The 55,074-nt window shown below is 64.3% G+C and carries 65 protein-coding genes (1 of these 65 only partly in view); 48 read left to right on the top strand and 17 right to left on the bottom strand.

The window, feature by feature from the left end; translation table 11 throughout:
• The 4 genes from RHODMAR_RS20435 to RHODMAR_RS20420 form a co-directional block, all read right to left on the bottom strand.
• A protein-coding gene (locus RHODMAR_RS20435) for a daunorubicin resistance protein DrrA family ABC transporter ATP-binding protein (RefSeq protein ID WP_008718329.1) crosses the window boundary here: on the bottom strand, positions 1–779 show its 5' portion. It extends 193 nt beyond the left edge of the window; 779 of the gene's 972 nt are visible here — the first part of the coding sequence; its start codon is at positions 777–779; the stop codon falls past the left edge of the window.
• A gap of 120 nt (positions 780–899) precedes the next feature.
• Positions 900–1,853, bottom strand: a complete 954-nt coding sequence (locus tag RHODMAR_RS20430; protein ID WP_008718327.1) for an AurF N-oxygenase family protein — start codon at positions 1,851–1,853, stop codon at positions 900–902.
• An 80-nt stretch (positions 1,854–1,933) separates the two neighbouring features.
• Positions 1,934–2,830, bottom strand: a complete 897-nt coding sequence (locus RHODMAR_RS20425; RefSeq protein ID WP_008718324.1) for a prephenate dehydrogenase dimerization domain-containing protein — start codon at positions 2,828–2,830, stop codon at positions 1,934–1,936.
• Between the two features lie 24 nt (positions 2,831–2,854).
• Complete coding sequence (locus RHODMAR_RS20420) at positions 2,855–3,349, bottom strand: hotdog fold domain-containing protein (RefSeq protein ID WP_008718322.1); 495 nt, start codon at positions 3,347–3,349, stop codon at positions 2,855–2,857.
• A 492-nt stretch (positions 3,350–3,841) separates the two neighbouring features.
• On the opposite strand from RHODMAR_RS20420, the gene rpsJ reads away from it, so the two are divergent.
• The 12 genes from rpsJ (at position 3,842) to RHODMAR_RS20355 (ending at position 10,129) form a co-directional block, all read left to right on the top strand.
• Positions 3,842–4,147 (top strand): 30S ribosomal protein S10, encoded by a 306-nt coding sequence (rpsJ, locus tag RHODMAR_RS20410; protein ID WP_003938093.1) that lies wholly within the window; start codon positions 3,842–3,844, stop codon positions 4,145–4,147.
• 14 nt (positions 4,148–4,161) lie between these two features.
• Complete coding sequence (gene rplC, locus RHODMAR_RS20405) at positions 4,162–4,827, top strand: 50S ribosomal protein L3 (protein WP_008718319.1); 666 nt, start codon at positions 4,162–4,164, stop codon at positions 4,825–4,827.
• A complete protein-coding gene (rplD, locus tag RHODMAR_RS20400; protein ID WP_008718317.1) occupies positions 4,824–5,501 on the top strand; it encodes a 50S ribosomal protein L4 in 678 nt (225 codons plus the stop codon). Before rplC ends, rplD begins: the two co-directional genes overlap by 4 nt.
• Positions 5,498–5,803, top strand: coding sequence for a 50S ribosomal protein L23 (gene rplW / locus RHODMAR_RS20395; protein ID WP_008718314.1), 306 nt, complete (start codon positions 5,498–5,500; stop codon positions 5,801–5,803). The genes rplD and rplW overlap by 4 nt, the downstream gene beginning before the upstream one ends.
• A 39-nt stretch (positions 5,804–5,842) precedes the next feature.
• Positions 5,843–6,679, top strand: a complete 837-nt coding sequence (gene rplB / locus RHODMAR_RS20390; RefSeq protein ID WP_008718311.1) for a 50S ribosomal protein L2 — start codon at positions 5,843–5,845, stop codon at positions 6,677–6,679.
• Between the two features lie 13 nt (positions 6,680–6,692).
• Positions 6,693–6,974: a 30S ribosomal protein S19 gene (rpsS, locus tag RHODMAR_RS20385; protein WP_008718309.1), complete on the top strand. Its 282-nt coding sequence runs from the start codon at positions 6,693–6,695 to the stop codon at positions 6,972–6,974.
• Complete coding sequence (gene rplV / locus RHODMAR_RS20380; RefSeq protein WP_008718306.1) at positions 6,971–7,393, top strand: 50S ribosomal protein L22; 423 nt, start codon at positions 6,971–6,973, stop codon at positions 7,391–7,393. Before rpsS ends, rplV begins: the two co-directional genes overlap by 4 nt.
• Positions 7,393–8,202 carry a 30S ribosomal protein S3 gene (rpsC, locus tag RHODMAR_RS20375; protein ID WP_008718304.1) on the top strand — a complete coding sequence of 270 codons (810 nt, stop codon included), beginning with the start codon at positions 7,393–7,395 and terminating at the stop codon, positions 8,200–8,202. Before rplV ends, rpsC begins: the two co-directional genes overlap by 1 nt.
• Positions 8,203–8,205: 3 nt before the next feature.
• Entirely contained in the window at positions 8,206–8,622 is a 417-nt protein-coding gene (gene rplP, locus RHODMAR_RS20370) for a 50S ribosomal protein L16 (protein WP_008718303.1), read from the top strand.
• Positions 8,622–8,867, top strand: a complete 246-nt coding sequence (gene rpmC / locus RHODMAR_RS20365) for a 50S ribosomal protein L29 (RefSeq protein WP_008718301.1) — start codon at positions 8,622–8,624, stop codon at positions 8,865–8,867. Before rplP ends, rpmC begins: the two co-directional genes overlap by 1 nt.
• Complete coding sequence (rpsQ, locus tag RHODMAR_RS20360; protein WP_008718299.1) at positions 8,864–9,142, top strand: 30S ribosomal protein S17; 279 nt, start codon at positions 8,864–8,866, stop codon at positions 9,140–9,142. The genes rpmC and rpsQ overlap by 4 nt, the downstream gene beginning before the upstream one ends.
• An 81-nt stretch (positions 9,143–9,223) precedes the next feature.
• A complete protein-coding gene (locus RHODMAR_RS20355; RefSeq protein WP_051048206.1) occupies positions 9,224–10,129 on the top strand; it encodes a glycosyltransferase in 906 nt (301 codons plus the stop codon).
• A gap of 7 nt (positions 10,130–10,136) precedes the next feature.
• Here RHODMAR_RS20355 and RHODMAR_RS20350 read toward each other — a convergent pair whose 3' ends face one another.
• Positions 10,137–11,462 (bottom strand): AIM24 family protein, encoded by a 1,326-nt coding sequence (locus RHODMAR_RS20350; protein WP_008718295.1) that lies wholly within the window; start codon positions 11,460–11,462, stop codon positions 10,137–10,139.
• Between the two features lie 170 nt (positions 11,463–11,632).
• Here RHODMAR_RS20350 and RHODMAR_RS28340 point away from each other — a divergent pair, with 170 nt between their 5' ends.
• Genes RHODMAR_RS28340 through RHODMAR_RS20340 form a run of 3 tightly spaced genes read left to right on the top strand, consistent with a single transcriptional unit; the run spans position 11,633 to position 12,848 of the window.
• Positions 11,633–11,788, top strand: a complete 156-nt coding sequence (locus RHODMAR_RS28340) for a hypothetical protein (protein ID WP_157226153.1) — start codon at positions 11,633–11,635, stop codon at positions 11,786–11,788.
• Positions 11,785–12,405 carry a PRC-barrel domain-containing protein gene (locus tag RHODMAR_RS20345; RefSeq protein ID WP_008718293.1) on the top strand — a complete coding sequence of 207 codons (621 nt, stop codon included), beginning with the start codon at positions 11,785–11,787 and terminating at the stop codon, positions 12,403–12,405. The genes RHODMAR_RS28340 and RHODMAR_RS20345 overlap by 4 nt, the downstream gene beginning before the upstream one ends.
• Positions 12,405–12,848, top strand: coding sequence for a PRC-barrel domain-containing protein (locus RHODMAR_RS20340; protein WP_008718290.1), 444 nt, complete (start codon positions 12,405–12,407; stop codon positions 12,846–12,848). The genes RHODMAR_RS20345 and RHODMAR_RS20340 overlap by 1 nt, the downstream gene beginning before the upstream one ends.
• Here RHODMAR_RS20340 and RHODMAR_RS20335 read toward each other — a convergent pair.
• The 4 genes from RHODMAR_RS20335 to RHODMAR_RS20320 form a co-directional block, all read right to left on the bottom strand.
• A complete protein-coding gene (locus RHODMAR_RS20335; RefSeq protein ID WP_051048207.1) occupies positions 12,813–13,838 on the bottom strand; it encodes a mechanosensitive ion channel family protein in 1,026 nt (341 codons plus the stop codon). The genes RHODMAR_RS20340 and RHODMAR_RS20335 overlap by 36 nt on opposite strands.
• A gap of 112 nt (positions 13,839–13,950) precedes the next feature.
• Positions 13,951–17,073, bottom strand: coding sequence for a helicase HerA domain-containing protein (locus RHODMAR_RS20330; protein WP_008718286.1), 3,123 nt, complete (start codon positions 17,071–17,073; stop codon positions 13,951–13,953).
• A gap of 17 nt (positions 17,074–17,090) precedes the next feature.
• The gene (locus tag RHODMAR_RS20325; RefSeq protein WP_008718284.1) at positions 17,091–17,735 is read right to left on the bottom strand and encodes a hypothetical protein; all 645 of its coding nucleotides are present in this window, start codon (positions 17,733–17,735) and stop codon (positions 17,091–17,093) included.
• Entirely contained in the window at positions 17,732–18,775 is a 1,044-nt protein-coding gene (locus RHODMAR_RS20320; protein WP_008718282.1) for an endonuclease domain-containing protein, read from the bottom strand. Before RHODMAR_RS20320 ends, RHODMAR_RS20325 begins: the two co-directional genes overlap by 4 nt.
• Positions 18,776–19,013: 238 nt before the next feature.
• Between RHODMAR_RS20320 and rplN the strand changes: the two genes are divergently transcribed.
• The 4 genes from rplN to RHODMAR_RS20300 are packed head-to-tail and all read left to right on the top strand — an operon-like array spanning position 19,014 to position 20,464.
• Positions 19,014–19,382, top strand: coding sequence for a 50S ribosomal protein L14 (gene rplN / locus RHODMAR_RS20315; protein ID WP_008718280.1), 369 nt, complete (start codon positions 19,014–19,016; stop codon positions 19,380–19,382).
• A complete protein-coding gene (rplX, locus tag RHODMAR_RS20310; RefSeq protein WP_008718278.1) occupies positions 19,383–19,700 on the top strand; it encodes a 50S ribosomal protein L24 in 318 nt (105 codons plus the stop codon).
• Position 19,701: 1 nt separating this feature from the next.
• Positions 19,702–20,274 carry a 50S ribosomal protein L5 gene (gene rplE / locus RHODMAR_RS20305; protein ID WP_008718275.1) on the top strand — a complete coding sequence of 191 codons (573 nt, stop codon included), beginning with the start codon at positions 19,702–19,704 and terminating at the stop codon, positions 20,272–20,274.
• Between the two features lie 4 nt (positions 20,275–20,278).
• Complete coding sequence (locus RHODMAR_RS20300; protein WP_008718273.1) at positions 20,279–20,464, top strand: type Z 30S ribosomal protein S14; 186 nt, start codon at positions 20,279–20,281, stop codon at positions 20,462–20,464.
• A 90-nt stretch (positions 20,465–20,554) separates the two neighbouring features.
• Here RHODMAR_RS20300 and RHODMAR_RS20295 read toward each other — a convergent pair whose 3' ends face one another.
• Together RHODMAR_RS20295 and RHODMAR_RS20290 are read right to left on the bottom strand one after the other, a co-directional pair.
• Complete coding sequence (locus tag RHODMAR_RS20295; RefSeq protein ID WP_008718271.1) at positions 20,555–21,253, bottom strand: DUF6885 family protein; 699 nt, start codon at positions 21,251–21,253, stop codon at positions 20,555–20,557.
• Between the two features lies 1 nt (position 21,254).
• Positions 21,255–22,622, bottom strand: a complete 1,368-nt coding sequence (locus RHODMAR_RS20290) for a glutamine synthetase family protein (protein ID WP_008718268.1) — start codon at positions 22,620–22,622, stop codon at positions 21,255–21,257.
• Positions 22,623–23,019: 397 nt separating this feature from the next.
• On the opposite strand from RHODMAR_RS20290, the gene rpsH reads away from it, so the two are divergent.
• The 9 genes from rpsH (at position 23,020) to map (ending at position 28,698) form a co-directional block, all read left to right on the top strand.
• On the top strand, positions 23,020–23,418 hold the full coding sequence (gene rpsH / locus RHODMAR_RS20285; protein ID WP_008718266.1) for a 30S ribosomal protein S8: 399 nt from the start codon (positions 23,020–23,022) through the stop codon (positions 23,416–23,418).
• A gap of 14 nt (positions 23,419–23,432) precedes the next feature.
• Positions 23,433–23,972, top strand: a complete 540-nt coding sequence (gene rplF / locus RHODMAR_RS20280) for a 50S ribosomal protein L6 (RefSeq protein ID WP_008718264.1) — start codon at positions 23,433–23,435, stop codon at positions 23,970–23,972.
• 1 nt (position 23,973) lies between these two features.
• Positions 23,974–24,390, top strand: a complete 417-nt coding sequence (gene rplR / locus RHODMAR_RS20275; RefSeq protein WP_008718260.1) for a 50S ribosomal protein L18 — start codon at positions 23,974–23,976, stop codon at positions 24,388–24,390.
• Positions 24,391–24,424: 34 nt separating this feature from the next.
• Positions 24,425–25,099 carry a 30S ribosomal protein S5 gene (gene rpsE / locus RHODMAR_RS20270; RefSeq protein WP_008718259.1) on the top strand — a complete coding sequence of 225 codons (675 nt, stop codon included), beginning with the start codon at positions 24,425–24,427 and terminating at the stop codon, positions 25,097–25,099.
• The gene (gene rpmD, locus RHODMAR_RS20265) at positions 25,099–25,278 is read left to right on the top strand and encodes a 50S ribosomal protein L30 (protein WP_008718256.1); all 180 of its coding nucleotides are present in this window, start codon (positions 25,099–25,101) and stop codon (positions 25,276–25,278) included. The genes rpsE and rpmD overlap by 1 nt, the downstream gene beginning before the upstream one ends.
• A 2-nt stretch (positions 25,279–25,280) precedes the next feature.
• Positions 25,281–25,724, top strand: a complete 444-nt coding sequence (gene rplO, locus RHODMAR_RS20260) for a 50S ribosomal protein L15 (RefSeq protein ID WP_008718253.1) — start codon at positions 25,281–25,283, stop codon at positions 25,722–25,724.
• A 303-nt stretch (positions 25,725–26,027) separates the two neighbouring features.
• The gene (secY, locus tag RHODMAR_RS20255; RefSeq protein ID WP_008718251.1) at positions 26,028–27,350 is read left to right on the top strand and encodes a preprotein translocase subunit SecY; all 1,323 of its coding nucleotides are present in this window, start codon (positions 26,028–26,030) and stop codon (positions 27,348–27,350) included.
• A complete protein-coding gene (locus RHODMAR_RS20250; protein ID WP_008718249.1) occupies positions 27,347–27,901 on the top strand; it encodes an adenylate kinase in 555 nt (184 codons plus the stop codon). The genes secY and RHODMAR_RS20250 overlap by 4 nt, the downstream gene beginning before the upstream one ends.
• Positions 27,901–28,698, top strand: coding sequence for a type I methionyl aminopeptidase (gene map, locus RHODMAR_RS20245; RefSeq protein WP_008718247.1), 798 nt, complete (start codon positions 27,901–27,903; stop codon positions 28,696–28,698). The genes RHODMAR_RS20250 and map overlap by 1 nt, the downstream gene beginning before the upstream one ends.
• A gap of 2 nt (positions 28,699–28,700) precedes the next feature.
• Here the strand turns inward: map and RHODMAR_RS20240 are convergent, their stop codons facing one another.
• Complete coding sequence (locus RHODMAR_RS20240; RefSeq protein WP_008718244.1) at positions 28,701–29,555, bottom strand: glycosyltransferase; 855 nt, start codon at positions 29,553–29,555, stop codon at positions 28,701–28,703.
• 336 nt (positions 29,556–29,891) lie between these two features.
• On the opposite strand from RHODMAR_RS20240, the gene infA reads away from it, so the two are divergent.
• The 9 genes from infA to RHODMAR_RS20195 all read left to right on the top strand — a co-directional run bounded on the left by infA (position 29,892) and on the right by RHODMAR_RS20195 (position 35,228).
• Complete coding sequence (gene infA / locus RHODMAR_RS20235; RefSeq protein ID WP_005140011.1) at positions 29,892–30,113, top strand: translation initiation factor IF-1; 222 nt, start codon at positions 29,892–29,894, stop codon at positions 30,111–30,113.
• Positions 30,114–30,202: 89 nt separating this feature from the next.
• Positions 30,203–30,316 carry a 50S ribosomal protein L36 gene (gene rpmJ / locus RHODMAR_RS20230; RefSeq protein WP_003938068.1) on the top strand — a complete coding sequence of 38 codons (114 nt, stop codon included), beginning with the start codon at positions 30,203–30,205 and terminating at the stop codon, positions 30,314–30,316.
• 204 nt (positions 30,317–30,520) lie between these two features.
• Positions 30,521–30,895, top strand: a complete 375-nt coding sequence (gene rpsM / locus RHODMAR_RS20225) for a 30S ribosomal protein S13 (RefSeq protein ID WP_008718227.1) — start codon at positions 30,521–30,523, stop codon at positions 30,893–30,895.
• On the top strand, positions 30,895–31,308 hold the full coding sequence (rpsK, locus tag RHODMAR_RS20220) for a 30S ribosomal protein S11 (RefSeq protein WP_008718225.1): 414 nt from the start codon (positions 30,895–30,897) through the stop codon (positions 31,306–31,308). The genes rpsM and rpsK overlap by 1 nt, the downstream gene beginning before the upstream one ends.
• A gap of 21 nt (positions 31,309–31,329) precedes the next feature.
• On the top strand, positions 31,330–31,935 hold the full coding sequence (gene rpsD / locus RHODMAR_RS20215; protein ID WP_008718223.1) for a 30S ribosomal protein S4: 606 nt from the start codon (positions 31,330–31,332) through the stop codon (positions 31,933–31,935).
• A 114-nt stretch (positions 31,936–32,049) separates the two neighbouring features.
• The gene (locus RHODMAR_RS20210) at positions 32,050–33,114 is read left to right on the top strand and encodes a DNA-directed RNA polymerase subunit alpha (RefSeq protein WP_008718222.1); all 1,065 of its coding nucleotides are present in this window, start codon (positions 32,050–32,052) and stop codon (positions 33,112–33,114) included.
• A gap of 34 nt (positions 33,115–33,148) precedes the next feature.
• A complete protein-coding gene (gene rplQ, locus RHODMAR_RS20205; RefSeq protein ID WP_008718219.1) occupies positions 33,149–33,739 on the top strand; it encodes a 50S ribosomal protein L17 in 591 nt (196 codons plus the stop codon).
• A gap of 5 nt (positions 33,740–33,744) precedes the next feature.
• Entirely contained in the window at positions 33,745–34,641 is an 897-nt protein-coding gene (gene truA, locus RHODMAR_RS20200) for a tRNA pseudouridine(38-40) synthase TruA (RefSeq protein ID WP_008718217.1), read from the top strand.
• 29 nt (positions 34,642–34,670) lie between these two features.
• The gene (locus RHODMAR_RS20195; RefSeq protein WP_008718216.1) at positions 34,671–35,228 is read left to right on the top strand and encodes an NADPH-dependent FMN reductase; all 558 of its coding nucleotides are present in this window, start codon (positions 34,671–34,673) and stop codon (positions 35,226–35,228) included.
• Between the two features lie 7 nt (positions 35,229–35,235).
• Here the strand turns inward: RHODMAR_RS20195 and eccE are convergent, their stop codons facing one another.
• A complete protein-coding gene (eccE, locus tag RHODMAR_RS20190; RefSeq protein ID WP_008718215.1) occupies positions 35,236–36,930 on the bottom strand; it encodes a type VII secretion protein EccE in 1,695 nt (564 codons plus the stop codon).
• Positions 36,931–37,062: 132 nt separating this feature from the next.
• On the opposite strand from eccE, the gene eccB reads away from it, so the two are divergent.
• A complete protein-coding gene (gene eccB, locus RHODMAR_RS20185; RefSeq protein ID WP_008718212.1) occupies positions 37,063–38,517 on the top strand; it encodes a type VII secretion protein EccB in 1,455 nt (484 codons plus the stop codon).
• A 34-nt stretch (positions 38,518–38,551) separates the two neighbouring features.
• On the opposite strand, the gene mycP is transcribed toward eccB, so the two are convergent.
• From mycP to RHODMAR_RS20170, 3 genes are all read right to left on the bottom strand, one after another.
• Positions 38,552–39,943 carry a type VII secretion-associated serine protease mycosin gene (gene mycP, locus RHODMAR_RS29185; RefSeq protein WP_232433727.1) on the bottom strand — a complete coding sequence of 464 codons (1,392 nt, stop codon included), beginning with the start codon at positions 39,941–39,943 and terminating at the stop codon, positions 38,552–38,554.
• Positions 39,940–41,538 (bottom strand): type VII secretion integral membrane protein EccD, encoded by a 1,599-nt coding sequence (eccD, locus tag RHODMAR_RS29180; protein WP_157226152.1) that lies wholly within the window; start codon positions 41,536–41,538, stop codon positions 39,940–39,942. Before eccD ends, mycP begins: the two co-directional genes overlap by 4 nt.
• A 127-nt stretch (positions 41,539–41,665) precedes the next feature.
• Positions 41,666–42,655 carry an LLM class flavin-dependent oxidoreductase gene (locus tag RHODMAR_RS20170; RefSeq protein WP_042939970.1) on the bottom strand — a complete coding sequence of 330 codons (990 nt, stop codon included), beginning with the start codon at positions 42,653–42,655 and terminating at the stop codon, positions 41,666–41,668.
• A 219-nt stretch (positions 42,656–42,874) separates the two neighbouring features.
• On the opposite strand from RHODMAR_RS20170, the gene eccCa reads away from it, so the two are divergent.
• From eccCa to glmM, 8 genes are all read left to right on the top strand, one after another.
• Positions 42,875–46,873, top strand: a complete 3,999-nt coding sequence (gene eccCa, locus RHODMAR_RS20165; RefSeq protein WP_008718204.1) for a type VII secretion protein EccCa — start codon at positions 42,875–42,877, stop codon at positions 46,871–46,873.
• Complete coding sequence (locus RHODMAR_RS20160; RefSeq protein WP_008718202.1) at positions 46,870–48,357, top strand: type VII secretion-associated protein; 1,488 nt, start codon at positions 46,870–46,872, stop codon at positions 48,355–48,357. The genes eccCa and RHODMAR_RS20160 overlap by 4 nt, the downstream gene beginning before the upstream one ends.
• Before the next feature lie 158 nt (positions 48,358–48,515).
• Positions 48,516–48,881, top strand: coding sequence for a WXG100 family type VII secretion target (locus RHODMAR_RS20155; RefSeq protein WP_008718200.1), 366 nt, complete (start codon positions 48,516–48,518; stop codon positions 48,879–48,881).
• A 65-nt stretch (positions 48,882–48,946) separates the two neighbouring features.
• Positions 48,947–49,228, top strand: a complete 282-nt coding sequence (locus RHODMAR_RS28335) for a WXG100 family type VII secretion target (protein WP_008718198.1) — start codon at positions 48,947–48,949, stop codon at positions 49,226–49,228.
• Positions 49,229–49,334: 106 nt separating this feature from the next.
• Positions 49,335–49,676: a TraR/DksA family transcriptional regulator gene (locus tag RHODMAR_RS20145; protein WP_042939967.1), complete on the top strand. Its 342-nt coding sequence runs from the start codon at positions 49,335–49,337 to the stop codon at positions 49,674–49,676.
• Between the two features lie 166 nt (positions 49,677–49,842).
• On the top strand, positions 49,843–50,286 hold the full coding sequence (gene rplM / locus RHODMAR_RS20140; RefSeq protein ID WP_008718193.1) for a 50S ribosomal protein L13: 444 nt from the start codon (positions 49,843–49,845) through the stop codon (positions 50,284–50,286).
• Positions 50,283–50,810, top strand: coding sequence for a 30S ribosomal protein S9 (rpsI, locus tag RHODMAR_RS20135; protein ID WP_008718191.1), 528 nt, complete (start codon positions 50,283–50,285; stop codon positions 50,808–50,810). Before rplM ends, rpsI begins: the two co-directional genes overlap by 4 nt.
• Before the next feature lie 107 nt (positions 50,811–50,917).
• Positions 50,918–52,273 (top strand): phosphoglucosamine mutase, encoded by a 1,356-nt coding sequence (gene glmM / locus RHODMAR_RS20130; protein ID WP_008718189.1) that lies wholly within the window; start codon positions 50,918–50,920, stop codon positions 52,271–52,273.
• A 4-nt stretch (positions 52,274–52,277) separates the two neighbouring features.
• Here glmM and RHODMAR_RS20125 read toward each other — a convergent pair whose 3' ends face one another.
• Positions 52,278–53,318 carry an LLM class F420-dependent oxidoreductase gene (locus tag RHODMAR_RS20125; protein WP_008718188.1) on the bottom strand — a complete coding sequence of 347 codons (1,041 nt, stop codon included), beginning with the start codon at positions 53,316–53,318 and terminating at the stop codon, positions 52,278–52,280.
• Positions 53,319–53,470: 152 nt separating this feature from the next.
• On the opposite strand from RHODMAR_RS20125, the gene RHODMAR_RS20120 reads away from it, so the two are divergent.
• Both RHODMAR_RS20120 and RHODMAR_RS27960 read left to right on the top strand, forming a co-directional pair.
• On the top strand, positions 53,471–53,776 hold the full coding sequence (locus RHODMAR_RS20120; RefSeq protein ID WP_042939963.1) for a hypothetical protein: 306 nt from the start codon (positions 53,471–53,473) through the stop codon (positions 53,774–53,776).
• A partial coding sequence (locus RHODMAR_RS27960) for a hypothetical protein (RefSeq protein WP_042939962.1) occupies positions 53,773–55,074 on the top strand: 1,302 nt, incomplete at its 3' end. The genes RHODMAR_RS20120 and RHODMAR_RS27960, both read left to right, overlap by 4 nt.

The raw sequence follows: 55,074 nt of genomic DNA, 5'->3' as shown, positions 1-55,074 counted from the left end.
ACGGCAGCAGGGACCATATCTCCCAATGCTTCGGCTGCCGCTCGGAGCTGACCGGGGTCGAGAGGTACGACCTCGCAGTAGCTGCCACCCGTCTTCGCCTTGAGTTGGTCCGAGGTGCCCTCCGCGATGACGGTGCCCTTGTCGATGACGATGATGTTGTCGCTGAGGACGTCTGCTTCTTCGAGGTACTGCGTCGTCAACAGCACGGTGATGCCCTGGGCTTTCAGTGCCTCGACCAAAGACCACACACCCTGCCGGCTGCGCGGATCGAGCCCGGTGGTCGGCTCGTCCAAGAACACGACCTCGGGCCGGACGACCAACCCGCATGCGATGTCGATGCGGCGACGCATGCCGCCCGAGTACCCGCGCACGGGCCGCTTTCCGGTGTCGGACAGGTCGAACTCGTCGAGCAGGGCTTTCGCGCGGGTTTTGGCGGCTTTTTTGTCGAGGCCCATCAGACGGCCGAAGAGTTCGATGTTCTCCCGGCCCGACAGCGTGTCGTCGAGCGCCGCATACTGCCCGGTCATCATGATCGAACGACGTACCGCCGGAGCGTCGGAGACAACGTCGTGGCCCGCAACGAATGCTCGGCCGGTGTCGGGTGCGATCAGAGTGGAGAGCACTTTCACGGTCGTCGTCTTACCGGCACCGTTGGGTCCGAGAATCCCCAGAACGGTGCCCCGCTCCGCGGAGAAGCTGATGCCGCGCAGCGCATGCACATCGCCGAAGGACTTGTTCACGTCCTCCACGTGTACGGCTGCGTGTTGAGCTGACGACATCGAATCTCCGAGCTGTTGGGACGAATGGTCGGACCGGACCTCATGGATCGATGGCCACTACTTGATACCGGAATTCCGCGGAAATGTTACCTGCGGGTCGCGGCCGGGTGAGTTTCGCAGTCACCCCCAGTCGATATCGATGCTGTCCTCGACGTCCAGCTTTCGGCACAGGGATCGCAACCCGCTGTAATCCTGAACCAGTGCACGGCGGCTGCTGTCCTGCTCGACATCGGCGAGCATCTGTTCTGCGCCGCGCACGCCCTCGAGTTCGAGTATGCGTCCCCAGGTGGAGAAATCGCTGCTCGAGAACGCATCCATCCCGTCGACGAGGCCGTCGAGGAATTTCTGTCGGTCGCTCGATCCGAGTCGGTCGAAGACGATCGCGGCCATGTCGTCGGCAATCGAGGCATGGCAGTACTCGTCGCGGTTGTGCAGCTTCACGGTCGCTCGGTTGATGGGCTGGATGACGTCGTCGTCCTCGATCAGGTCCAGATACGATGTGATGGAAATCTCCGCGACGGTCATGAAAGCCAACGAGCTGATGGCAGACGACCAGGGGTCGTCACTGGTTGCCTGCGCTGTGCGCTGCCGACGTACGGTGGAGCTGAAGGGCAGAGCGCGTTCCGACAGAGCCCAGCCGCGCCCGCGGCGCGTCGCTGCGCTCGCGTTGAGATGCATCAGTGTGTGGTACTGCTCGTCGACCATCGCCTGGGTCACGGCCACGGCCAGGGTATCGCCCATTCCGGTCTCGAAAACGTCCTGCGCCAGAAGCGCGAACCCAGGATGCACGACGTGCTGCTCGACGTCCATCACGTTCTTGTTGAACGCGATCCACCCCCATGCGCGCAGACGATTCTGCTGCTCGGGCGTTGCGCCGGTGAAGGTGTCGTGCTCGCCGAAGGGAATCAGAGCGTCGGGGAAATCCTGCTTCGCCGTGTCGAACAGATCGTCCAGCTCGGGTTCGGGCTTCTTCACCGTCGCGCGCTGCGCCCAATTCTTCGCCAACCGTGCGACGACCGCACTCTCCACGACATCGTCGGAGTCGAACTCCGGCAACGACGGTTGTTCCAACATCGAAGGCCTCGCCTCTGTGCTTGTCGAACTCGTATCCATCCGAGCCGCGTCTGGCTGCTCCGCGTGCATCTCGTGCGCGGTCATCGATCACCACCGCTGCCTCGAACGATACCGAACATCTCTGCGCACACGGCTCGATACCGATCGCCGCTTGCGCCCAGAGCAGCTTCTGCCTGGTTCAACAGGCGACCGAACTCCGCCTCGGAACCTGATTCGACGGTCTCGGCGAGCGTATTCGCCGATCGAACCAAAGCCGCCCTGGCCTCGGAGGCATACGGATTGCCTGCCTGGACATCCCAGTAGACCTCGGGTTCGCCACCGGTGATGCGAGCGAGAACGGCGAGCATCGTCGTGTGTGGGGGAGGCGCTACCGCATCGATGTCGACGAACGGCAGATCGAGCTCGGCCAAGGCCAGGCCGAATGCCAGAACACTCGCATGCGTGAGCGCTTGCGTCGCGGCCGCGAGACGATCGTGGCGCTCGGCGTCGACAAGGACTACTCGGCCACCCCACCGGGCGATGCTGTCGAGGAAGGCGTGCACCGGCAATCCCTCGCGATGAACGACTGCGGCAACCGGGCGACCGGTCATCCCCAGAGACGGAGCGAACATGGGATTGACACCCACGGTGGCACCGAGGCGATCGGTGGCGTCCAGATGGCGAGCGAAGCCGGACTTCACCGACAAGGTCTCCACCAGCAGTGCATCAGGGCCCAGCGCTGACAGGTCTGCTGCCAGCGCCACGGATTCGGGAACCGCCAGAATCACCGTTGTTGCCTGCCGAAGTAGCAATTGGATCGGTTCGTCGGGCGCGGTGATATCGCCGATCGTGACCGGCGAGGTGCGCCCTGACGAAGCGTCCCGAACGTCGACGACCGTCACGGCAGAGCCGTCTCCGCGAAGCAGTTCGACGAACATGCGACCGACCGCTCCCGACCCTCCGACCACCACTACCGCGTCATCGCGCAGCGACTGCATCTCCGTGTTCACCGTTCGAGTATGTCAACGGGACGCGGCGGAGACCCAGATCGTGATGTCCGCGTGCACCACCTCGACGCCTGCGGTGTCTCGGATCGAGACCGGCACGACGATGTCGAGACCGTCGGTGACGGCACCGAAGTCGGGGACCGAATCGAGTTCGGCCACTGCGCGCAGGGATGTGGTGGCCTTCGTCAGATATTGGACGTTCATGGACTTGGGAATCCACCGATGCGTCGTCGGCACCGTGGCCTCGGCGAGCATGCCCATCGCCACTTCGGCGAGATTGCACGCTGCGATCGCGTGGAAGGTGCCGAGATGATTCCGGATTCCGAACCATTTGGGTGCGGTCACCTCGCAGCGACCCGGTTCGAGCGCAACCACCCGCGGTAGTACGGATGAGAAGTAGGGGACCCGAAGACACATGCCGACGGAGAACACGACGGAACCGATAGTGTTGTTCGGGAGCTTCGACCAGGCGCGATAGGTGGCACCGGTGGTGTTCTCCAATGTGGTCATGGGGACTACCTTACTGCTGGGTAAGATAGTGCGGCGGATATCGGTGGAGCCCGAGTTGATCTGTCGCGCGGTCTGCGGCATACTGGTCGGGTTGCCTGGACACAGGGTGCGCTTGCGTGCGGCCTGAACCAGGTGAGCCGGCTGCAAAGCCGGCTGAGCAAGAACATGAGACCAGCGCTCCACGTGAGCGCGTCCGGTACACCAGCTCGATCGGTGCGGATTTCGTCCCATTCGGATGGTTGAAGCGAAAGTTTCAGCGCAGAAGAATGAGTGGAATCACGACACGCCCGACCGCGTGGACCGGAGAACCATGACAGATGAAGAGCGGCAACGGATGCAGGCGACGCCTGGGTCGTCAACGTTTTTCACTGTCGTGTGTGCACGAAGGCAGTTCGAGTCGGTGGTTTTCCACGGCTCGGGGACTGTGCAGACGAGGTGGAACAGGCCGAACGGCCCGTTCTGCGACCAAGCGGCAAGAAAAGGACACTAAGCGTGGCGGGACAAAAGATCCGCATCAGGCTCAAGGCCTACGACCATGAGGCGATCGACGCGTCAGCGCGCAAGATCGTCGAAACGGTCACCCGTACGGGTGCCCGCGTCGTCGGACCGGTGCCGTTGCCGACAGAAAAGAACGTGTACTGCGTCATCCGTTCGCCGCACAAGTACAAGGACTCGCGCGAACACTTCGAGATGCGTACTCACAAGCGGCTCATTGACATCCTCGACCCGACACCGAAGACGGTGGACGCGCTCATGCGCATCGACCTCCCGGCCAGTGTCGACGTCAACATCCAGTGAGCGCGGAGACAACGATGACTGATAACAAGAATCGGCCTGCGACAGGAATTCTGGGCACCAAGCTCGGAATGACCCAGGTCTTCGACGAGAACAACCGCGTCGTTCCGGTGACCGTGATCAAGGCGGGCCCCAATGTGATCACGCAGATTCGCACCCAGGAACGTGACGGCTACAGCGCCGTCCAGGTCGCCTTCGGTGCGATCGACCCGCGCAAGGTGAACAAGCCCACCTCCGGCCAGTTCGAAAAGGCAGGTGTCACGCCGCGTCGCCACATCGTGGAGATCCGCGTTGCAGACGCCTCGCAGTTCGAGGTCGGCCAGGAGCTCACTGCTGCAGTGTTCGAGGACGGCGCATACGTCGACGTCACCGGCACCAGCAAGGGCAAGGGCTTCGCCGGAACCATGAAGCGTCACGGCTTCAAGGGTCAGGGTGCGAGCCACGGTGCACAGGCTGTGCACCGTCGCCCCGGATCCATCGGTGGCTGCGCAACGCCCGGTCGCGTCTTCAAGGGAATGCGCATGTCCGGACGTATGGGTGGCGACCGCGTCACGACGCAGAACCTCTCGGTCCACAAGGTGGACAGCGAGAACGGTCTGCTGCTGATCAAGGGAGCGATCCCGGGCCGTCGCGGCAACGTCGTGATCGTCAAGTCTGCATTGAAGGGTGGTGCACGGGCATGACCAGCCTCGAGAAGAACACCGAGACCAAGCTGACGCTCGATGTCAAGGAAGCCGGCGGCAAGACCAACGGCACCGTCGATCTCCCCGCGGAGATCTTCGACGCACCGGCGAACATCGCGCTGCTGCACCAGGTCGTCATTGCACAGCTGGCAGCTGCTCGTCAGGGAACTCACTCCACGAAGACTCGTGGCGAGGTTCGCGGCGGTGGCAAGAAGCCGTACCGGCAGAAGGGCACCGGCCGCGCCCGTCAGGGCTCGACTCGCGCTCCTCAGTTCGTCGGAGGTGGCACGGTCCACGGACCGCAGCCGCGCGACTACAGCCAGCGGACCCCCAAGAAGATGAAGGCCGCCGCACTGCGCGGAGCCCTCTCCGACCGGGCCCGCAGCGAGCGACTGCACGTCATCACCGAATTGGTTGCCGGGCAGGTCCCGTCCACCAAGGGTGCGAAGACCTTCCTCGCCGAGATCTCGGACCGCAAGAAGGTCCTGCTCGTCGTCGGCCGCGAGGACATCGCAGCCTGGAAGAGCGTGCAGAACCTGGACGGCGTGCACCCCATTGCACCCGACCAGCTCAACACCTACGACGTGCTCAACGCCGATGATGTCGTCTTCAGCGTGGAAGCGCTGAACACCTTCATCGCTGGGCCTGCAAAGAACGAGGAGGCAAGCAAGTGACCACGATCGCCGATCCCCGCGACATCTTGCTGGCACCGGTCATCTCCGAGAAGTCCTACGGACTGATCGAAGACGGCACGTACACGTTCCTGGTGCACCCGGACTCGAACAAGACGCAGATCAAGATTGCCGTCGAGAAAATCTTCGACGTCACCGTGACCAGCGTCAACACGATGAACCGTCAGGGCAAGCGTAAGCGGACCCGGTTCGGTTACGGCAAGCGCAAGGACACCAAGCGCGCGCTCGTAACGCTCTCCGCCGACAGCAAGCCCATCGAGATCTTCGGAGGTCCGGTCGCGTAAGCGACTGGGACTCTTCGGATATAGAGGACGAGAAGACTCATGGCAATCCGTAAATACAAGCCGACAACCCCGGGCCGTCGTGGCTCCAGCGTGTCCGATTTCGCTGAGATCACGCGTTCGACCCCCGAGAAGTCGCTGATCCGCCCGCTGCACGGTCGCGGTGGACGTAACGCACACGGTCGAATCACCACCCGGCACAAGGGTGGCGGTCACAAGCGTGCGTACCGTCTCATCGATTTCCGTCGCAACGACAAGGACGGCGTGCCGGCCAAGGTCGCTCACATCGAGTACGACCCCAACCGCACCGCGAACATCGCACTGCTGCACTTCGCAGACGGCGAGAAGCGCTACATCGTTGCACCCAAGGGCATCGCCCAGGGTTCGCCGATCGAGCAGGGTGCCAATGCCGACATCAAGCCCGGCAACAACCTGCCCCTGCGCAACATCCCGACGGGTACGACCATTCACGCGGTCGAACTCCGCCCGGGCGGTGGCGCAAAAATGGCCCGCTCTGCTGGAGCGAGCATTCAGCTCCTCGGCAAGGAAGGCCCCTACGCCACGCTGCGTATGCCGTCCGGTGAAATCCGTCGCGTCGACGTGCGCTGCCGCGCAACCGTCGGCGAGGTCGGCAACGCCGAGCAGTCGAACATCAACTGGGGCAAGGCCGGCCGCATGCGCTGGAAGGGCAAGCGCCCGACCGTTCGTGGTGTCGTGATGAACCCGGTCGACCACCCGCACGGTGGCGGCGAGGGCAAGACCTCCGGTGGACGCCACCCGGTCAGCCCCTGGGGACAGCCGGAAGGCCGTACCCGCAAGAACAAGGCGAGCGACAAGCTGATCGTCCGTCGTCGTCGTACCGGCAAGAACAAGCGCTAGGAGGGAGTTCAGAATGCCACGCAGCCTGAAGAAAGGCCCGTTCGTAGACGATCACCTCCTCGCGAAGGTTGACGTCCAGAACGACAAGGGAACCAAGCAGGTCATCAAGACCTGGTCCCGTCGATCGACAATCCTCCCCGACTTCATCGGTCACACTTTCGCCGTCCACGACGGTCGTAAGCACGTACCGGTGTTCGTGTCCGACTCGATGGTCGGCCACAAGCTCGGAGAGTTCGCACCGACCCGCACGTTCAAGGGTCACATCAAGGACGACCGGAAGGCGAAGAGGCGATGACCAACTTCACCCCCACCGCCAATCCGACTGCCAAGGCCGTAGCGAAGCATGTTCGCGTCACGCCGATGAAGGCACGTCGAGTCGTGGATCTGGTTCGTGGGCGCTCCGTCGAGGACGCGCTCAACATTCTCAAGTTCGCGCCGCAGGCAGCAAGCGAGCCGGTCGCCAAGGTGATCGCGTCCGCAGCGGCCAACGCCGAGAACAACCTGGATCTCGATCCCAGCACGCTGATCGTCGCCACGGCATACGTCGACGAGGGAACCACCCTCAAGCGATTCCAGCCGCGCGCTCAGGGCCGGGCATTCCGGATCCGCAAGCGCACCAGCCACATCACGGTGATCGTCGAAAGCCTGCCCAAGACCGGCGGAGCATCTCGCAACCGTCGTAAGGGCCAGGCGTCCAAGGAAGGGGCTCAGTAGTGGGTCAGAAAATCAACCCGCACGGCTTCCGCTTGGGTATCACCACTGACTGGAAGTCGCGCTGGTACGCAGACAAGCAGTACTCGGAGTACGTCAAGGAAGACGTCGCGATCCGTAAGCTCCTCGCCACCGGCATGGAGCGCGCGGGCATCGCGAAGGTCGAGATCGAGCGCACCCGTGACCGTGTTCGCGTGGACATCCACACGGCACGTCCGGGCATCGTCATCGGTCGTCGTGGTGCCGAGGCCGACCGCATTCGCGGTGCCCTCGAGAAGCTGACCGGCAAGCAGGTTCAGCTGAACATCCTCGAGGTCAAGAACGCCGAGTCCGAGGCTCAGCTCGTGGCCCAGGGTGTTGCCGAGCAGCTCAGCAACCGCGTCGCATTCCGTCGCGCAATGCGTAAGGCCATCCAGTCGGCCATGCGTCAGCCGAACGTCAAGGGCATTCGTGTTCAGTGCTCCGGTCGTCTCGGTGGTGCGGAAATGTCTCGCTCGGAGTTCTACCGCGAGGGACGCGTTCCCCTGCACACGCTCCGTGCCGACATCGACTACGGGCTGTACGAGGCCAAGACCACCTTCGGTCGCATCGGCGTGAAGGTCTGGATCTACAAGGGCGACATCGTCGGCGGACGGCGTGAACTCGCCGCTGCTGCAGCTCCGGCTGCCGGTGCCGATCGCCCGCGTCGCGAGCGTCCCACTCGTCCGCGTCGCAGCGGTGCCTCGGGCACCACAGCGACCAGTACCGAGGCCGGCCGCGCGGCATCCGCTTCCGAGGCTCCTGCCTCGACCGAACCCACTCAGGAGGGCTGACGCATGTTGATCCCCCGCCGGGTCAAGCACCGCAAGCAGCACCACCCGAAGCGTTCGGGTGCCGCCAAGGGCGGAACTCAGGTGACGTTCGGTGAGTACGGCATCCAGGCTCTCGAGCCCGCCTACATCACCAACCGTCAGATCGAGGCCGCTCGTATCGCGATCACTCGCCACATCAAGCGTGGTGGCAAGGTCTGGATCAACATCTTCCCGGACCGCCCGCTCACCAAGAAGCCTGCCGAGACCCGCATGGGTTCCGGTAAGGGTTCGCCGGAGTGGTGGATCGCGAACGTCAAGCCGGGTCGCGTGCTCTTCGAGCTGTCGTACCCCGATGACACCATCGCGCGTGAGGCATTGACTCGCGCCATCCACAAGCTGCCGATCAAGGCACGCATCATCACCAGGGAGGAGCAGTTCTGATGGCTACCGGAACCCCAGCCGCAGAGCTCCGCGAGCTCACCGGTGAAGAGCTGGTCACCAAGCTGCGTGAGTCGAAGGAAGAGCTGTTCAACCTTCGTTTCCAGATGGCTACCGGCCAGTTGGACAACAACCGTCGACTGCGTGTGGTGCGCCACGAAATTGCGCGTGTGTACACGGTGCTCCGCGAACGTGAGCTCGGCTTGGCCTCTGGTCCCTCCGAGGACACAGCAGGTGACGCAGCATGAGCGAGGAAAAGACTGTGACAGAAGAGCGCAACAATCGTAAGGTCCGGATCGGCTACGTCGTATCCGACAAGATGGACAAGACGATCGTGGTCGAGCTCGAGGACAGGGTCAAGCACCCCCTCTACAGCAAGATCATTCGTCGCACCACCAAGGTCAAGGCTCATGACGAGAAGGGCGACGCCGGCGTAGGCGATCGCGTTCAGCTCATGGAGACCCGCCCGCTGTCCGCCACGAAGCACTGGCGACTGGTCGAGGTTCTCGAAAAGGCCAAGTAAGCACTCTGTGCTCGAAAACCCACCTCCGACAACGGGGGTGGGTTTTTTGTTTTCGATGCCAGGTCTGGTTGGCTGTGAGCCGTGAACGAGTCGACAACCATGAAGCGTCGTCGACCGTCTCTGGTTTCGGTGATCGTTCCGACGTTCGATGCGATCGCTACGATCGGACACCAGCTCGATGCGCTGGCCGCTCAGGACTACGACGGCGCATACGACGTCATCGTCAGTGACAACGGTTCGATCGACGGGTTGCGCGAATGGCTCGATGAGCGGTTGCGGGTGGACGGACAGGTCGTGCACTACGTGGACGCCTCCGGTTCGGCTGGGGCATCTCACGCACGCAACGCGGGTGCGGCTCACAGCTCAGGCGAGTTCCTCGCATTCTGTGACGCGGACGATGTGGTGCGGTTCGCCTGGTTGCGCGAGCTGGTAGCGACTGCCTCGACGGCTGATCTCGTGAGCGGTTCGCTCGACACCTCGGTGGTGAACTCGGCGGCCACGTACCGCCGACGTCCCCTGAGCCCATCTCTCCACGGTTTCGAGACCGACTTTCTGCCGTATGCACCGGGGTGCAACTTCGGGGTGTGGTCATCGGTGTTCAGGGTTGTTCGAGGCTTCGACGAAACTATGACCGATGGGGGAGAAGACCTCGATTTCTCGTGGCGGGTGCAGTTGGCCGGGTATCGGATGGCTCATGCAGGCGCAGCAATTGTCGACTACCGGCTCAGGCCGACGGTTCGGGAGTTCTGGTCTCAGGTACGCAGGTATGCCGTGGGCGACGTTCTGCTGTATTCGGCGTATCGCGAGTACGGGTTCACCGGATTATCGGCGACGGATTTTGCACAGCATGTCCTGCGACTGCTGGTCACGAATCCTGCAGTCCCGCAGAAGCTTTCGCGGTCACCCCGCGGGCAGTGGATCGGCGCCACGGCTGTGGTCGTCGGTCATCTACAAGGCTCGATCCGCTACCGGACACTGTTCCTGTGACGCGAGGTCAGCGGCCCAACAAGCCGCCGAGCGCCCCGCCGACGCCGGCCTGCTCTCCGCCACCGGTGCCGCCCACCAGCCCACCAGGAGGTTGCTCCGAGGGCTGAACCACGACGAACCCTTGGCCGGCGAATTCCAGAGTGAAGCGCTCGCCGGTCGTGCGGCCGATGAGCGTACCGAGACCGAACGAATCGTTCTTCTTCACCCTCGTCTGCAGCGAGGACGACCATGCGACCGCCGCCTGTGGGTCCGCGAACGTCGGCTGATCGACGTTCAACACGACCGGGATTCCGTCGGTCGTGATCGCGATCCTCCCGCGCCCGGTGAACACGCAGTTGAAGAAGCCCGCGTTGCCGCCGGCCGCTGCACCCTGGACTCGCTTGACGTCATAGCTCAGCGAGGACTCGAAGGCCAAGACGTTGGCACCGTTGATGGTCAATCCATCGGTGCCGTCCAGATCGATCAGGTGAACGTCCTGCGCTGCGTTGGCGAGAAACAGGTCGCCGCTGCCCGAGACCTTCATCAGTGGCACTCCCTCGCCGGACAATGCCTGCTTCAGTGCCCGTCCGATTCCGCCGGAGCCCAGTGCCGCGAAGTGCAGATTGCCCTGGTACGCAACCATCGAACCGGCGCGAGCCAGCACCTCACCGTTCATCCCGATTCGGCACATCTTGCTGCCCTGTTTCTGAATGCCCGATCCGGGAACCTCGGCGTGGGCGGGCGCGAACAATTCGCTTCTCATGGCCAGAACTCCTTGGTGAGCAGGTGAATTCGCGGGCGATTCGGTGATGTGCGACGACGGCGTTGCGGGAGCCGCGGGCCGAGACGGCTCGTCTTGCTCGATGCTGATGCCGAACGCGGTGGCCAACCCGGCCAACCCATCCGCGTACCCCTGACCGACCGCGCGGATCTTCCACAGGTCCTCGCGGCGGTAGAACTCCAAGCACACCAGAGCGCTCTCGTCCCCAAGAGCATCCGCGGCGAAGCCGATCACAGCCGTGCCCGACGCGTCGGAGACCGTCACCGAGGTCGGGCCCGCCGCAGCGAACGTCGTAGGGCCTGTGCCGTCGAGTGACGCGGCGATCGCAACGGTGGCGACGTCCACGGGCACAGCTGAGGCGTCGAACATCAGCACGTGGCCGGTCTGCGTGGGGCGATACGCGACGCCGGGTGCGGTGGGTTGGTTGTAGAACACCAAGTCGGCGTCCGAACGCACCGTGCCATCGATTCCCAGCAGCAGCGCTGAGACGTCGACCGAGGCCGACGCTGCGAGTGTGACCGTCAGTGAACCGGACGGAGCGGGGCAGTTCTCCCCGCGGACGAGGGTCCTCATTCGGTTCAGTCTGCCACCGTCTCTGTGGGTGGCGCGCGCTGGAGAGTGTTCAGCGTGGGGTGCGAGGTCATCGATCGACGCGGATCCAGCGTTTAGTGTCTTGCGTCAAGGGGTACTACAAGCATCCAAGCGGGTGGTCCTCGGACTCCCTCACTCCTTCTCGAGAAAGCGTGAGCCATATGCAGTGGTGGGGGTGGGTCATCGTGGCCCTCGTGTTGATTGTCGTGATCGTTGCAGCAGTGCTGCTGGTGCAAGCCCGGCGCCGGTCCGGCGGTGTGATCATCGCCGCACCGCGCAACCCAACGGATACGAGTACAGAACAATGAGCGAACAACTGATGCGGTCGAGTGAGATCGCCAAGAGACCCGTCGTGACCTTCGCCGGTGAAGACGTCGCGCAGGTAAAGGACATCGTGTACGCACCGGACGGTGGAGCGGTGGCAGGTTTCACCCTTGCCGGCCGAGGACTCTTCTCCGGCCCGAAAAAAGAGGTCATGCCGTGGCGATCGGTAGCTGCGCTCGGTTCCGACGCGGTGATGATTCTCAGCGAGGACGTGCTCACCCCTGCCGATCAGATGTTCGTCGCTCCCGATGCCGCTGACGTTGGCGAGGCTGCCGAGCCCAGCCCGGAACGGCGCGGCAATATCTTGGGTTCGACGGTCCTGACGGACACCGGAACCGATCTGGGCACTGTCGTGGACGTGATCATCGAGGTGAGCGGTCGCAACGGCGGACAATGCGATGTGGTCGGCTACGAAATCAAGTCTTCCGAGTCGATGAAGAACAAGGGAGCAACGGTGCTCATACCGTTGCCGGACACACTTGCGGCGTCCGGTGAACACCTCATGGTGCCGGCCAGTGCCACCGATTTCGTGCGAGACGATCTCGCTGGTTTCGGCGCGGCCGTCGACGCATTCCGAGCACAGCTGAAGGGAACGAGCTGATGTTGTTCTCCGAGTCCATCGGTCGCAAGGTAGTCAGTACCACCACCGCCGACACCGTGGGTGCTGTCGGGGAGTTCCTTGTCGATCCGCGCAGCCGCACCGTTGCCGGTATGCAGATCAAGAAATCCAAAACCGGTGACGCGCTGGTGTGGTCCGGTATCTCGACGTTCGGAACCGATGCGGTGACCGTCGATTCGGCGGACAGAATCGTCGAGATCGGAACCGAGGAATCACTGTCCGGATTGGATGGAAAAGCGCATCGGGTGATCGGCAAGCGCGTCCTCAGTACTGCCGGTGTCGACCTCGGCACGGTGGACGACGTGGAATTCGATCCCGAGACCGGTGCAATCACGTCGGTGATCGTCGACGCGGTGTCCATCCAGGGAAGCACCCTTACCGGCGTCGGGTCATATGCCGTCGTTCTCGATCACCGGGACCGCTGAACTCTCACGTGACCGGTGGACATCGGGGTGTTCTCGAGCATCGACTATTTTGATATCGGGAATCCCGACGATGTCATTGGTGGCTGAGGCAATACCTATCCCAGCTTCGTCCAACCCGGCGAGAATGTCGCGGGTCATGAGGTCCTTGATGGCTCGGACGCCGCGATGCGGCACGAGGAAGCGTAGGGACAGCTCGACCCAGTTGTCGGTGATCCGCCAGTAGACCGACGGGTTCAACGAAGTGGGTGCCAAGGCGTAGCGCGTGCGCATGGAATCGAAAGCAGCCTTGGCTGCCTGGTCGTCCACCACGGCGTGGTCGCGTGCGGCACTGAGGAGGATCTGCTCTACCAACTGTCGGTCGTCGGTGTAGGCGATGGGTAGAACCATCTCGTCCCACAAATACGGGAATTCGCGAGTGTAGTTGTAGACCGGATCGGTGAAGATCACACCATTGGTGACTGTGACCAGGCGTCCGGTGTATTGGCGTGAGTTGACCCAGATGGCGGGATCGGAGTCGGACACCGCCGGCGGTTGTCCCATCTCCATGATCGTGGTCTTGAGAAAACCGAGACGAACGACGTCACCGCGCACACCGCCCAGAGTGATCCTGTCGCCAATTCCGAAGGTGTCACCGCGCAGGATCACGAAGTAGGCGGCCAGTGAGGTGATCACCTGCTGCAGAGCGAAAGCCAACCCTGCACTGATCAATCCGACGCCGGTGGTGATATCGGTATTCGGGGTCACCCAAATCGACACCAGGCCCAGCACGAGAACTACGGCGACGATCACCTGTAAGCCTTGGCGCGCCCAGAATCGCCGCGAATCACCGACTTCGCCCCCGAGGGATCGGCGTGTGAGTGCCAACACCAGCCGGCGCAGAGCGAGCACGATGGCGACGAAGACGGCGGTGACGACCAACTTCACGCCGGTCGTGGTGCTGACTCCCACGAGGGTGACGCCGAAGAGTTCGACGGACTGTGCCGCATACATGACGCTCACGAATCACTCCGACTGCTGATAGGGCTGAAGGCATCGACGATACGGGTGCAGTCGGCAGCGACGTCGAGACTCGGCATACCGCAGTCCATCCGTCGGGCGGGCGTCACAGCTGAGCCAACGCGATGACCTCTTCCTCGGTAGGCGGACTCTTCGGGTGGTAGGACAGGCACAGGGGAGTGGCCGTACGACGGAACTCCGCGCCCTCCACAGCGGCATAGAACTGACCGGCGGGCAGTCGCCCGACATCGGGCACCGAACCGCCCTTCACGCGCGCCATCTCCTTGGCTGCTTCGACCTGCGACGGGCTGTTCAACAGTCCGTAGAACTGAGTCGAGGCATTTCCTGCGATGCGGTTGTGCAGGCCCTTGGGAGCCTGCGTGGCGAACACCAGCCCGAGACCGTACTTGCGTGCCTGCGACGCCAGGGCGAGGGTGCTGTGTGTCGCCGCCGTCGTCCGATCCGAGGGCGCGAAGTTCTGCGCCTCGTCCATGACGAACAACCCGCCCAGCGGTCGGTCGCCGGCGGGGTTCTTCTTGATCCAGGCGAACAGTCCCATCTGCAGCTGGTTGACGAAGCTCTGCTTCTGCTCGTCGGTGGTCAGACCGGCCAGGTTGATCACCGAGACTCGGGCCTTCTTGCCCGCGGCCGGCGTCAGAAGAACAGCCGGGTCGACCGGTGTGCCTGCTCCGGCGAACATCGGATCGTTCGCGGCAGCGGCTTTCAGATTCTCGGCCAAACCTGCAGCGATGCGTACGCCGTCGCGCATCTCGCTGACGTCATCGGGAAACTCTTCGAGTAGGTCGATGAAGTCGGCCAGGTCGCCGCCCTGTGGCCGTCGTCCGAACAGGTCGAGTGCCGACTTCAGCACAGCCCGACCGTGTTTGGCCTTTTGTGACGTGCCGAGGACGCCCGCGGCGGGTTCGAGTGAGGCCAGCGCGGACTCGACCGAGGCGTCGAACTCGTCGGCATCACCGAGCACACTGACGAAGTCGGGAAGGGGCTGGAAGCTGAGCGGCCGACCCGCAGACTTACGCGGCGTCCAGACCACCACGTCGGTGTCACGCAGATATGCCGTCGCCTTCGCTTCGTCTCCCGGTGGCCACGTCCGCTCATCCTCGGGCCACGCGGTGCCCAGCCGGGCCAGGTCGTTGTTGACGTCGAGCACGATTGCCGAAACGCCCTGCAGTGCACATTCTTCCACCAGCCTGCGGAGCAACACCGTTTTACCCGAACCGGAGCCGGCGAAGATCGCGGTGTGCTTGCGCAACGCCTCGAGTGGAACGGCGACATCTGCGCCGGTGCTCAGTTCGGCACCCACCACGATGGCAGGTCTGCGCGATGCGGTGGGTGCCGCGGCGGCGATCGTGGTCTCGGGCTCGATGAGGGCTGTGTCGTCGTCGACGACACTCACTGCGGGCAGCACCGCGCCGAACAGTTCTATGTCGTGCGCCGGCTTGCGTGCGAGCAACCACGACGTGAGCGCGGGGGAGTTCTCGGCGAGCAGGATCGACAGCGCTGCCAGTGCCCGACGGTCCTCGTCACCGAGGGGCATCACGATGCCACCGGCGCGCCGCAGAGCGGCGATGGTCTGCTCGGTTTTCGCGCCGTTCGGCCAGGGATCGTTTCTGATCAGGATCAGCCGTCGCTTGGGCATGTCGGCGCGTAACCCGGCCGTGGTCACTGCTCGCTCGACTCGGGCCAGCGCGGCGCGGGCGTTACCGGATGTGACCGCGCGGAAGCACCAGTGCTCTTCGTCGTCGGTATCGGTGTCGACGGTGTGGCGTAGCCGGGCGTGGAGAGCGGGCTTGCCGCTCGGGGGTGGGTCCTGGGCGAGGCTGTCGTCGGACGACTGGTGCTCGTGAATCCATGCCGTCAGACCCGCAGACAGCAGTGCGGGAACGATCGAGTCCTCGCTGTCGGGTCGCAGCGGAACGGAGAGGTCGACCTGCTCGCGAAGTTGCCGGTAGCGATCGTCGAGGATGTCGAGTTCGTCGACCCGTGCTTTGGGAAGGTCCTGCGCATCCGCCGGACCGGACCGGTCGGTGAAACTCTCCAGCTCCGACGCGACTCCGGTGTCGAGGCAGTGCCGGATGTGGCGGTCGACGGCGATGAGGAGCTGGCGCGGAGTGAAATCCGGGGCCTGCTCGAACGCTTCGGGTGCCACCGGCCACGTCGGATGCGGCGGCGTGAATCCGGCGTCGAGAAAGCAGGCCGCAAGACGTCGTCCGAGCAGCAGACGGCCGATGTCCGAGGACGGAATCGGCTTGAGCGGCTGGGTGACTCGGAAACGATCGCGCATGGGTGCGACGCCGCGTGCGGCGATCAGTTCCCACGCACTCGACAGTGCGGAGAGCACCGAGGCAGTGCGGGGGAGTGTCTCGCGCAGCGACATCAACCCGTGCGCGAGTTGCTCGACGACCTTGTCTTCCTGTGCGTCGGCGAACTCCTGATCGGATCCGGTTCGCGACTGGGCCACCAGGGTGTCGATCTGGTCGATCGCCAGAATTGTCGGACCGGTGATCGCGAGCAGGCGCGAGATGTTCTCGGCGATACCTTGATGGCCGAGTTCGGCCCGGCGGATGCCCCACGCCGAGAATTCCTCGGGATCGACGTCGTCGATCGACTGCAGGTAGGCATCGCCCAGATCCTGCACGGCGGAATCCGGAGCGATGGACAGCACCAGCGCGCGCAGCGTGTGCTGAGAGGTCCGGCGATGACGCGGATGCACCTTGTACACCGCGGTGACGAACGCATCGAGAGTTTCGGAATCGATCATGTTCTCGCCCATGATCTGTGCGCGCTCGTCGTCCGAGATGTCGCCGATCTCGCACAGACGGCGCAGCAGTAGCGCGAGCTGGCTGTCGGATCCTCGACCGGACGGCCGCATCAGGTCGTCGAGCATCCCCATCAGCGTCGAGCGCCAGAAGCCGGCCGCGTCGAGCAACCTGATCAGGAAGAAATACCCACCCTTCTGCTGCACCTCCTCCCGAACCTGGCCGAGCAAGTGCGTCTTGCCCGAACCGGCCGGACCGCGTACGACGACACCGAGCGGGCTGGCGTCTTCGGATGTGTCGGCGTCGTCATAGGCATTCATCACCTCGAGGAACACCCGCTCGTGCATGCCCGGCACGTGCACGTTCGATTGGGAACGCCACACGTCGTCGGGAGTCGGTGCCCAGCTCAGCCGCACCGATTCGAGAGCGTGGATCTGCTCGTTGTCCGTCATCGTCGACTCAACGCCCATCATGATTCGATCGAGAGAAGGTGGTTCTGCTGATTCCCGACGACGACGGCCGCAGCGCGTTCCTCGTCGGTCAGCGTCTTCTGATTTTCTTCCGGTATCAGCGAGACGTCGTCGGCGCGTCGCAGGCGCGCGAGTGCATCGTCGAGATCGCTTCTCGATATGTCGCGCAACTCGTTTCGCAGACGAGAAAGCCGAACGGTGCTGCCGGGTTCGCGTGCGATCCGCGCGTAGGCCGCGCGAATGTCGGCCTCGACGTCGACGGACTTCTCTGTCATTTCCGCTGTTGCAGGCTCGTCCCCCCGCGGCGAGAACAGATCCGCCGGACGACTGTCGGTGCGATCGAACCACCGGCGCAACCCGGCCAACACGGTGAACAGTGCCTTACCCGCTCCGGTGGACCGAGCAGGTGGTTCACCGCCGATGAGTTCACCGCAGGTGCGCCACCCCTTGTCGGTCAGTTCCAGGGTCATCGGACGCACCGAGGAATTCACCTCGATCAGACCGGAGTTCTTCAACTTGTCGCGAGATGGCTTCGGCAGTTCGGGTCCCATGGTCTTGAGTTCGGAATTCTTGACCGGACTTGCCTCCGCCATCAGAACCAGCAGTACAGCTGCCTCGGTCCCGTTCAGGTCTTCGGTACTCATCGAGGATCCCCCTTCGATCGTCTTCTCGATACTGCATCGCGGATGGTAGCGACAGCACGGTGCGGGTCGTCCATCACCTGAGCGTTGGTGAACCGCAACACCATGTAGCCCCGGGTCTGCAGTTGGTTGTCACGAACGTGGTCCTCGGCGAAACGTTCGGCGGCGCGGTGCTCGTTGCCATCGATCTCCACGACGACTCTCTCGGTGCGCCACAGTACGTCGACAGTGAACGGTCGGCTGAGCTCGCCGAGACGGATCGATCGATTGTGCTCTCGCCCGGCAGCCCACTCGTGCAGGTCCAGTGCTCGGTACAGCCGCTTCTCCGGTTCACTGGCAGGGTGCGGGTGTCCGGCGATCGGCGGATAACTCAGCGGCCGAAACCGGTCGAGAACGGTGTCGACGCCGGCGGGTACAGCAGGTGCGCGCACCGACACCGAGGGAAACCTGTCCATGTTCGACGCCCCGTCTCCCGTCGGCCACACCGCCATCTGGGCATGGCTGCACAGCCATTCCGCGGCCGTCCCGGCCACTGCGGCGTCGACCCCCGCGGGTACGACCAACACCAGCGCAGTCGTGGTTCGACGCTGCGCTGTGGCCAGGACCCGAGCCGACCCTGCGGCCCGGGTTTCGAGGGTGAAGGCGGCTCGGCGCGGAGAACGCTGCGCGACGGCCGCATCGGCGAGGGAACCGAGATACGGACCGAAGTGCGCGGTACCGGCGGCGAGCCGAACAGCGGCCGTACGCGCAGCGCGCCGCTCCAATGTCGACGTGCCGGAGTGGTGGTCGAACTCGGTGAGCCAGAGCGGAGCCGAGTCCACTGCCGCGTTCTCCAGTTCGGTGACCATCGCTTCGACGAGGTCGCCGGTCCGTGTCGCAGACGGGGGATCGATCGTGAAGAAAACGAGCGATGGCGCATCGGTCGGCAGGGGGTTCACGGAATCGGCGAGCTCGCGCGCTGTGGCCCCGTGCACTCGGACCACTCGTTTCAGGGGCAGACCGGACCACCAGCCGTCGACGTCGTTGTTGTTGTTCGACGTCAACGCCCCGCCTCGCTGATCCGAAGATGTTCCATCTCCGAAACCGTACCGAGAAAGCCGAGTCCGCAGGCAACGGCCGTGACCGGACCGATCGCGATTTGGCTGCCGGGGACCCGTTCCCTTACACTTGACCGGTTGCCTGTGGCAGCGGTGTGTCTTCGTGCGCCCGCTCCCGGCAGCCGACCGCGCGTGTCGGGACGGAAATCCGGCACGTACGTACATCCAGGTCAAGGAGAAGTGAGTGATTCAGCAGGAGTCGCGAGTACGCGTCGCTGATAACACGGGCGCAAAGGAAATCCTTTGCATCCGCGTTCTCGGTGGCTCGTCACGTCGCTACGCCGGAATCGGCGACATCATCGTAGCCACGGTGAAAGACGCCATCCCCGGTGGAAACATCAAGAAGGGTGAGGTCGTCAAGGCCGTCATCGTCCGTACCGTCAAGGAGCGTCGCCGTCCGGATGGCTCGTACATCCGTTTCGACGAGAACGCTGCGGTGCTGATCAAGCCGGACAACGATCCCCGTGGAACCCGCATCTTCGGCCCGGTCGGCCGCGAGCTGCGTGAGAAGAAGTTCATGAAGATCGTCTCGCTCGCCCCGGAGGTGCTGTAAATGAAGGTGCACAAGGGCGACACCGTTCTCGTGATCGCAGGCAAGGACAAGGGCGCCAAGGGCAAGGTCATTCAGGCCTACCCCGCTGACTCCAAGGTTCTGGTCGAGGGCGTGAACCGCATCAAGAAGCACACCGCGGTTTCCGCCAACCAGCGCGGCGCATCCTCGGGTGGCATCGTCACCCAGGAAGCCCCGATCCACGTATCGAACGTTGCAGTGGTCGACTCGGACGGAAACCCCACTCGCGTGGGCTACCGGACCGACGAGGAATCCGGCAAGCGCGTTCGTGTTTCCCGGAAAAACGGGAAGGACATCTGAGATGACTACCACCGAGAACATCGCGGGCGAACAGCCCCGCCTCAAGGCGCGCTACCGCGCCGAGATCAAAGACGCCCTGAACACCGAATTTGCATACGAGAACGTCATGCAGATCCCCGGCATCGTCAAGGTCGTCGTCAACATGGGTGTCGGCGACGCCGCCCGTGACGCCAAGCTGATCAACGGTGCAGTTGCCGACCTCGCTGCCATCACCGGCCAGAAGCCGGAGATCCGCAAGGCTCGCAAGTCCATCGCACAGTTCAAGCTGCGCGAAGGAATGCCCATCGGCGCACGCGTCACCCTCCGCGGTGACCGCATGTGGGAGTTCCTCGATCGTCTGGTCTCCATTGCCCTTCCCCGAATCAGGGACTTCCGTGGCCTCTCGGGCACGCAGTTCGACGGCAACGGAAACTACACGTTCGGCCTCAACGAGCAGTCGATGTTCCACGAGATCGACGTGGACAAGATCGATCGTCCGCGCGGCATGGACATCACCGTAGTAACCACCGCAACCAACAACGAAGAAGGCCGCGCGCTGCTCAAGCACCTCGGCTTCCCGTTCAAGGAGAACTGAGTCCATGGCGAAGAAGGCATTGGTCAACAAGGCCAACAAGAAGCCGAAGTTCGCGGTGCGTGCATACACTCGCTGCAACCGCTGCGGCCGTCCCCATTCCGTGTTCCGCAAGTTCGGCCTGTGCCGTATCTGCGTGCGCGAGATGGCACACGCCGGAGAGCTTCCCGGAGTTCGCAAGAGCTCCTGGTGATCTGAGGCCTCCGGGCTTCACAACATCACGCTGATGGGCGTGGGTTCCGACTGGAACCCACGCCCATTTCGTGTTATTACGTCCCGGCTCTCACACGGACCACAGCTCGTTGTGGAGTTCCAACGACCGCACCAGACTTTCCGCGGCACGCTGATCGTCGACGTCGACTATCAGCAGCAGTCCGCGTTCGGACATCGCCGACGCGAAGGCGTCGGTGGGAACGGTTCGACATCCAGGCGGCATGGCCGAGTGTCCGAGTTCCCGATACGTATCGGCGATCGCCACCATGTCCTCGGCCGTATCCGCACCCCAGACGGTCACGAAATGCCCTACATTCCAATCGAAGTCGGTCAATCCCGCGGTGTGAACATTGGCAATCAGGCCGAATCGGAATCGCGCGTCACCAAGGCGGGCAAGAAGCAGCGATAGTTCCGCGACACCGGGTCTCATGATCGGGACGACGGCAACGCGGTGCTCGGTCGCCGTCTCGATGCCGGTCGAGAGCCCGGCGGCCGTCGTCCCGGCCGACTCGATCGATGCGGCCCTGGGCAAGCAATCCCACCCGTCGGTGATCAATGGCGATCCAGGAGGACGCGCCCATTCGGCCGCAACCGGCCAGATCGTGGATCCCGACGCGACCGCGACTGCCGTGACGTCCGGTATGTCGTCGTCGAGGACAGCGGTCAAGGCTACCGATGCCGAGAACGGTCCGCAGAGTCGATCCGGTTGAGGCAGAGCGTGATCGAGGGCAGAGAGGATCGCGGTTACCCCGGCGAACCGTTTCAACATCTCAGTAGATCCAGCGCAGCGACTCGAGCAGTTCGTCCTCGGTGTGACTGCTCGCCCACGCGGCGTCCGCGTCCCGGCAGGCGACGAACGCGCCGAGAAGCTCGTCTCCCAACACGTCTGCGACCAGTGTGGATGCCAGCAGGTTCTCGCGCTGTCGGTCGTGGGTCGTGGCCAACGGGGAGATGCCTGCGGCATCTCGACGGGCATCGTCCCAACCGCCCACGTCCTCCTGCACCGGTTGCGGCAAGCGTGCCGAATCCGCCACGCCCGACAAGCCGGCCGCGATCGTGACGGCCAGCGCCAGATATGGATTGGCGGACGCATCGCAGGCCTTCAACTCGACGTTGGTGTGGTCCGGGCCGAGTAGGGGTGTAGACGGTACGAGCCGAACTGCGGCCTCTCGGTTCTCGATGCCCCAGAACCCGAAGGCACCGGCCCAGTAGCCGGGTCGACGACGCAGCAATGACCCCGAACTCGGTGCGGTGATGGCGACGAGTCCCGGCAGCTCTCGAACCAGACCGGCAATATACGACCGCCCCGTTTCCGAGAGCCCGTACTCTCCGTCGCCGGTCAGCGCGTTGTGGCCGTCGCGGACCAGCGACGTGTGCAGGTGCCAACCATTTCCCGCACTGCTCGACGAGGGCAGGGGAGCGAAGCTGGCCCGCAGCCCCACAGCTCGCGCCGCGGTGTGGATGGTCTGCCGCGCGAGAATCTGCGCATCGGCTGCGGCCATCGGCCCCAGAGGACTGAGCGCGATCTCGAGTTGGGCACCGCCGTATTCGGCGTGAATCTGTCCGATACTCAGACCGTTCGTGGCAAGACTCTCGAGCAGCAACACGGCGAACTCGTCGACGTCGCGCATGGCGTTCGCGGAGTAGGCAGGTCCGCGATGAGCGGGGAGTCCATCCGACTCGCGAGTCAGGGCGAATTCGATCTCGAATCCGGCCCGTACCTCGAAGCCCGCATCGGCGGCCCGCTGTACCTGCCGCTCGAGGACGGCTCGCTGGTCGTAGGGCCACGGAGCACCGTCCGCAGCCATCTGCCGACCGTGCACCCAGGCCATGCCGGGTTGTCCGGCCAGAGAGACCACGCTCGATTCGGAGTCGATCACCGGTATCAACCGCACGTCACCGGACGGCGTCGAGAGTCCGCTGTGCGCGAAGGTGATCCCGTCGTGCGAATCGAACACCGCGAAGACCGCGGTCACTCCCACTCCGCGTCGCGCGACGCCGGCCAATTCCGATGTGGGGACGGCGCGTGATCGCACGACGCCGTTGTTGTCGACCCAGCCGATCGTCACCCCGGCGATGTTGTCGTCGCGCAAAGTGTGGGCGAGGTGTGCGATATCGACTGGCTGCGAGTCCGTCATGGCCTGACGTTAGCGAAGAACTGGGCTCGGGGGGTGTCCGACTGGACCCGAGCGACCGCACAATGGTAGTGCGATTTGGTCTTCGGGTGATCGATGCCTACACTAGAGCGGTTGCCCGGGCTTCGTCGTGCCTGCACGCGAGTCCTTGCAATACAGAACGCAAGCTCGAGTACTCCGTACGTCAGCATCGAACATGCGGAAGCTCGAAACACCTGGCAGTGCAGCGATGCATTGCTTGGAGCGCAACCCCTGACCGGCAACAGTCGGTCAGGACATGTTCACTTCGCTGTAGGCCCACGATGTGACGAGCCAGGCCCGTCGGTTCTCCGGAACCCGCAGGCACCAGCCCGCGCGTGCTGCATGGGAACCGCTGCGAGAAAGGTGCACAGGTCACACCATGACGATGACCGATCCAATTGCAGACTTCTTGACCCGTCTGCGCAACGCCAACTCGGCGTACCACGACGAGGTGAAGCTTCCCCACTCGAAGCTGAAGGCGAACATCGCCGAGATCCTCAAGCGTGAGGGCTACATCTCCGATTACCGCACGGAAGACGCCGAGGTGGGCAAGACCCTCATCGTCGATCTGAAGTACGGCCCGAGCCGTGAGCGCAGCCTCGCCGGCGTGCGACGCGTCTCCAAGCCCGGTCTCCGGGTATACGCAAAATCCACCAATCTGCCCAAGGTTCTCGGCGGCCTGGGCGTGGCGATCATCTCCACGTCCACCGGTTTGCTCACGGAGCGTCAGGCGGCCAAGCAGGGTGTGGGCGGAGAAGTCCTCGCCTACGTCTGGTAGGGGAGGCCACCACCATGTCACGTATTGGAAAGCTGCCAGTAGCAGTTCCCGCTGGCGTCGATATCACCATCGACGGCCAGAACGTTGCGGTCAAGGGCCCCAAGGGTGCCCTGAGCCTGACGGTTGCCGAGCCCATCCAGATCGCTCGCGCCGACGACGGCACCATCGCCGTCACCCGGCCCGACGACGAGCGTAAGAGCCGCTCGCTGCACGGTCTCTCGCGCACTCTCGTCGCGAACCTCATCACCGGTGTCACCAACGGTTACACCACCAAGATGGAGATTCACGGCGTCGGTTACCGCGTCGTACTCAAGGGCAACGACCTCGAGTTCGCACTCGGTTACAGCCACCCCGTGCTGATCGAAGCACCGGAAGGCATCACGTTCACGGTCGAGTCGCCCACGCGATTCACCGTTGTCGGCATCGACAAGCAGAAGGTCGGTCAGATCTCTGCCAACATTCGTCGTCTGCGGCGTCCGGACCCGTACAAGGGCAAGGGCATCCGCTACGAGGGTGAAGTGATCCGCCGCAAGGTCGGAAAGACGGGTAAGTGATATGAGCCAGCAAACAGCAGACAAGGCGAACGTCGTCAAGCGCACTCCGCGCGGCACCGACGTCTCGACGAAGCGTCGCCTGTCGAAGGCACGTCGTCACTTCCGCCTTCGCAAGAAGATTTCCGGCACCCCCGAGCGTCCCCGCTTGGTTGTCAACCGGTCCTCGCGCCACATCCACGTCCAGTTGATCGACGACCTCGCAGGCCACACTCTGGCCAGCGCGTCGAGCATCGAAGCCGATGTGCGTGCGCTCGACGGAGACAAGAAGGCCGTCAGCACGAAGGTCGGCGAGCTGATCGCTGCCCGTGCCAAGGCAGCCGGCGTCGAGGCGGTCGTGTTCGACCGCGGCGGCAACAACTACAGCGGTCGCATTGCGGCCCTCGCAGACGCTGCCCGCGAAGGCGGGTTGACGTTCTGATGATGACAATGACTGACAACGGAAGGACAGCCTGATGCCGGGACGTCAACGGCGTGACGGCGGAAGCGGCCCCGCCGGACAGAACAGTGGCCCCAACACAGGTGGCGACAACAACCAGCGCGGCGACAACCGCGGTGGTGGCGGTCGTGACCGTCGTGACAACGGCCGTGGCGGCAACGCTGCGGACAAGTCGAACTTCATCGAGAAGGTCGTCACGATCAACCGCGTCTCCAAGGTGGTCAAGGGTGGTCGACGCTTCAGCTTCACCGCCCTCGTCATCGTCGGTGACGGCAACGGACTGGTCGGCGTCGGCTACGGCAAGGCCAAGGAAGTTCCCGCGGCCATCCAGAAGGGTGTCGAGGAGGCTCGTAAGAGCTTCTTCCGCGTCCCGATGATCGCCGGCACCATCACGCACCCCATCCAGGGCGAGGCCGCTGCCGGCGTCGTCATGTTGCGTCCGGCCAGCGCCGGTACCGGCGTCATCGCCGGTGGCGCTGTGCGCGCGGTGTTGGAGTGCGCCGGTGTCCACGATGTGCTGTCGAAGTCGCTCGGTAGCGACAACGCCATCAACGTCGTGCACGCGACCGTCGCAGCCCTCAAGGGTCTGCAGCGTCCCGAGGAAGTTGCGGCTCGCCGCGGCCTGACCCTCGAAGAGGTTGCACCCGCCGGAATGCTGCGCGCACGCGCGCAGGCAGGAGCGGTGAAGTAATGGCACAGCTGAAGGTCACACAGATCAAGAGCACCATCGGCCAGAAGGCGAACCAGCGTGACAGCCTGCGTACTCTCGGGCTCAAGGGCATCCGCCAGACGGTCGTCCGCGAGGACAACCCGCAGAACCGCGGACTGGTCAACACGGTGCGCCACCTCGTAACTGTTGAGGAGGTCTAACCATGACCATCAAACTGCACCACTTGCGCCCCGCAGCCGGATCCAAGTCGACGAAGATTCGCGTCGGCCGTGGTGAAGGTGGCAAGCGTGGCAAGACCGCAGGTCGCGGTACCAAGGGAACCGGCGCACGCAAGAACGTGCCGGCACGCTTCGAGGGTGGGCAGATGCCCCTCCACATGCGGCTCCCGAAGCTCAAGGGCTTCACCAACCGCAACCGCGTCGTGTTCCAGGTCGTGAACCTGCGTGACATCGAGCGTCTGTTCCCCGAGGGCGGCCAGATCGGTATTCCGGAATTGATCGCCAAGGGAGCTGTTCGCAAGAACGAGCTCGTCAAGGTTCTCGGCGACGGAAACCTCACCGTGAAGGTCGAGATCTCGGCCAACAAGTTCACGGGCTCCGCCAAGGAAAAGATCGCCGCTGCCGGCGGTTCTGCTACCGAGGTATGAGCATCGCTTCGGCGCGCTGAACGCTGGTGTGCCGAACCGCAGTTCGTGACGATGGCCGCAGCCACAGCTCTTGCAGCTGAGCTGCGGCCATCGTTGCCTACGCGGCGCGTCGTGCGCTTCGACCGAACGGACAGGGGTCAATACTGACCGTCGGGTGGTTCGATACGCACTGTTAGAGTTCAGAGAAGTTCGTTTCGATGCGGTCGACGAATGTCGTCCGCAGTCCATGCTCGTGAGGTTCACGGGAGCAGTAGCTCCCTGCGAAGCGCTCGCGGCGTCAACGCAGTCGTGCCAGGAGGATCTTTGCTTTCCGCCTTCGTGTCGGCCCTCAGGACTCCTGACCTGAGACGGAAGATCCTCTTCACGCTCGGTCTGGTGGCCCTGTATCGCTTCGGTGCCACATTGCCGTCGCCGGGTGTCGATTACGCCAATGTCCGAGCATGCATCGACCAGGTCTCCGGTGGAGATTCGGCCGGCATCTACTCGTTGATCAACCTGTTCTCCGGTGGAGCGCTCCTGCAGCTCTCGGTGTTCGCGATCGGCATCATGCCGTACATCACCGCCAGCATCATCGTGCAGCTGCTCACCGTCGTCATCCCGAAGTTCGAAGAGCTCCGCAAGGAGGGACAGTCCGGCCAGGCCAAGATGACGCAGTACACGCGCTATCTGTCGATCGCGCTGGCTATCCTCCAGGCGACGGGCCTGGTGGCCCTCGCGTCGCGCGGTCAACTCCTCCAGGGCTGTCAGCAGGACATCATTGCCGACCAGTCCATCTTCGGACTCGTCATCATCGTTCTGGTGATGACTGCGGGCGCAGCGGTCGTCATGTGGTTCGGCGAGGTCATCACCGAACGCGGTGTCGGTAACGGAATGTCACTGCTCATCTTCGCCGGCATCGCTTCGCGTATCCCGTCCGAGGGCAATTCGATCCTGTCGAGCCGTGGTGGTCTGGTGTTCGGGTTCGTCTGCTTCGCAGCGTTCCTCATCATCACCGGTGTCGTCTTCGTCGAGCAGGGCCAGCGCCGAATTCCCGTCCAGTACGCCAAGCGTATGGTCGGTCGAAAGATGTACGGCGGCTCTTCGACGTACCTTCCGCTCAAGGTCAACCAGGCCGGCGTCATCCCGGTGATCTTCGCGTCCTCGTTGCTGTACCTGCCGAATCTGATCGCACAGTTGACCTCGGCCAGTACGGCTGCCGATCCGAGTTGGTGGCAGCGAATCATCAACGAGTATCTGGTGAACCCCGCCAACCCGGTCTACATCGCGATCTTCTTCGGTCTGATCGTGTTCTTCACGTACTTCTACGTGGCGATCACGTTCAACCCCGAAGAGCGTGCCGACGAAATGAAGAAGTTCGGTGGGTTCATCCCCGGCATTCGTCCGGGCAAGCCGACCGCCGATTACCTGAACTACGTCCTGAGCCGCATCACACTGCCTGGCTCGATATACCTGGGCACGATCGCTGTCCTCCCGAACCTTTTCCTCGACATCGGTAGTTCGGGTGGAGGCGGAAACCTCCCGTTCGGTGGCACCGCCGTGCTGATCATGGTCAGCGTCGGCCTGGACACCGTCAAGCAGATCGAAAGTCAGCTGATGCAGCGTAACTACGAAGGGTTCCTCAAGTGAGACTTGTTCTGCTCGGTCCCCCCGGTGCCGGTAAAGGCACCCAAGCCGTGCTCCTGTCCGAGAAGCTGGGCGTGCCCCACATCTCCACCGGAGATCTGTTTCGTGCGAACATCGGCGAGAAGACCCCGCTCGGCCTGGAAGCGAAGAAGTACCTCGATGCCGGCGATCTGGTTCCCAGTGAGCTGACCGTCGACATGGTCCGCAGTCGGCTCGGCGAACCCGATGCCGTCAACGGCTTTCTGCTCGACGGCTTTCCGCGTTCAGTAGGACAGGCCGAGGCCCTGGTGGGCATCCTGTCCGATCTGAACGCGAAGCTCGACGCTGTGCTCTCGTTCGTCGTCGATGAGGACGTCGTCGTCGAACGCATGCTTGCGCGGGGCCGCGAGGACGACAAAGAGGACGTGATTCGTAACCGCCTCAAGGTGTACCGGGACGAGACTGCTCCTCTGCTCGACTACTACGCGGGACAGATCGTCACCGTCGACGCCATCGGCGAAGTGGACGAAGTCAACGCACGCGCAATGAAGTCCATCGAGGACCACGGTAAGTAATGGCATTCGGCCGTAAACGCAAGGTCGTACCGTTCCGCAGTGCAGGCGAACTCGACGCCATGGCTGCGGCCGGTGCGGTCGTAGGTGCTGCGCTGGTGGCCGTTCGCGAAGCCGCGGTCCCCGGGGTCTCCACCCTCGAACTCGACCGGGTGGCCGAGGCGATCATCCGTGAGGCCGGGGCCGTTCCGTCGTTCCTCGGATACCACGGCTTCACCGGTAGCATCTGCTCATCGGTGAACGACCGCGTGGTGCACGGCATCCCATCGCCCGATGAGCTTCTGGTGGCCGGCGACCTGGTGTCCATCGACTGCGGAGCCGTGCTCGACGGTTGGCACGGAGACTCGGCCTGGACCTTTGGTGTCGGCGACATCATCGAGGCCGATGCGATGTTGAGTGAAGCGACGAGGTTGTCGATGGAGGCCGGTATCGCCGCAATGCTTCCGGGTAATCGTCTGACCGACATCTCCCACGCCATCGAGACCGGCACTCATGCGGCGGAGGAAGCTCACGGCCGCAAGTACGGAATCGTCGACGGCTACGGCGGTCACGGTATCGGCCGCGAAATGCACATGGATCCGTTTCTGGCGAACGAGGGTGCGCCGGGCAAGGGCCCCGAGTTGGTCGTCGGGTCCACTCTGGCGATAGAGCCGATGCTGACGCTGGGAACGTACGAGACCGACACCCTCGACGACGGCTGGACAGTGGTGACGACCGACGGATCCCGGTCGGCGCACTGGGAACATACGGTCGCGGTCACCGAAGACGGCCCCCGTATCCTCACGCTCCGACCTCGGTAGAACTACCAGGTCAACGATCTGTAGCGGCGGCCCCCGCGGATGAGTCGGAGGTGGGCGGACGTCAAACGCAGCCAGAGGCGAGTGGGCATGTGAGTCAGAGCGGTCGGCAGCAGCGGATTTCGTAGTGCAAGCGCAAGTAGTGCAAGTGCAGTGGTGCGGATCCGGAACGGTGGGCAACCCGCAGCCCGGTACATGCCGCGAACGTGGGCTGATCCGTATCCCAGTGCTCCGGCTTGTCGCCAGTTGTCCAGGTAGCCCGTACGCAGGCGGTATTCGACCAGCGGCTCGGCTATGAAGTGCAGCCGAGCTCCCGCTTGTAGCGCACGCCAAGAGAATTCCATGTCCTCGCTGGCATGAACGAATTCGAGCATCCCGCCGAGATCTCGGTAGGTCGAGGCACGACACGCCATACTCGCCCCGATGACGAAAGGGCGGAATGGTGACCGGCCCTGGTTCGACGGTGGGGCGAACGGAACTACTTCGCGTGTCTCTGCGGAATTCAATGCTTCGGTGCTGAGGCCGGTTCCCACGAGATCGTGATGATCGAGCTCGGCGGTGATGCGCCGCAGCCACGTCGGGTGCACGACGTCATCGGCATCACAGAAGGCCAGAAGTGGGGCGTGTGCCGCCTCGGCCCCGCGATTGCGCGCGAACGATGCGCCCGCAGTTCCGGACGAATCGACGTACTGCAAATTCAGGCAGCGACTCAGATCGTGGTTCTCCACGTACTCTCGTACGCCGTCGGTCGAGCCGTTGTCACTGATGATGACTGTGAAGGTGCCGTCGTAGTCCTGTTGCGCAAGCGCGTGCAGTTGCTCGCCGAGCAGATCCTTCGCGTTGTGCACGGGGATGATCACGGCGACGGCTGGAACGGGGCCGGATTAACTGGAGGTCAAGAGGGCACCTTGCGGACTCGGTCGCTGCGCGATGGTAGGAGGACCGAACGTTAGCTCAGTGAATCGAGGGTGAGCAACCGACGTGTCGAGTGCCCGCTTCGCGCGCATTTGGCCTGGTGTGAATTTGCCGGTAACATGGATCGACGGTGCGCCCTGCGTGCCGGATGTTCGCTTGCCTTCATGGCTGCGAGCTGTTCCGGTGACACGCTGTCTCGAGGAATCGGGTCGGTCGGTGCGCACCACGGTAACGGAAACAGATGCAATCAACCAGGTGTGAGAGCCAGGATCGCGGAGGATATGGCCAAGAAAGACGGTGCTATCGAGGTCGAGGGCCGAGTAGTCGAACCGCTGCCCAATGCGATGTTTCGCATTGAGCTCGAAAACGGCCACAAGGTGCTCGCTCACATCAGCGGAAAGATGCGTCAGCACTACATCCGCATCCTTCCCGAGGATCGCGTCGTCGTGGAGCTGTCGCCCTACGACCTCACGCGTGGACGCATCGTTTACCGCTACAAGTAAGAGCTTCCCCGGCCACGTCCGGTCGGGGGGAACCATGCTCGGGATCGCTGCATGCAGCGGGGCCGAGCTACACACAGGAGATCAACGACGTGAAGGTTCAGCCGAGCGTCAAGAAGATCTGCGAAAAGTGCAAGGTGATTCGTCGTAACGGACGCGTCATGGTGATCTGCGAGAACCTGCGTCACAAGCAGCGTCAGGGATAACCACCGAGCACTTCGCACGTCGGCTTGGCAACAGCTAGAAGATGACCTCCCAGCACCAACCGCAACACACGCGTTGCGGCATACCCCCGGCACGGAGGCCGGGGCCCCACTGAGTTGGTTGAAAGACGCTTCCCACCCCAGCGGTGAGAAGGACACAGGGGACGGACTGGGAGCAGACCTCCGGACAAGAAAAGGAAATGCCACATGGCACGTCTCGCAGGTGTGGATCTGCCGCGCGAAAAGCGCATGGAGATCGCACTGACTTACATTTACGGCGTCGGCCGTACCCGCTCCAAGGAAATCCTCACAGCGACGGGCGTCAGCCCCGACCTGCGAAGCAAGGATCTCGGCGACGACGATCTGCGCAAGCTCAGCGATTACATCAACGAGTCCCTCAAGGTCGAGGGCGACCTGCGCCGCGAGGTTCAGGCCGACATCCGTCGCAAGATCGAAATCGGCTGCTACCAGGGTCTTCGCCACCGTCGTGGTCTGCCCGTCCGTGGACAGCGCACCAAGACCAATGCGCGTACCCGTAAGGGACCCAAGCGCACCATTGCCGGCAAGAAGAAGGCGAAGTAATGCCCCCCAAAGCACGCGGTACCGGTCCGAAGAAGGCGCAGAAGACGCGTCGCAGGGACAAGAAGAACGTCCCCCACGGATCTGCGCACATCAAGAGCACGTTCAACAACACGATCGTGTCGATCACCGATCCCGCCGGAAACGTCATCTCGTGGGCGTCCTCGGGACACGTCGGCTTCAAGGGCTCGCGCAAGTCGACTCCGTTCGCTGCACAGCTCGCAGCCGAGAGCGCGGCGCGCAAGGCACAGGAGCACGGCGTCAAGAAGGTCGACGTGTTCGTCAAGGGCCCCGGCTCCGGCCGTGAGACCGCAATCCGTTCACTCCAGGCCGCAGGCCTCGAGGTCGGCACAATCTCCGATGTCACCCCTCAGCCCCACAACGGCTGCCGTCCGCCCAAGCGGCGTCGGGTCTAGCGGGAAGGAAAGGTTTAGAAAATGGCACGTTATACCGGTCCTATCACCCGCAAGTCGCGTCGTCTGCGCGTCGACCTCGTCGGAGGCGACCAGGCGTTCGAGCGTCGTCCCTACCCGCCCGGCCAGCACGGCCGCGCGCGGATCAAGGAGAGCGAGTACCTGCTCCAGCTGCAGGAGAAGCAGAAGGCTCGCTTCACCTACGGCGTCATGGAGAAGCAGTTCCGTCTGTACTACAAGGAAGCCAACAGGGCCGCCGGCAAGACCGGTGAGAACCTGCTGACCATCCTCGAGACTCGCCTCGACAACGTCGTCTACCGTGCCGGTCTCGCACGTACGCGTCGTCAGGCACGCCAGCTGGTCACCCACGGCCACTTCCTCGTGAACAACAAGCGAGTGGACATCCCCAGCTACCGCGTCTCGCAGTACGACATCATCGATGTCCGCGAGAAGTCCGCGCAGACACTGCCGATCCAGATCGCTCGTGAAAGCTACGGCGATCGTCCGGTCGCACCGTGGCTGCAGGTCGTTCCCAACCGTCTTCGCATCCTGGTTCACCGGGTGCCGGAGCGCGCACAGATCGATGTGCCGCTCCAGGAGCAGCTCATCGTCGAGTACTACTCGAAGTAGGGCATAGCCCTCGTGCGCCTTTTGCGTACCCACAGGTACGCAAAAGGCGCACGAGCGGCGAAGCCGCCCATCGTGGGCGTCAAATAGCGGACGCCCGTACAGGAGGAACACACAATGCTCATTTCACAGCGCCCGACGCTGACCGAAGAGGTCATCGCCGACAACCGCTCGAAATTCGTCATCGAGCCGCTCGAGCCCGGCTTCGGTTACACACTCGGCAACTCGCTCCGCCGCACGCTGCTGTCGTCGATCCCCGGCGCTGCTGTCACCAGCATCCGTATCGACGGCGTCCTCCACGAATTCACCACCGTTCCGGGAGTCAAGGAAGATGTCACCGACATCATCCTGAATCTCAAGGGCCTCGTGGTGAGCTCCGAAGAAGACGAACCGGTCACCATGTACGTCCGCAAGCAGGGCCCCGGCGCTGTTACCGCAGGCGACATCGTTCCCCCGGCCGGCGTCACGGTGAACAACCCTGATCTGCACATCGCGACCCTGAACGACAAGGGCAAGTTGGAGATCGAGCTCGTCGTCGAGCGCGGTCGCGGCTACGTCCCCGCCGTTCAGAACAAGGCATCGGGTGCCGAGATCGGCCGTATTCCGGTCGACTCGATCTACTCGCCCGTGCTCAAGGTCACGTACAAGGTGGAGGCCACCCGCGTCGAACAGCGCACCGACTTCGATCGGCTCGTTCTCGACGTGGAGACCAAGAATTCCATCACCGCGCGGGACGCGCTCGCTTCGGCGGGCAAGACCCTGGTTGAGCTCTTCGGCCTCGCCCGTGAGCTGAACGTCGAAGCAGAAGGCATCGAGATCGGACCCTCGCCCGCCGAGGCCGATCACATCGCTTCCTTCGGACTCCCCATCGAGGATCTGGACCTCACCGTCCGTTCCTACAACTGCCTCAAGCGCGAGGGTGTTCACACCGTCGGCGAGCTGGTTGGTCGTACCGAGTCCGATCTGCTGGACATCCGTAACTTCGGGCAGAAGTCCATCGACGAGGTGAAGGTCAAGCTGCATTCGCTCGGCCTCTCCCTCAAGGACAGCCCCGCGTCGTTCGATCCGAGCACCGTGCCTGGCTACGACGCCACCACGGGCACGTGGAGTGACACCGACGCCGGCTCCTTCAGCGACACCGAAGGTGCCGAGCAGGACTACGCCGAGACAGAACAGCTGTAATCAGCTCGCTGGAGCTCTTACTAGGAGATTCATCATGCCCAAGCCCACCAAGGGCCGCCGTCTCGGCGGGTCGGCGTCGCACCAGAAGGCCATCCTGGCCAACCTGGCGACGTCACTCTTCGAGCACGGCCGCATCACCACCACCGAGTCGAAGGCCAAGCGCCTTCGTCCGCACGCCGAGAAGCTGGTCACCCACGCCAAAAAGGGTGATCTGGCGCATCGTCGTGAGGTTCTCAAGACGATCAACAACAAAGATGTCGTGCACAAGCTGTTCGCCGAGATCGGGCCTTTCTTCGCCGATCGCGACGGTGGCTACACACGCATCATCAAGACCGTCCCCCGCAAGGGTGACAACTCGCCGATGGCCATCATCGAGCTCGTCAACGAGCAGACGGTGTCCAACGAAGCCGACCGCGCGCGCCGCGTGAAGGCCTCGCAGGCACCAGTTGCTGCTGAAGCGCCGGCCGAAGAGAACGTCGTCGAGGCTGTCGAAGCCGACGCGTCCGACTCCGAGGTAGCCAACGCCGACGCGGTCATCGATGGCATCGAGGACAACGACGCACACGCGTCGGATGCTCCCGAGGCCGAGGCTGTATCAACTGAAACACCGGGAAAGAAGGACTAGTCCTTTTGTCTTCCGCGCACGATCGAAGCGGGCCCGCCATTCCCCCCGGGGAAGGCGGGCCCGTTTCGTCGATACCCGTCAGGTATCGACTCGACATCTCGTACGACGGCACCGACTTCTCAGGATGGGCCCGCCAGCCGGGCATCCGCACGGTGTGTGGGGTCCTCGAGGAGGCCTTCTCGACCGTGCTGCGGCAACCGATCGAGCTGACGGTCGCGGGCCGAACCGACGCCGGAGTCCACGCAACCGGCCAAGTTGCCCATTTCGATGCCGTCGAGATTCCGGGCGATCACGATCGGCTGGTCCGGCGGATGGCCCGCTTTCTTCCCACCGATGTTCGAGTGCGGACGATCAGCGAGGTCTCGCGTGACTTCGACGCGCGGTTCTCGGCGTACCGCCGGCACTACGAGTACCGATTCAGCACTGCACGTTACGGTGTCGACCCACTCGACGTAGGCGGAGTCGTCTCCTGGCCGCGGCCCATCGATCTGGGCGCTGTCAGAGACGCGTCGGCTGCACTGATCGGATTGCACGATTTCGCGGCGTTCTGCAAAAGACGAGACGGTGCCACCACTGTGCGAGAACTGCAGCGGTTCGACTGGGAGCGCGACGGAGACCGCCTCACCGCGTACGTCAGCGCCGATGCATTCTGCTGGTCGATGGTGCGCAGCCTCGTCGGTGCCATGCAGGCCGTCGGTGAGGGACGTCGAACACCGGAGTGGGCGCAGTCGCTACTGGCGCGGCGCGAACGGGCCAGCGAGGTGACGGTGGCTCCGGCACACGGATTGGCGTTGGTTCGAGTCGATTATCCGCCCGCTGAGATGCTTGCCGCACGGAACGCGGCTACCCGAGAAGTGCGAACAGCGATCTCGGGCGACGGGTGCTGCGGGGGAGAGGGCTGACCGACCGGCACCGGGGCTAGTGTCGAACGATGCAGCCGATACAGCTCGCGATAGTCGTCGGTAGCGTCCGTGAGGGTCGCGTCGGCCCCACGGTGGCGGCCTGGGTTGCGAGCATCGCCGCCGCACGGAAGACCGTCGAGGTGGTCGAGGTGGACCTGGCCGACTTCGAGCTACCCAACACCCTGATCCCGAGTGACGACACCGACCGCTTCACCACAATCGTCGGTGCCTGCGACGCCTTCGTCTTCGTCACGCCGGAATACAACCACGGCGTTCCCGGATCGTTGAAGACCGCACTCGACACGGTGAAGTACGAGTGGCGGGCCAAGCCGGTGGGATTCGTGTCGTACGGCGGACTCGGCGGCGGAGTCCGAGCCACCGAGCAACTGCGACAGATCACCGCCGAACTGCACATGGTGTCCGTTCGAGATGCCGTGTCGCTGCATCGGGTGCGCAAGCGGATCGACCCCGAGGGCGGCATCGACGATGCAGCGGCACTCGACGCACTGGGCCGATTGCTGGACCAAATCGAGTGGTGGGCCGATGCGGTCGCCGGGGCCGGTGAGCGCGGGGACTACCCCGGCTGAGACCGGATCAGGCGCGCACAGCCGGCCGCAGACTTCGCGGTCGACCGATGAATGCCGTTTCCTCCGGAATCGTCACCAGCGTCAACTCGATATCGACCGGACCCGAACTCAGCCGGATTCGATCACCCGACGCGTGAGGTTGCACGATCGACAGATCCGGCTCCGACTGCGCTGGTCCCTGTTCCTGCTCGGTCCCATCGTGTCGGGGGCCGTGCTCTGTCAACGACATCAGAGTCACACCTGAAAGTGGTTGTTGCCGGAGCGGCATGGATCCGTCGGCGAAATCGTTCAAGATCACGTTGAACGACGAGCGAGTTCGAGCCGCGGTGGCATCGACCGACAAGCGGTCGGGGGCGTCTATCGCGTCGAGGAGCGATCGCCAGGCGTGCGGTCGATCGGTCCTGACGAGAACCCGTGCCCCGGTGGCGATGGCCCGAAACAGAATCTGCTGAGCGAGGTAGAGTTCCCCGGCGATCCGAACCCGGGCGAGGCCGGGACCGAACAGCCGCACTGCCACACCGTGTCCGCCCGCATCGGATCCGAGAAGTTGGCCGCACCCGCTCACCGGCAACATCAACTCGTTCAGCGTCGAAGCATCGAGAGTTCTACTGGGAGAGAGTGACTGCAGCGAGGGTATCGCCAGCGGTAGTTGAGCGAAAATGCCGTCTCGCTGGCTTCCGCTCATCGAGGTCAGGGCATGGACGTGGGGTTTCGCCACCGGCTTTCGGGCCGCGAACCTGCACGATGCACGGATTCGGACCTCGCCGTGGTCGTGGGCAGGCTGTAGCTGGAAGGACATGATCGTGCCGAGGGATGGCGTCGCCCACAAGGTGGCAATATCTTCGGCAGTGATTGCGCTGCAATCGATTCCGAAACCGACGCTCGAGGCGCCGGGTAGGGGTGCCGTCGACCATGTCTGGGTCAGGTCGTCGGTATCGACCCCTCGGCACAGGTGCGACACTGCCGAGCGAAGCTCCGTACTCGTCAGCAGTCGCGAGGACAGGCCGTGAACCTGTAGAGCACGCAGGACGCGGGTGGTAGCGACGACGGCAGTTCGGGCTGCCCCTGCGCGGCCGTGGCCTCTGGTTTCGATTGCCCGAGCATTCGCGCCCAGGTCGAGAGTCACCGAGATCCAGACCGTCCGTACTGCCACGGCAGGCAACGGACCGATGAGTCCCTCGTAGACTTCGGTCGCCACCGAATCCGGCGAGCTGCGACAGCCGAGTGCGACGACATCGATGGAGGCGACATCGATGTCGTGTTGACGCAGGCACGACGCGAGACCATCGACGGGGAGTGTGTGCTGCGTGTCGGCGCTCGCCCTTCCGAGAACGGTGGTTGCGTGCTGGGGTGGGCTGATCTCGATGGTGCAGGTGACCGTGTTGCGTTGCCAGTGGACACCGACCTGGCTGCCTGTCGTATCGGTGTGCTCGGTGGTGACGCCCACCTCGGGAAAGCGATGTGCAAGGAACCGCCAGAGGGCTCGGACCCACTCCAGGATCGGTCTGCGACGCACACTCACGAACGGTACGAGCGCCACGGCCGCAGCTGCGAGCAGTGCCCAGATGGGTCGCGCCTGCAATGCCAGCAACGCAAGACTTGTTGCCAGCGCCGCGATCTCGGCCGCGATCACCCGCCGTACCGTGGGCGCGACGAACGGTACCGCGGTTCGCCCACGCGGGATCGACCCCGAACGTGCCATCGATACCCTCCCCCCAGAGGTCGCAGTATCCATCGATCGCCGCCCACGCGGTCGCCGAGGTGTGCGGACGAACTGTACTGTGTCGCGTGACCCGAATGGGGATCGGGTCTGCAGAAATCCTGGGGAGGAACCGTGGCGTCGACGCCGACAACGAAGTGGCAGGTTGGCGGCTACCGCTTTCTCGTTCGCCGAATGGAACACGCGCTGATCCGGCGCGACGTTCGAATGCTGCACGATCCGATGAAGTCGCAGTCACGCGCGCTGCTGGTGGGTGTCGTGATCGCGTGTATCGGTTTGGCGGGTTGCGCTGCACTGGCACTGTTTCGGCCCCAGGACAAGATCGGTGACGCGTCGATCGTGGTCGGCAAGGATTCGGCCGCCATGTTCGTGAAAGTGGACGACGCGTTCCATCCGGTGCTGAACCTCGCATCGGCCCGACTGGTGGTCGGCAAGCCCGACAACCCCTTGACGGTCAAGGAGTCCGAGCTCGCGTCGCGGCCCCGCGGCGCGCTGGTGGGGATTCCCGGAGCTCCGTCTGCGCTTCCACACGACGGTGACGGTCGAGCCGAATCATGGACCGTATGCGATACCGTCGATCCGATCGCGGGGGTGACCTCGACGACCGTCGTGTCAGGCAATCCTCGTTACGGCGACAGCGCAGCTCCGCTCAGCGATTCCGAGGCATTCCTGTGGACCTCGAACGGAATCGCGTACCTCGTGCACGGCGGCACCAAATCGCCGGTCGATCTGGCCAACCGGGCCGTGGTCCGCGCACTCGGACTCGAGGAGGCGACACCGTCCCCGGTGAGTGCCGGACTGCTCAATTCCGTCCCCGAGGCACCGGCTGTCGCCGCGCCGTTCATTCCTCGCGTCGGTGAGCTTCCGCAGTTCCCGTTCGACGGTCGAACGATCGGTTCGGTCGTCAAGGTAGCCGGTCGCGACGTTCAGTACTACGTGGTACTCGAAGACGGCATTCAGGCGATCAACGAAACTGCTGCGTTGCTCATCAAGTTCACAGATTCGCAGGGCAGTCCGGACATTGCAGCGGTCAATCCCGACATTCTTGGGCCCGCGCCGAAAACCGCTGCAGGCCTTCCGGTGTCGACGTTTCCGGAAACCGCCCCGGTCATCGTCGAGACCGGCGAGCGCCCAGTCGGTTGCTTGACCTGGGAGCCGCTCGAAGTTGCCGATGGCGGACCGTCCGCTCGACTCGTCGAGTCCGCCGGGCGCGGGCTACCGCTCGAGCCCGGCGCGCAACCGGTCGCGCTGGCCCAGGCCGACGGCGGCGGCGATGCCGTGGATCAGGTTTATCTGGCACCCGGCAGCGGCGGTTTCGTAAGGAGTACCGGAATCTCGACCTCGAGCACTCGCCAGGACAGCCTCTTCTTCGTGGCCGACACCGGGGTTCGCTACGGAGTCGAGGGTGCCGAGGCGGCGTCGGCGCTGGGATTCGGACCACCGGCACCAGCGCCGTGGCAGATCCTGCAGTTGCTCGGCGGCGGGCCCACCCTCGGGCGTGGTCAAGCCCTCACGATGCACGACGGGGTTGCTCCCGACCCGCAGGCCGCGTCACTGCCGCCGAACTAGCGCAGCTCAGTCGGCCCGACTTCGTCGGCGCAGCTCAGTCGGCCCGACTTCGTCGGCGCAGCGGTATCGACAGCGCGAGGCCGAGCGCCAGAATCACCGCCACCACCACCGAACCGGTCACCGCCACGGTTCTCGGGCGATGATCCGGCGCAGGCGGTGGCAGCGGCATACCCATCGCAACACTGTCCGCGGGCACCGGACGGGGAGCGGGGGTCACGACATCGGTCACCGCGGCGAGTGGATCGACGATGCCATGTCCGACGAGCGGATTCCGTCCTTCGGCAGGCGCATGCGCCGTTCGTTCGATTCGGTCCACCACCTCCAGCGCCGACAGCTCCGGTCGGTGGGCACGCACGAGCGCCGCGACCGCAGCCACCAGTGGTGCCGCGAAACTCGTTCCGGTCATGGGCATCACGCCGTCATTGCCCAGAGTGCCGTTCGCGAGTCCGTTGCCCGAGGGTGACAGCGAAATCATGTTCGAGCCCGGCGCGGCGACGTCGACCCATGGACCGGCCAGGCTGAACGAGGACGGTGTGCCATCCGACTCGACCGACCCGACGGTCAACACGTCATCGAACCAGGCCGGGGTCGCGATGGTCGCGAAGGCGTTCCACGGATCCGCATCGGGCCGAAGGGGGTCGGTCATCGGATTCTGAGCCTGGCAGGCCGCGCTGCCGAGATTGCCTGCTGCGGCGACGACGACCACATTCCTCTCGCGGACGGCGTACTGCACCGCAGCGCCGAGCGGACCGTCGGCCACACCGCCTCCCGCGGGTACACAGGCCACCTCGGAGATGTTGATCACCGATGCCCCCGAGTCGACCGCAGTCCTGATGGCCATGGCCATGGTGCGCACGTTGCCGTACCCCGCGGCGTTCTCCGGCTCGGCGACCTTTTCCTCCTCGGTCCGGTTGTCGACGATCTGAAAAACATTGCTGGACTGACGAATCGATAGAATGCGGGCATCCGGTGCGCCGCCGGCGAATCCGCTGCCGGGGGTGGTCTGCGCGGCGATCAGGCCGGCGACCATCGTGCCGTGCGCATCGCAGTCGAACAACCCGTCACCCGCGCTGACGTAGTCGCCGCCGGGAATCAGTCCCGGTAGGCGTGGATGAGGGGTGACACCGGTGTCGATGACGGCAATCACCTGACCGGCCCCGCGAGTGATGGGCCAGACCGATGCGAAGTCCAGCGCCTTCTGCGCAGTCGGTACCTCCTGCGCGTCGGTCGTCTCGGAAGTCAGGGCGCAGGCATTCTTCTGCTCCGTCGGTTCGAGCGGAGCAGGAGAACTGGGCTCGGGCAGCTGAGCGGGATCGATCAGCGGACGTTCGGCATGTGCCGGCGACACACCGATGACGGCGTCGACGGACAATGCAAGTGCAGTGAGCGCCGCAACGGCGATCGTTCGCTGCCGTCGCGGTGTCACAGCCCGCGGACAACGCTGTACAGGCCACACACCCACACAGCGATCGGGATGACCAAGGCGATGACGGCATACTCGAGCAACTCGGCCGACCGTCGCATCACCGGCGAGTACGTGCGTGTAGGAACGAATGCTCCGAAAATCGACGCCGTCACAGCGCCGGCCAATGCCGCGCCGAACAGTGCCAAGGCATATTCGGGGAGTGCGATCACGGCACCGGCGAGGAGTGAGAGCAGGATCGTCGTTCCGCCTGCGACAAGTGGAACCGCGTGCACCACAACGGCATAGGTGCGACCACGAAGTAGAAGGACGAGCGCGCACAGCGCCGCGAGCGCGACCGCAGGCCACTGAACGCTGCCTCCTACAACGGCCGACGCGGCAGCAAGAACTCCCACCACAACCGAGACTGTGAACGACAGGAGAAGGCCGGTCAGGTAGCTTCGCGCCCTGGCCGCGGCAACCTGCAGATCGGCGAACGAGATCGCGTCGAGTTCGGCTTCCTCGACCGTGTCCAACGGTGCACCTGCGGTGGGAACCGGCGGCAGCGGCAACTTGGCCTGCATCATCGACACCCGCGCGGACAACGCAATTCCGGCGAGACCGGTCAACGCCGCGGCAGTGCCGATAGCTGGTTGCGTCATCGTGGTGAACAGTGCGCCGACAGAGGCGACGAACGACAGAACGGCCAGCACGATCGCGGCGGTGAACAGGGCGAAACCCGTCCCACCTATCCGTAGCGACAACAGTGCTGTCGCGCCCGCCATGGCCGAACCCAGCATGAACTGCGCCGCACCGAACTGCCCGGGCACCAGCACAGTTCCGCCGGTGAACATCAGTGCTACAGCACATCCACCGAAGAGCATCGAGACGGCATGCTGTCGATACACCCGGCCCAGAATCACCCCTGCGATCGCAAAGAGAATCGATGCGGTGACCGCAGCGAGTCCGTCGACCGGATTGCCGAGATTCTCGGCTCCGGCGCGGATCGGTCCGCGCAACACGATTCCACATGCCAGCAACACCATCGCGCCGGTGACGACCGAACCCACGGTGCGCGCGGTACGAGCTGTCCAGTGCGGAACGTCGTCTGTGCCCGCTCTGGCTACGGAATACATGAGATCGTCGAACAGTGGAACCGGCGCAGGCCGCTCGGCGACACCCAACACGAGCAATTCGCCGTCGCGCACGGACAGCTCGGCCAGGGTCGCCGTCGCCGACAGAGGGGGAAACCCGATCCGAGCGAGTGTCCACGCCACGGGTAGCCCCGCAGGCCCGGAATCGACGACGATCGGTTCTACCGACCGCTCCGCAGGCTCCACTCCGTGCCGTCCGAGTCGCTCCGCGGGCTCCACTCCGTGCCGTCCGAGTCGCTCCGCGGGCTCCACTCCGGCAATCATGTCGACGATCCCAGGAACGAGAAGTGAGACCGGAACGTCCACCGGCAGCGCCATGTCCACCTGCGTCGACCGTGCCAGCACCGTCACTCGACAGACTTCCTGGGCGAATATGGCGTGTGTGCCCGGCGCGCGGCGGCCAGCGCCTGCTGCGATGGACGACGGCGCAATGCCGGCCGATGGACGGCTGTCGGCGCGTGTCATGAAGATCCCCCCGGATGCGTGCTGTTCACGTGCAGATGCCCGGCCCCAGTGGGCATCTGCGTGCACACCCTACGACATCGGGACGACAGGTGATCAGCCGTCTACGACAGCTCCCGGGTTACCGCCCTCAAGCAGCAACCAGGTCGCTCACCTGTGCCAGCAGTTCGAAGGATCGAAGCCACGCTGCACGGTCGGAGACTCCGGACGCAACGATCAGCTCGTCGGCGCCTGTGCGCTCGGTGAATCGATCGAGGTAGTCCCTCACCATGTCCGGTGTTCCGACGGCGGAGTACTTGGCCATGTTCGCGATCTGTTGCCCAGCCGGTGCTTCCAGGACCATGTCTGCTTCTTCGTCGGTGAACGTCCGGCCACGTCCGAGCAGCAGGCTCACCCGGCTGCGCTTGGTACGCAAGAACTGTGCCTGTGCGTCGGCGAGCGAATCCGCAGCGATCACGTTGACACCCACGATCAGGTGCGGCTCCGCCAGCTGCGCCGACGGGCGGAAGTCACGGCGGTAGATCTCGGTGGCCTGCTCGAGCGCATCCGGGGCGAAGTGCGAGGCGAAGGCGTACGGCAATCCGAGTGCAGCGGCGAGTTGGGCACCGAACAGTGACGACCCGAGGATGTAGAGCGGAACCTCGGTACCGGCACCGGGCGTCGCGCTCACCCCGGGCACCAACGATTGCGTCGACAGGTACCCCTGCAGTTCCTGGACGTCCTGGGGAAAGCGGTCTGCGGAGGCGGGATCGCGGCGCATTGCCCGCATCGTCACCTGATCGCTGCCGGGCGCGCGGCCCAGACCCAGGTCGATTCGTCCCGGGTGCAGAGTCGCCAACGTGCCGAACTGCTCGGCGATGGTCAGGGGAGCATGATTGGGCAGCATGATTCCGCCGGACCCGAGGCGGATTCGCTCGGTGTGGGCCGCAACGTGCGCAATGAGAACCGACGTTGCCGACGACGCGATCGTCTTCATGTTGTGGTGCTCGGCGTACCAGATTCGGCGATATCCCCAGTTCTCTGCATGCTGAGCGAGGGTCACGCTCGCCTCGAAGCTGTCGCGGACTGTTTCGCCCTCGCCCACATGTGCGAGATCGAGTATGGACAGGGGTACGGGCACGGTAGGGCCAGCCTTTCGTTCGTCGAGCACGCGGCCGATGAGCCGCATTCATGTGCAACGGCGACGGGTGGAGTTCTATTTCTCGCGGCCGCTCACTGCCGGCGGCTCGGGGCAACTGTGGACCGTCCGGTCTCCGATGCGTTAGCCTGTCGTGCACGTGGCCTCGGGGGGAGGTCGCCGCGAGTGCAGTTGTGGGGGCGCAGCCGTGGGGGCGGATCGATGAGTACTGTGCGTTTCGTTCGGGGCGCGCGCAGGGAAGTGCCCCGATCGCCGGGCGGCGAGGTCAACTTACAGCCACCACCGGAGATTCCACGTGCGGTTCCCGGCAATCTTCTGATGAAGCTGATGCCGCTGGTGATGGTGGCCGCGATGGTCGGGATGGTCGCGCTCATGTTCACCTCGGGTGCGGCGGCCAATCCGATGATGTTGATGTTTCCGGCGATGATGTTGATGTCCATGGTGGGAATGTTGGCCGGCGGCGGAAAGTCCGGTGGCGCACGCACGGCCGAGGCAAACGAGGACCGCAAGGACTACCTGCGGTATCTCGATCAGCTCCGCCGCGACGTGGCCGAGACCGAGCGGGCACAACGTAGAGCCCTCGAATGGAGTCATCCGGACCCCGAAACTCTCTGGTCGGTTGCCGGAACGGAGCGGATGTGGGAGCGAAGACTGTCGGATCCCGACTTCGCTCATGTACGGGTCGGCTGTGGCGATCAGCGGCTGGCGACCCGTCTGGTACCGCCCGAGACCGGGCCGGTAGAGGAACTCGAACCGGTCTCGGCTGTCTCGTTGCGTCGGTTCGTGCGGGCGCATTCGGTAGTGGCCGCACTGCCGACTGCAGTATCACTGAGGGGTTTCGCTGCGCTGTCCGTTGCAGGCGACCGCGACTGTGCCCGAGCAATGACACGGGCAATGTTGGCCTCGCTGTGTACCTTTCACGGCCCCGACCACGTCGCGGTCGCAATCGTCTGTGGTCCGGACACCGTGGAGCAGTGGGAGTGGACCAAGTGGCTTCCGCACACCCAGCACGACGCTCTGCGCGACGGGGCCGGGTCGGCTCGAATGATCTTCGGAAGCTTCCTCGAACTCGAAAGTGCGCTGGGCGACGTGCTCTCGCAGCGGAATCGGTTCGCGCGCGGCGCGGTGCCGGTCGCCGGGGTCGTGCAATTGGTGATCGTCGTGGACGGCGGCCTGCTCGACAACCGGTCGACCGACCTCACCGATACCGGCCTCGATTCCGTGACGATCATCGACCTGTCCGGTCTGTGCCCCAGACTCGCTGCATCACGGGGTCTCCAGTTGTTCGCCGAGAACGGGTCGATCGGTGCGGTCAGCGGAACGACGGTCGAGGTGTTCGCCGTCGCGGATTCGATGAGCACCACCCAAGCGCACGCTGTCGCGCGGCGGCTGTCGCCGTTTCGCGCTCCGTCGGCCTCATCGGTCGTCGATGTCGTCGACGACGACGGAGTCCGAGTGTCGGGATGGAACAGTCTGGTCGGGATCGCCGATGTCGGTACCCTCGACACCGACCGGGCCTGGACCATGCGTCGTGGCCGCGAGAGGCTGCGGGTACCGATCGGGGTTGCGCCCGATGGCAGTGCGGTGGAGATAGACCTGAAGGAATCTGCCGAGAACGGTATGGGACCGCACGGATTGTGCATTGGCGCAACGGGTTCGGGAAAGTCGGAATTCCTCCGCACCCTCGTCCTGGGATTGGTGTCCACGCACTCGCCCGAGCAACTGAACTTGGTACTCGTCGACTTCAAGGGTGGCGCGACGTTCGCGGGCCTGGAGTCCGCACCGCACGTCGCCGCGGTGATCACGAATCTGTCCGAAGACTTGGCGTTGGTCGATCGCATGCGCGACGCGTTGGCCGGCGAGATGAACCGTCGGCAGGAACTGTTGCGCTCGGCCGGAAACTTCGCCAACGTGTCCGACTACGAGAAGGCCCGCGCGGCGGGAGCGGATCTGGTACCGATGCCCGCACTGTTCGTGGTGGTGGACGAATTCTCGGAGTTGCTCAGTCAGCAGCCGGAATTCGCCGAGTTGTTCGTCGCGATCGGCCGACTCGGGCGTTCCCTGCACATGCACCTGCTGCTGGCCAGTCAGCGCCTCGAGGAGGGCAAACTGCGCGGTCTGGACAGTCACCTGTCCTACCGAATCGGCTTGAAGACATTCTCCGCGAACGAATCTCGTTCGGTTCTCGGCGTTCCCGACGCCTATCACCTGCCTGCGCAACCCGGTGCGGGCTACCTCAAGTGCGATTCGGCCGAAATCGTCAGGTTCGCTGCGGCCTACGTCTCCGGTCCCTATGAGCCGCCGCGCTCGGGTACCGGCGCGAGAGCCGTGCTGGGAGCCGACATCAGGCCGAAGCCCTTCACGGCCTACGCGGTGCCGCTCGATTCCATCGATCTCGGCCGCATCGACGCGGCCGAGACCCCGCTGGAGGAAGCGCACCCGGTCGACACCGGCAGCACCGGTGCATCGGTACTCGACGTCGTCGTCGGACGAATCCGCGGTCGAGGGGTGGCGGCCCACGAGGTGTGGTTGCCACCGTTGGACGCGGCTCCCACGTCGACCCAGTTGCTTTCCCGATCGGTTCTGACCGAACGCGTAGACCCTCTCAGCAGACTGCGCGCCTCGATCGGCATCGTCGACCGGCCGTTCGATCAGCGCCGCGATCTGCTGACCGTCGATCTGTCCGGTGCCGCGGGGCATGTTGCCATCGTCGGAGGCCCACAATCGGGGAAGTCGACGGCACTTCGATCGTTGATTCTGGCGCTGGCGCTGACTCATTCGCCCGCGCAGGTCCAGTTCTACTGCTTGGACTTCGGCGGCGGAACACTGGCCGGTCTGGCAGATCTGCCACACGTGGGATCGGTCGCGAACCGGCTGGACGTGGATCGGGTTCGGCGGACGGTGGCCGAGGTCGCCGCGATCGTTCGGCAGCGAGAGAAGACGTTTCGTGACCGCGGGATCGACTCGATGGCCGAGTTCCGGCGGCGACGTGCGACGCAACCGGTCGATCCCGACGATCGATTCGGCGACGTCTTTCTCGTCATCGACGGGTGGCCGTCCATCAGGTCCGATTTCGAGAGTCTCGAGCAGCAGATCGCTACGTTGACCACGCAGGGACTCGCATTCGGGTTGCACCTGATCCTCACCGCATCACGGTGGGCCGAGGTTCGACCCGCGACCAAGGATCTGATCGGAACCCGGTTGGAACTACGGCTCGGGGATCCGTCCGATTCGGATATGGGCCGAGCCAAGGCGGCGAGCGTCCCGGAGGGACGACCGGGGCGTGGGATGACAAGGGACGGTCTGCACCTGTTGATCGCGCTGCCTCGGGTGGACGAGCTGTCCTCGGTCGAGGACCTGTCCCAGGCTGTGGGTGCCGCGGTCGCCGCTGTTGCCGCGGTGTCGGCCGGAACCCCTGCGCCGCCGGTGCGGATGTTGCCGGAGCTGCTCGACCGGTACGACCTTCTCGGTCAGCTCGGTGAGGCGTGGCCGCGATCCCGTGGCGCAACTCCCGAACTCGGAGTTCCCATCGGCATCGACGAAGCCGAGCTGGCACCGGTGGTCGTGGATTTCGCGGAGAACCCACATTTCGTGGTGTTCGGCGACAGTGAGTGTGGCAAGACGTCACTACTGCGCGGAATGTGTCGATCGCTGGTGGCGGCGAATTCTTCCGATCGGGTCAAGATCATCGTCGCGGACTATCGCCGAACCCTTCTCGGCACAGTCGATTCGGAGCACCTTGCAGGATATGCGGCCTCTCAGTCGGCGCTGACTGCCATGATCGTCGACCTGGCCGGACGAATGAACGATCGCATGCCCGGGCCCGATGTGACCCAGCAACAGCTTCGCGAGCGGTCGTGGTGGGACGGTCCCGAGGTGTTCGTCGTCGTCGACGATTACGACCTGGTGGCCACGTCGTCGGGAAACCCGTTGGCACCGTTGGTAGAACATCTTCCACACGCCCGAGACATCGGGCTGCATGTCATCGTGGCCCGCCGCTCGGGTGGGGCGGGACGGGCCCTGTTCGACCCCGTCATCGGACGCCTGCGGGACCTGGTCACGCCAGGGTTGGTGATGAGCGGAAGCCGCGACGAGGGGAACCTGCTGGGGACCGTGCGGCCCAGTGCCATGCCGCCCGGACGCGGCGTGTTCGTCAACCGCTCCGGGCAGGCACTCGTCCAGCTGGGACATTCGAGTTGACCGAGTCGTGGCGTTATGCCGCAGTGCATCTGGGATACACCGAGATTTCCGTCGTCGCCACGGGCGGCGCGCTCGAAAGGCCGAAAGAGAGCGTCGGGTCGGCCTTCGCCACGGTCGAGGGTGGCCGTCTGGTCTTCGGCCGAACCGACGTCGGAGGGGAGGTACCGCCCCTGCTGTGTATCGACGACCCGTCGATTGCCGTGGGCAGCTCGGTATGGGACCGGGGGGATGTGCTGCTCGGGATCGTGTGGTCGGCCCTGCAGGGTGCCGGGGTACACGACAGACTCGACGTACTCGAGATCGCATATCCATCGATCTGGGGCGAGGATCGCTCGAGTACGGTTCGTGCCGTGTTCGCGGACTCGGCGAACGAGGTGGTTCTGGTGGAGACGGCCGACGCCGCTGTGGCGTCGTCGGGTGAACGTGCGCCGTCCGCCGCGGTTGTCGTCGAAGTGGGTGCTCTCGACACCTCCGTGCTCGTCGTCGACCCGTCGGGGGCCTACGGCGGAGACACCGGCGTCATCGTCTCTTTCGGTGTCGGTGACGATGATGCATGGAGTCGAGCGGTTGGAGATTACCTACGTTCATCGGTCTCGCGCTGCCCTGACGAGGTGTTCGTCGTGGCACCGTCGACCGGTGGACTCGATCCCCTCGCGGAGCGCAGTGGACTCGACTCCGACGCTCACCGCAGCACGCGTTGGCTGACCGGCCTCGATATTGCCAGGGCGCTGTACCGGCGGGCCGGTGCGGATGTCGACCCGGTGCCGGCAGTTCGTGCCGCTACGACGCGATCGGCAGCGTGGCTCGACGACGTCACCGCATCGCCGACGCGGCGGCGACAGGGCCGGCCCTCTCGTCGACTCGCACTTGCGGCCGGCGCGGCGGTGGCAGCCGTATCATTATGTGCAGCAATGTATTTCGCGTCCACAACACCCGAGACTGTCGATGCCGCAGCAGTGCAGCCTTTTTCGCCGATCGCGGAACCGGGCGTGACGTCGTCGCCCGCCATCGAACCACCACCACCGCCTGCGTCGAGCGACCCGGCCCCGCCGGTCGAGACGGCGACATTCGTTGCCGGGCGCGCCTCGCTGCGTCTGCCGGAAACCTGGTCGAGGTCGGACGACGCCGACCGCATGGTGTTGATTCCGCCGACACCGCCCGAGCGGCGCATCGTGGTGACCGTGGCGGACCTGACTCCGGGTTCGACGCAGGCACAAGTGGCCGCCGATCTCCGGGTGGCGGTCGATGCGCGCGGTCCGGATTCCACGATCGGATCTCTCGAAGACGCAACGGATTTCGGTGGTCGCATCGGGATCGCCTACACAGAGACACCCGCGGACGACTCCACTGTGCTCTGGCGCGTCTTCGTCGAGTCCGATCTTCAGGTCAGCATCGGTTGCCAGTTCGAGGGGTACGACTCGGCCGTGATCGACGCCGAATGCGGACAGGCCACACAGACGCTCGAGATCGTCCCGGCGTCATGAAATCGGCCACAGTTTTTTCGGGGGCAGCCGGAACCGAACCGAGGGGTTGCTGCGTCCAAGGAGATGTAGGGGAGTGAGCTGGCCGACCAGGGCCTCTCGGTCGAGCAGCACGTGTGCCGCGGGTACGCGTGAATCGAACAACGAAACAAGGAGTCGAAGTGGGATATCCAGGGGGACCGGAATCTACGGGTTCGTCCAACGGCGTCACAGTCACACCGCAGGAGCTCGTGGCCGCCGGAGCCACGATCGAAGGCCTGAGTGTATCGATCAATGCCTCCAATTCAGCGGTTCGCTCCATCGTCGAGCAGACCGCCCAGGCCTGGGTCGGCAAGGCGGGCAAATCGTTTCAGGACGTCATGGCGCAATGGGACACCAGCGCTCAGAAGATGCGCAGTGCGCTGGAGCAGATCTCCGCGGACATCAAGACCAACGGCCACGGTTACTCGGACGCGGACGACGACAACGTGTCGGCCGTCAACCAGGTGGCCGGATCGCTGAACTCCGGACTGTCTTCCTTCAAGTAGACCTCACATCCGGTGACCATCCGACAGACCACACGACCGAGCCCGACCTAGGAGACCGATCCGACATGAAATACGACTTCGCGCAGATTGCGGCGTTGACCGAGGCAATGAACAAGCAGGCGAACGTGACCAAGGACCTTCTCGCGGACGTGGACAGCACCGCGAAACGGCTCTACGAATCGTGGGAGGGTGACGCGATGACGTCCTACTACGAGCTTCAGCGTCAGTGGAATTCTGCATCCGACGAGCTGAACCTGATCCTGTCGAGCCTCGTCGCGGCCGCCCGCACCGGTGGCGAGACGATGCACGGTGTCGAAATGGCCAACAAGGCGCGGATGGCTCGCTGACCTTCTTCTTCGGCGTCCAGTCGATCCAGGTGCCCCGGCCGAGTAACTCGGTCGGGGCACCTGCCGTTCCATGGAATCCGAGTTCGGTGCGGTGTCTACTGGTGCGATGATGGATTTCGAAGCAGCACTCGGGGCGGAGCGGTCTCGTTCCGTGCACCGACTCGAGTCCCTTCGGGACGAACTGGCCTCGGTGATCGAGGGATCGCGGTGGACCACCGACGACGACGAGCACGATCCCGAAGGATCGACGATCGCGTTCGAGCGAGCGAAGATCGCGGCACTGATCGACGACACCGAGTCCGAGATCCGAGAGCTCGACGCGGCCGATTCGCGGCTCGCCGCCGGGACGTACGGTTTCTGCGAGCGGTGTGGCAGGGACATCCCGGCGATGAGGCTCGAGGCTCTGCCTGCCGCCCGGCGGTGTGTGCAGTGCGTCCGCCTCCGCTGAGCGTTTTGACCTGCGCGTCCACTCCCGGTATCGTTCCCCGTTGGCGTGTATGGGCTCGCCGCGCATTCTTCACGCGTATCGAGCTCTTGTCCTCGGGTCTCAACTGGCCGCCGAGGGCATCCACTCGTCTTGGCCAGCAGCGACATCATGAAGACAGGAATTTTCTGTGTCTACTTACGCCCCGAAGGCCGGGGACACCACCCGGACGTGGCATGTGATCGACGCCACGGACGTCGTGCTCGGACGCCTCGCCGTCCAGGCCGCGACTCTGCTCCGCGGTAAGCACAAGCCCACCTACGCACCCAACGTCGACGGTGGCGACTTCGTCGTCATCATCAACGCCGAGAAGGTCGCCATCAGCGGCAACAAGCTCGACGGCAAGTTCCACCACCACCACTCCGGCCATCCGGGCGGTCTGAAGTCGCGCTCGACCCGTCAGGTGCTCGAGAACAACCCCGATCGTCTGGTGGAGAAGGCCGTGGTCGGCATGATCCCCAAGAACAAGCTGGGTAATGCTATCGCGGGCAAGCTGAAGGTCTACGCGGGACCGAACCACCCGCATGCCGCTCAGCAGCCCGTTCCGTTCGAGATCAAGCAGGTGTCCCAGTGACGGCGCCGGAAGGAAATGACGTGACGTCGCAGGAGAACATCGAAGAGATCGCCGCCGACGAGTTCGTGGCAGTCGAAGATCCCGAGGTCGCCTCGGATATCGAGGCTGCAGCTGCCGCTCCGGCCCCGATCGTGTTCGACCGCCCGATCATGACCGTCGGTCGCCGTAAGGAAGCTGTCGCTCGTGTTCGGCTGTCCTCGGGTGCCGGCGGATTCAAGCTCAACGGTCGTACCATCGAGGATTACTTCCCGAACAAGGTGCACCAGCAGCTGATCAAGGCTCCTCTCGTGCTCGTCGACCGCGCGGAGTCCTTCGACATCGTCGCGCTGCTGCACGGTGGCGGACCGTCGGGACAGGCAGGCGCATTGCGTCTGGCCATCTCGCGTGCCCTGATCGAGCTCACGCCCGATGATCGTCCGGCGCTCAAGGCCGCAGGCTACCTCACGCGTGACGCTCGTGCAGTCGAGCGCAAGAAGTACGGCCTGAAGAAGGCCCGTAAGGCGTCGCAGTACTCCAAGCGCTGACGCGTCTTACCCGCTTCATCCTCGAGGGCAGGCATCCAGCAGTATCGGACGCCTGCCCTCGAGGCATTTCCCACCACATTCTCTCCGCTCGAAGGAGTTCTTGGTTCATGGCGCGACTGTTCGGCACCGACGGAGTTCGTGGACTCGCAGGCGGGGTCCTGACCGCAGAACTGGCGTTGAAGATCGCGCGGGCCGCAGCCACCGTGTTGGCACCGAACCCCGACGCAGGCAAGTGCGTGGCAGTGGTCGGCCGGGATCCGCGCATCAGCGGAGCGATGCTCAGCGCAGCGGTGTCGGCCGGACTCACCGCATCCGGTGTCGACGTGATCGACGTCGGGGTACTCCCCACCCCTGCGGTTGCGTACCTCACCGCCGAATACGGCGCGGCTCTCGGTGTGATGATCTCCGCATCTCATAATGCGATGCCCGACAACGGAATCAAGATATTCGCAGCGGGCGGCCACAAGCTCGACGACGACGTGGAAGACGGCATCGAAGCAGCCCTCGATGTCGACGGTCGTTCCCGGAACCATTCATTTTCGCCGGACGCCACCGGTGCCGCCATCGGTCGTATCGAACTCGCGGGAGACGCAGCCGCCCGGTACACCGAGCATCTCGCTGCATCGGTGTCCCATCGGCTCGACGGCGTGACCGTCGTGGTGGACTGCTCGCACGGTGCCGCCTCGGTCGTCGGACCCGACATCTACCGACGCGCCGGTGCAACGGTCGTGGCGATCAATGCAGAGCCCGACGGCGTCAACATCAACGACGGGTGCGGTTCGACGCACCTCGAAGGGTTGCAGAAGGCCGTCCTGCAGCACGGTGCCGATCTCGGTATCGCCCACGACGGAGATGCCGATCGATGCCTTGCCGTCGACGCTTCGGGAACGGTGGTGGACGGTGACGCGATCATGGCGGTACTGGCCATTGCGATGCGCGATGCGGATCAGTTGACCGACAACACGTTGGTCGCCACGGTCATGAGCAACCTCGGTCTGCACATCGCGATGCGCGAGGCGCGAATTGCGTTGCGCACCACGGCAGTCGGAGACCGGTATGTTCTCGAGGAACTACGCCGTGGGGGATTCGCACTCGGCGGCGAGCAGAGCGGACACGTGGTGCTTCCCGCGGTCGGCACAACAGGCGACGGGATCGCGACCGCGCTGCGACTGATGGAACGGATGGCGCAGACCGGGCGCACCCTCGCGGATCTCGCGTCGGTCATGCGGACTTTGCCGCAGGTGTTGATCAACGTGCGCGTCTCGGACAAGGCGGCTGTGGCGTCGGCCCGGTCCGTATCGGAGGCGGTGGCCGTGGCCGAGCGCGAACTCGGCGAATCCGGTCGAGTCCTGTTGCGTCCCAGCGGTACCGAACAGTTGGTGCGAGTGATGGTCGAGGCTTCGAAACTGGACGTCGCGACCCGGCTCGCCGAGGAGCTGGCGGGCCGAGTCGCGTCGGTCTGATATCTCAGGCGGTGAGTTCGCGCAGTGCGGTCAACTGCGCGACACGGCCTGCGGTGTTCTCGGCCAGCGGCGCGACGTTGAGTGTGGTGACACCCGCTTCGGCGAAGGCCGCGACCCGCTCCTTCACGTAGCTTTCCGGGCCGATGAGGTTGACCGATCGAGCGAGCTCGTCGGGAACGGCTGCCGCTGCTTCTTCCTTCTTGCCGGCCAGGTACAGGTCCTGGATCTTCTCGGCCTCGGCCTCGTAGCCATAACGCTGAGCGAGGGAGTTGTAGAAGTTTTTGCCCTTGGCTCCCATGCCGCCGATGTAGAGCGCCAGGTGTGGCTTGACCCAGGGCAGGTACTTTTCGGCGTCCTCGCCGATGGCCAGCGTGGGGCTGGCGAACACCTGGAGTTCGCCCAGCGCAGGATCGCGCTTGGCCTTGCCTGCCGCAAGCGATTCGCCCCAGACGTCGGCTGCTTTCTCGGGGAAGTAGAAGATGGGTTGCCAGCCCTCGGCGATCTCTGCGGTGAGCTCGACATTCTTGGGGCCGAGAGCGGCGATCACCACCGGAATGCGATCGCGTACAGGGTGATTGATCAGTTTGAGTGGTTTGCCCAGCCCCGTGCCCTTGTCGGCCGGCAACGGAATCTGATAGTGCTTGCCTTGATATTGCACTTTTTCACGACGCCAGACCTGGCGGCAGATCTCGATGACCTCGCGGGTTCTGGCGATGGGTGCGTCGTACTTGACGCCGTGGAAGCCTTCGACGACCTGCGGTCCCGATGCGCCGAGGCCCAGTACGAAGCGGCCGTCCGAGACGTAGTCGAGACCCGCCGCGGTCATGGCGGTCAGTGACGGTGTCCTGGTGTAGATCTGGAAGATGCCCGACGCGATCTTGATCGTGCTCGTCTTGGCCGCGAGGAATCCGAGTTGGCTGACGGCGTCGAACGAGTAGGCCTCGGGCACGAAGATGATGTCGAGACCGGCCTTCTCGAGCTCGGTGACCTCGGCAACGGTCTCGTTGAAACCACCGCTGTAGTTCAGCATCGTTCCGATGTGCATGGGACTCCTCGATCGGTGAGTGGCTGGTGCAGCCACTTCAGGTACGTGTTACTGACATTTCACATCGGGACGTTACCGCTCCCTGGGGAACCGATGTGCGTCGGCGCACGTCATAGTGAGAAAGGGGCACATCGAGGGCGAGGCGGGGATGTATGAGCGACGGATTCTGGGTGGACGTGGTCCGCGTTCGCGGAGTGGCCGATGCGTTGGCGGCATCGGCCGATGCCGTCGGCGGCGCTGCTGACACCGTGGCCGACGCGGGCTTCGGCGCAGCCGGGGCCGGACGGAACTACCGTGACCTCGGCGCTGACTACACCGAGGCCCACCTGGGGCTGTGCCGTGCGGTAGGCGCGTGGAAGTCCTCGGTCGACGACGTCTCCAACGCACTCACCACGGCGATGAACGAGTACGAGCGCCAGGACGACGCCACCACGCACGCCATCGAGTTTCCTCGATGACGCCTCCACGCGCGTCACTGCCGCAGGGCTCGCCGATCGACGAGATTCTCGATGCGAACGCGATCGGGCTGCTCTACTTCGAGCGCTTCCTTCCCCTGTTGGGGCGAGTGCCAGGCAGAGGCGGTTACCCGCAGTACGAGCAGGTGTGCGCGAGGTACGACGAGCAGCGGGGGTTGAACCTGGATGCGCTCGCTGTCGATGCCGACACGGTCGAGGCGATGTCGGCGGTATTGCGTGATCAACTCGAAGAACAAGTTCAATTGCGCCGAGTTCTGCAGATGCGATGGCACGGCGAAGCAGGCGAGGCCGTGCAGAGCTACCTCACGACCGAACAGCAGACGGCGGCAGAGTTTCTCGTGTCGATCGAGGATTCCCATCAGACGATGTGCGCTGCCGTCGACGTTCTCCGCGACGCCGTCACCGACAAGGCGGAACTGATCGGGGGCCTCGTCACCGACACCGTCGACGGTAAGAACGTCGATCAGATCGATGCGATTCTGGTGGCGTCGGGAATCGAGTGCCTTCCGGTGGATCGGGAATCGGTGTTTCCTCGGTTGGCGTCGGCGTTCGCCGATCTTGCGGAGCGGGCGGGCAAGGTAGATGTATCGGACGAGTTCGCCGCGGAGGTTGCCGAACGGTGTCGGAGCTGGATCGACACCGAGTTCGTTCCGCGCGTGAGGGGCACGTGCGACGCCGTCATCGACGCCTGCACCTCCACGGACACGGCCGTTCGCGAGTGTCTGGCGTTGGTCGTGGACGTTCTGCGCGATGTGCACGACCCGTCGTTCGAGGAGCTCGACGATCGGAGTTGGGCAGTCACACGCGGTGCAACTGCGGCTGAGCCGTGGCCGGCGTGCGATGGTCCCGGGGCACCTCCATCGACAACAGGGGGCGCAGCGGAACCGGCACCCGGCGGACCGACGAGCTCGCCGGCGAACGACCCTGCCACCGAAAACGACCCTGCCACCGAAAACGACCCTGCCACCGACAACGCCGGCATCGACAACGACTGTGCCCCCGAGAACGACCCTGCCACCGACAACGACCCTGCCACCGAGAACGCCCCCCGGGGCCGTCCTCGGCGATGCACTGGACGGACTGGTGGACCGGGTGGTCGACGAGATCGTCGGGCGCGTGGGCGAAGCGATGAGCGATGCGGTCCCCGAGCACAGCGGCGGCGACGACGGCCCTGGGTCGCAGGCGCAGCCATCGCCTGTCGCGCAACCACTTCCGTCCGAGTTCTTTGCCTACCGAATTGTCATCGCCTGCGGCCACCGGGGAGCGCGGCCATCTCGAGG

This window comes from Rhodococcus sp. AW25M09 (genome assembly GCF_000333955.1).
GTDB lineage: Bacteria > Actinomycetota > Actinomycetes > Mycobacteriales > Mycobacteriaceae > Rhodococcoides.
This window is presented reverse-complemented; position numbering and strand designations above follow the sequence as displayed.

Excerpts from the sequence above, each read along its gene's own strand:
- RHODMAR_RS20430 (WP_008718327.1), bottom strand. The coding sequence starts at position 1,853 with ATGTTGGAACAACCGTCGTTGCCGGAGTTCGACTCCGACGATGTCGTG.
- RHODMAR_RS20425 (WP_008718324.1), bottom strand. The coding sequence starts at position 2,830 with ATGCAGTCGCTGCGCGATGACGCGGTAGTGGTGGTCGGAGGGTCGGGA.
- RHODMAR_RS20420 (WP_008718322.1), bottom strand. The coding sequence starts at position 3,349 with ATGACCACATTGGAGAACACCACCGGTGCCACCTATCGCGCCTGGTCG.
- rplC (WP_008718319.1), top strand. The coding sequence starts at position 4,162 with ATGACTGATAACAAGAATCGGCCTGCGACAGGAATTCTGGGCACCAAG.
- rplD (WP_008718317.1), top strand. The coding sequence starts at position 4,824 with ATGACCAGCCTCGAGAAGAACACCGAGACCAAGCTGACGCTCGATGTC.
- rplB (WP_008718311.1), top strand. The coding sequence starts at position 5,843 with ATGGCAATCCGTAAATACAAGCCGACAACCCCGGGCCGTCGTGGCTCC.
- rpsS (WP_008718309.1), top strand. The coding sequence starts at position 6,693 with ATGCCACGCAGCCTGAAGAAAGGCCCGTTCGTAGACGATCACCTCCTC.
- rplV (WP_008718306.1), top strand. The coding sequence starts at position 6,971 with ATGACCAACTTCACCCCCACCGCCAATCCGACTGCCAAGGCCGTAGCG.
- rplP (WP_008718303.1), top strand. The coding sequence starts at position 8,206 with ATGTTGATCCCCCGCCGGGTCAAGCACCGCAAGCAGCACCACCCGAAG.
- rpmC (WP_008718301.1), top strand. The coding sequence starts at position 8,622 with ATGGCTACCGGAACCCCAGCCGCAGAGCTCCGCGAGCTCACCGGTGAA.
- rpsQ (WP_008718299.1), top strand. The coding sequence starts at position 8,864 with ATGAGCGAGGAAAAGACTGTGACAGAAGAGCGCAACAATCGTAAGGTC.
- RHODMAR_RS20350 (WP_008718295.1), bottom strand. The coding sequence starts at position 11,462 with ATGAGGACCCTCGTCCGCGGGGAGAACTGCCCCGCTCCGTCCGGTTCA.
- RHODMAR_RS20345 (WP_008718293.1), top strand. The coding sequence starts at position 11,785 with ATGAGCGAACAACTGATGCGGTCGAGTGAGATCGCCAAGAGACCCGTC.
- RHODMAR_RS20340 (WP_008718290.1), top strand. The coding sequence starts at position 12,405 with ATGTTGTTCTCCGAGTCCATCGGTCGCAAGGTAGTCAGTACCACCACC.
- RHODMAR_RS20335 (WP_051048207.1), bottom strand. The coding sequence starts at position 13,838 with ATGTATGCGGCACAGTCCGTCGAACTCTTCGGCGTCACCCTCGTGGGA.
- RHODMAR_RS20330 (WP_008718286.1), bottom strand. The coding sequence starts at position 17,073 with ATGACGGACAACGAGCAGATCCACGCTCTCGAATCGGTGCGGCTGAGC.
- RHODMAR_RS20325 (WP_008718284.1), bottom strand. The coding sequence starts at position 17,735 with ATGAGTACCGAAGACCTGAACGGGACCGAGGCAGCTGTACTGCTGGTT.
- rplX (WP_008718278.1), top strand. The coding sequence starts at position 19,383 with ATGAAGGTGCACAAGGGCGACACCGTTCTCGTGATCGCAGGCAAGGAC.
- rplE (WP_008718275.1), top strand. The coding sequence starts at position 19,702 with ATGACTACCACCGAGAACATCGCGGGCGAACAGCCCCGCCTCAAGGCG.
- RHODMAR_RS20300 (WP_008718273.1), top strand. The coding sequence starts at position 20,279 with ATGGCGAAGAAGGCATTGGTCAACAAGGCCAACAAGAAGCCGAAGTTC.
- RHODMAR_RS20295 (WP_008718271.1), bottom strand. The coding sequence starts at position 21,253 with ATGTTGAAACGGTTCGCCGGGGTAACCGCGATCCTCTCTGCCCTCGAT.
- RHODMAR_RS20290 (WP_008718268.1), bottom strand. The coding sequence starts at position 22,622 with ATGACGGACTCGCAGCCAGTCGATATCGCACACCTCGCCCACACTTTG.
- rpsH (WP_008718266.1), top strand. The coding sequence starts at position 23,020 with ATGACGATGACCGATCCAATTGCAGACTTCTTGACCCGTCTGCGCAAC.
- rplF (WP_008718264.1), top strand. The coding sequence starts at position 23,433 with ATGTCACGTATTGGAAAGCTGCCAGTAGCAGTTCCCGCTGGCGTCGAT.
- rplR (WP_008718260.1), top strand. The coding sequence starts at position 23,974 with ATGAGCCAGCAAACAGCAGACAAGGCGAACGTCGTCAAGCGCACTCCG.
- rpsE (WP_008718259.1), top strand. The coding sequence starts at position 24,425 with ATGCCGGGACGTCAACGGCGTGACGGCGGAAGCGGCCCCGCCGGACAG.
- rpmD (WP_008718256.1), top strand. The coding sequence starts at position 25,099 with ATGGCACAGCTGAAGGTCACACAGATCAAGAGCACCATCGGCCAGAAG.
- rplO (WP_008718253.1), top strand. The coding sequence starts at position 25,281 with ATGACCATCAAACTGCACCACTTGCGCCCCGCAGCCGGATCCAAGTCG.
- map (WP_008718247.1), top strand. The coding sequence starts at position 27,901 with ATGGCATTCGGCCGTAAACGCAAGGTCGTACCGTTCCGCAGTGCAGGC.
- infA (WP_005140011.1), top strand. The coding sequence starts at position 29,892 with ATGGCCAAGAAAGACGGTGCTATCGAGGTCGAGGGCCGAGTAGTCGAA.
- rpsM (WP_008718227.1), top strand. The coding sequence starts at position 30,521 with ATGGCACGTCTCGCAGGTGTGGATCTGCCGCGCGAAAAGCGCATGGAG.
- rpsK (WP_008718225.1), top strand. The coding sequence starts at position 30,895 with ATGCCCCCCAAAGCACGCGGTACCGGTCCGAAGAAGGCGCAGAAGACG.
- rpsD (WP_008718223.1), top strand. The coding sequence starts at position 31,330 with ATGGCACGTTATACCGGTCCTATCACCCGCAAGTCGCGTCGTCTGCGC.
- RHODMAR_RS20210 (WP_008718222.1), top strand. The coding sequence starts at position 32,050 with ATGCTCATTTCACAGCGCCCGACGCTGACCGAAGAGGTCATCGCCGAC.
- rplQ (WP_008718219.1), top strand. The coding sequence starts at position 33,149 with ATGCCCAAGCCCACCAAGGGCCGCCGTCTCGGCGGGTCGGCGTCGCAC.
- RHODMAR_RS20195 (WP_008718216.1), top strand. The coding sequence starts at position 34,671 with ATGCAGCCGATACAGCTCGCGATAGTCGTCGGTAGCGTCCGTGAGGGT.
- eccE (WP_008718215.1), bottom strand. The coding sequence starts at position 36,930 with ATGGCACGTTCGGGGTCGATCCCGCGTGGGCGAACCGCGGTACCGTTC.
- eccD (WP_157226152.1), bottom strand. The coding sequence starts at position 41,538 with ATGACACGCGCCGACAGCCGTCCATCGGCCGGCATTGCGCCGTCGTCC.
- eccCa (WP_008718204.1), top strand. The coding sequence starts at position 42,875 with ATGAGTACTGTGCGTTTCGTTCGGGGCGCGCGCAGGGAAGTGCCCCGA.
- RHODMAR_RS28335 (WP_008718198.1), top strand. The coding sequence starts at position 48,947 with ATGAAATACGACTTCGCGCAGATTGCGGCGTTGACCGAGGCAATGAAC.
- RHODMAR_RS20145 (WP_042939967.1), top strand. The coding sequence starts at position 49,335 with ATGATGGATTTCGAAGCAGCACTCGGGGCGGAGCGGTCTCGTTCCGTG.
- glmM (WP_008718189.1), top strand. The coding sequence starts at position 50,918 with ATGGCGCGACTGTTCGGCACCGACGGAGTTCGTGGACTCGCAGGCGGG.
- RHODMAR_RS20125 (WP_008718188.1), bottom strand. The coding sequence starts at position 53,318 with ATGCACATCGGAACGATGCTGAACTACAGCGGTGGTTTCAACGAGACC.
- RHODMAR_RS20120 (WP_042939963.1), top strand. The coding sequence starts at position 53,471 with ATGAGCGACGGATTCTGGGTGGACGTGGTCCGCGTTCGCGGAGTGGCC.